The organism is uncultured Hyphomicrobium sp. (assembly GCF_902826555.1).
Classification (GTDB): domain Bacteria; phylum Pseudomonadota; class Alphaproteobacteria; order Rhizobiales; family Hyphomicrobiaceae; genus Hyphomicrobium_C.
This window is the reverse complement of sequence record NZ_CADEFI010000023.1, coordinates 1-54,003: the sequence shown is the minus strand read 5'-3', so window position 1 is coordinate 54,003 and position 54,003 is coordinate 1. Positions and strand designations below refer to the sequence as shown.

The following is a 54,003-nucleotide window of genomic DNA, read 5'->3' as shown; positions in this document are numbered from 1 at the left end:
ACGTTGACCGGCGGAAGCTCGGTCGAATTCTGGTTGCTTTGCTGGCCGAACGACGGGGCGACTGCGGCGCAAAGCGCAACGATGGAGACGCCGGCAAGGCTGCACGCCCGAGTGGGGGTGAAGCTTGCACGTGACACGTCATGAAGTCGGTCGATTGAGGACATGATGGAATTCCGCATTGCTCTGAAGCGAGCGGCTGGCGCGCACTTCCGAAGAACGGAACGCGACGCACGGCCACTGATGACGCGATTGGATCAGATCAACGCGGAGGCGGGTGGCCCGCGGGCGGACGCGGCCCCGGGCTTGGGTGTCTCGGAAAAGAGCGCGACGGCAAGCGTATATGTGACGGCTGCATATTCGGCGGCACCGGCGAGGCTTTCGTCGGGCGCGGCCGCCGCAAGAGCCGTGGCGCCGGCCGCTGCAAACGGACAGAGCCCGTTATCGACATGCTGCGGTTTTGCGGGCGCCGGGGTGCCGTCGGCATCCACGGAAAGCAGCTTTGTCCCCGTGCTCGTGCAGATCACGATATCGAACGTGCGGTCCGACGCATGCGCGGCTTGCACCATGAAGCCAGCCGGCAGCAGGCTGCGAACAGCCAGCACCGCAAGCAGGATCAGGTTTATGGCAGCGCGTGCGTGCACGGAGGTTTCCTCGCCCGGAGAGCCGAACTCTGCGAGGGTAAGAGAGGCTTCCGGCCTTGGCAAGGTGGGCAAGCGTGCAGCACCGCCTATCCCGTGCCTTTGTCGCCACAGTTCGGGAACACTTCACTGGCGGCGCGGTGGCCGAGAGGGTTAAGATCGCGGCCGGATGATCCGGGCAAACGAGACCAACATCATGAGAGCACGTGTTTCGGCATTCGCTTGGGGCTGCATTGCGGCCGCGGCGGTGGTAGCGGTGATTGCCTTGGTTGCGTTCTTCTCGGCCTCCTGGGCGCAGGAGATGCCGGCCGAGGTCGACACCGCCCTCATCGTGTCTGTCGACGTATCGAACTCCGTGGACGAGAACCGCTACAAGCTGCAGATGGAAGGCATCGCCAAGGCGCTCGAAGATCCCGAGGTGCAGAAAGCGATCCTCAATGGCCCGCAAGGTGGCATCCTGTTCTCGATGGTCACCTGGGCCGACAAGCCGAAGTTCGCGCTCCCGTGGCATCGCATCGCCAGCGCCGCCGATGCAGCAACCGTCGCCGCCAAGGTGCGTAGCCTGCCGCGCCAGACCGGCGAGTTCACGTGCGTCTCCGGCATGCTGCGCTCGATCTCGGACAAGGTCGTTCCGCAGATCCCGGCCAAGGCACTGCGCACCGTTGTCGACGTGTCCGGAGACGGCAGCGAGAACTGCAATCCCGAGGAGCCGCCGGCTCTGGTGCGCGACGAGCTCGCGGCATCCGGCGTGACGGTGAACGGATTGCCGATCCTCGAAGGCGACGAGGGACCGACGCTCGAAGCTTGGTATCACGACAACGTCATGGGCGGCCCGGGATCGTTCATCCTTCCGGCCCACGGCTTCGGCGATTTCGGCCGCGCCATCCGCCAGAAGTTCATGATCGAGATCAGCGGCACAATGCCCCCTCAGAAAGAGGCCCGCGCCGCCGACTGAGCCAGTCTTCCTCAGGGCTTACACCGGAACAAGCGCCCCTGCGCTCGTTTGCCTGCGGCTCGCTCCGTGCGGAACCGTGCCTGTCGTCGGACGTTTAATGCCCGGAGGAAAGCCATGGAAACCGAGATCGAGATCAAGAAGGTCGAAACAGAGCCGCGGCGATCCATTCCGTCCATCGCCGTGACGGCGCTGGTGATGTCGCTGGCCCTGGCCGGGATCATTGTGCTGCAGAAGTACGCGAACGCCCCGCACAGCGCCCAGCCGGTCGAGCAGACACAAACCCCGTAAGCGCGCTCAAGTGTCGTTGAGCGCCGACGACTGGCACTTCCAGCGCTTGATCTGCCACTTGGGATGCTCTTCCGCCCACTGCGCGAAATAGGGCGGCGCTGCCATGGTGCAATGGAGCGCATCCATGCTGACGTCGAGCGGGATCTTGAAGTCCCGGCACTGAGTCGGGTCAGAGATCAGACAAGCCGAAAGAATGATGCTGAGCATGGCGCCTCCTCCAAGTGCCGAGCGTTCGTATGCGCTCGATCGATAGAGGTACGCAGCGTAGCAGCTTTCAGTTTCAATAGGCCACCCAGGGTTGCGCGGCGCGCTAGGCCGTCAGCAGAATCTCGCCCTTGCCAATGGTTGCCCGGTCGCCTGCGAGCTTGCGCACCGTGGCCGGCAATGCCTTGGGCGCCAGCGGTCCCAGCGTCTCGGCGATGTAGCGCGAGAGAATACGCAGGATGACGGGATCGACGCGTCCGCAATCGGCAAACGTCGGCAGGAGCTCATCGACAGATGGTCCGATCAGCGTGCCGCGACGGAGCAGGGGCCCCGGACGCGCTCCGAACCCGGCCTCGGTCCAGAGCGTGCCGCCCACCATGCGCGAGCCGGCCGCCGGGCCGAACTTGCCCTTTGCCACCACCACGCCGCGCCGCATGCGCTCGCCCGCGCGCTGGCCGACGCTGCCGTCCACCAGCACCGTTCCGCCCAGCAGGCCGAAGCGGTCGCCGGGACGCGTGCCGCCGAGAAAATCACCGGCCGATCCCTTGACGTGGATGAGCCCGCCCGTCGCCGTCGAGGCGAGGTAGGCGCCCGCATCGCCGCTGATCGTGATCTTGCCGCTCTTCATGCCGCGCCCCGCGTAGGCACCGACCGGCCCGCCGACCATGATCGTACCGCCGTCGAGGCCGGCGCCCACGTAGTCGAGAAAGGGCGACCCGCCGGAGATGACAATCGTGTCGCCGGGCGTGCCGGCGATGTCGAATACATCTCCGGCGAGCGGCGCGTCGGGCACCGATCCAAGCGCCACGCGGGCGACATCGCCGAGCGAAAGCTGGGCCAGCTTCGAAGGGATGAGCGCGGAGAGGTCGAGCACCTCCGTGGGAGCGGTGCGCAGATTGAAGCTCAGCGTGCTCATGGCAGCAGATCCTTCAGGTGATAGTGATGCGGGCCGAGCTTGCCGCCGTAGTTGCCGGCGGAGATGCGCGTCACGCCCTTGGCAGCGCCGATCTCGATCAGCGTCTTGAGACCGGTCCGCATGGAATCGGCGACCGCCTTTGAGGTGAGGCCGTCGATGACGATCTCGAGCACGGCGATGGTGTCGGGGCTGCACTCGGTCGCCACGGCGCCCTTGAGCGTCGGGCAGAAGGCGTCGTTGGTCGAGGCGATGGCGCCTTTGTACTTTGAGCCCACCTTGGAGCCCGAGCGCACGATGCCGCCGGGGAATGGCGTGATCACGTCGTCGATCTTCGCGATGGCCGCCACGGCCGCCTCCGTGGCTTCGAGCAGCCCCGCCCTGTCACGTCCGAGCACCAGCAGGTTGCCGCCGCCCACGGCTTCCGTCGTCACGCCGCACTTGTCCTCGATCACGAACTCGCCGTCCATGACGGGCACGCGCCAGAACCGCCGCTTGCCGAGCTTTTTTGCGGTCTGCCAGCCGTCGCCGAAAAAGCGCGGACCGGCAGCGAGACCGAGCTTGGTCGGGCTGTCGAGACCGTTGTAGCAGGCCGATCCGGGGCTGGTCAGCACGCATTGGCCGACCCGGTTCCTGAGCTGCGGACTGAGCGCATCCGGCGAGAAGCCGAACATGAGCACGCGCACGCCGGGCCGCCCGTCGGGCGTCTCGTCAGGCGAGAGTTCTTTGTCGATGCCGCACTCGGCACCGCAGCCGATGACCGAGGTGCCGAAGCCGGTCATGACCTCCGCCGAGATCCGCGCCCACTTGAGCGTATCGGCGGTGATGATGAGCCCGAGCCCGCTCATGCCGAACGCCTCGGCGAAGGTGTCGTCGATCGTGACGCCGTTTTTCGTGATGGCGCTCATTGTCAGGAGATCCTCGGTCCGCTCGGCTGAACGATGACGCAGCCGCATTCTCCGCCCGTATGCCCGCAGTTGCTGTCGACGATCTCCTGGTCGGAGAGGCGGAAGTTGTCGAGCTTCACGGTGTGATAGCGATCGAAATACTCGCGCAGGGTCTTCTCGATGCCCTTGTCGTAGTCCGGCCGCACGACGTGCGTCGCACCGGCGACGACCTTGACGACCTTGCCGTTCTTGACGATCTGCTCGCCGTTCTTGAACACGAACAGCGGCGTCTTGAACATCGCCTCGCGGTCCTGGGCATTGTCCTCGTAGACGGTGATGTCGGCGACCGCGCCCGCGCCGAGGTGCCCGCGGTCGCGCAGCCCGAGGCTCTTCGCCGGTCCTGCGCGTGTCATGATGGCGATCTCGTAAAGCGAGTACTCGCGGTTCAGCGTCTTCAGGATGGTGGCCGCCTGCGCGCCCGGATGCAGCTTCTCCAGCATCTCGTTGCGGAACGTGCGGTCCATGAGCAGTCGGATGAGGTGCGGATAGTAGTAGAACGGCGCGCCGTTTGGATGGTCGGTGGTGAGGAAGATGCGCCAGGGGTCGTTGACGAGCAGGAACAGCTCGAGCCCGATCGCCCATTGCAGCGCATTGACGTAGCTCTTGTCGCGGTACTTCATCGGCACCACGCCGCAGCCGTTGTCGCACTCGATGTCCATCACCACCCACTTCTTGGGGTTCGAGGACTTCGTGTTGCCGTACTGGCGCATGCTGTCGCCGGAGGCCGTGCACGTCTGGCCGAACATGATCTGCCCGATATCGATCGACACGTTCGGGGTCTGGTTCAGAAGCTCGGCGATCTGCGGCGCGCCGGAAGAGAACTTCATGTCTCCTTCCGTGCCGTAGCTGTGGAATTGGATGTGCGTCAGGTGGAGCGGCAACCCTTCGGCGCCGCGGATGGTCGCCAGCGTCGAATCCATGCTGCCGGGCACGCCGAGATTGCAGCCGTGAATATGGATTGGATGCGGAACGCCGAGTTCCTTCATGCCGCGCGCGAGCGTCAGGATGATGTCGCGCGGCGTGAGCCCGTAGAACACGTGCTTCTCGTCGAGGTCCATTTTGCGCTGGTTGAACTTGAAAGCGCTGATGCCGCCCGGGTTGACGATCTTCACCGCCAGCGCCTGCGCAGCGTGCATGGTCCACGCGATGTAGTCTTTGATGAAGGAGAAGTCCTTCTTGCCCGCGAGCGCGCGCAGGAAGAAGTCGTCGTTGCCGAGCATCACGAACGCGCCCTTGTCGATCATGGGCGTATCGCCCATTTCGAGATGCGCCTGGCGCGCGTTTGCCGGCAGCATCGCCGGTTCGAAGGCGGCCGTGTAGCCCATTTCCGCGTAACGGTAGCCAGTCGTCATTGTCGAAGGGACGGCATGTCCGCAGCCCGAGCGCATAAGCTCCGTGCGCGAAACCTCGTGGCCCTGGTGATCCTCGGGCAGCAGCATGCGCCCGATGGTGACCTTGCCGCCGCCGATGTGGCTGTGCGGGTCGATGGCGCCCGCCATGACGACGCGGCCGTTAAGCGCATACTCCGCATCGACGCGTGCGCCGGGCGGCGGCGTGGCGACGATGCGCCCGTCCTGAGCGTAGATATCACGGACCTCGCCGTTGACCCCATTCAAGGGGTCGTACACGGTTCCGCCGGTGAACTTGATCAGCATAGCTTGGGTCCTCGAGGCGGGCTTAAAGCACGACAAACATTAGAGTGCGAGTTCGATGGCACCGAAAATGTCGGACGCCTTGGGAAGTTTGGAGCGGCCGAGATCGCGGAGCGGCAGCGACACGACGTTGTCGACGCGGATGATGCGTCCGCCATGATCCGCTCCCGGCGTGCCGACCGGGATGAACACCGCCGGCGGGCTCGCGAGCTTGATGCCGGGCGTGCCGAGCACGATGGTTGGGATCTTTGTCGCCGGTGGCCCGAGATCCGGCGTGAAGGAGGCGAGCCACACGAGGAGGTCGCCTTCGCCGTTGGCGATCATGCGCGGAATGGCATAGCGCAGGAAATCATAGTCGGGCTTGCCGGAGGCGAACGAGACCCGCAGCGGATAGCCGCTCTGCCAGGAGCTGACGGCGCCGGCCGAGATCGCTCCTTCGTTGCCGCCAAGAGCGAGACCCGCGGCGCGCCACTTGACGTTGAGTTCCTTGACGAGGTCGGAGACGGCGCTGACGACCAGATCCGCGTTTGGAAAGTTGAGGCCCGGCGGCGCCCAGACGAACACCGGATAGGCGGCGGACTTGAGCCGCTCGACGAGGGCCCGGATGTCGGCGGCTGGCACCCCGGCCACCGAATCGGCGCTTGAAGGCGTGCCCCTGATCTCGGCCGAAAGCGCCCCCACGATTTCGCCGACGCGATCGAGGTCGCACGGAAGGGTGACGATCTCCCCGATGCGCGGTCCCTTGACGGCCGACTGGTCGAGCCCCTTGCCGATGAAGATGACGGTACGTTTCGCCGGCGTCTCCGAAAGCAGCGACGCCTCGACGTTGACGATGCGCTCGAAGAAGCGCGGATGCAGCTTCTGAATGTCGGTGCCGACCACGATGATGACGTCGGCGCGGTTTCGCGTCTCGGTCAGCGTGGTCATGATCCAGCCCGTGGTCTGGAGCACGCGAAAGTTCCTGTACTGGCCCTCGGAGAGCGCGTGATCCACCACGCCGCCCGACTTGTCGGCGAGCGCCATCACGGAACGGATACCGTTGACGTCGGTGCCGAGACCGCCATAGAGCGGCAGGGAGGATTTCCGGATCAGGGCGGTGGCAGCCTGGATGGCAGTCGCCAGGTCGACATCGCGACCTTCGATCTGCGGCTTGGCCCCATCCACGTTGCGTTCGAATCCAGCGACCGCCTTCTCGCAGCCGTTCTTGGTGACGTGTAGGCCCTTCTCGTCGCGCGCCAGCTCGAGATCGTCGCAAACGAGACCGCAGAAGGGACAAGCAACGTCGGTGATCGCGTTGGACTTGGGAGGGTTGCCCGGAGCCTGGGCTTGCGTCCAATTCGTCATGTTCAACCGGTCTCGTGATTTGATTTGGCGCGGAACCAAAGCATGGACTTAAGTCCAAGACAACAACGTTGAATGCTGCGCTGCGGGCGACGGATCAGCACATCGATTGCGCCCTTACCCAGTCTTAATTATTGTCCGGCGCCGGCTTGCGATAGGGCTAGCAGATTACGAATCCCTGGAGGACTCCCGATGGTTAGATTGTTTGCTTCGTTCCTGGCCCTTGTATGCCTGATGCCGCTTGCGGCATCCGCGCACGGTCCCTCGCGCCAGAAGGTCGTCGAGACCGTAGACATCAACGCGCCCGCCGACAAGGTGTGGGCCGTGGTCGGAAACTTCCAGGACATGGGCTGGCATCCGGCCTTCAAGAAGACAGAGGGCAAGGGCGGCAATGACGTCGGCGCCACGCGTACGCTTACGGTCGAGGGCGGCGGTCAGATCTTCGAGAAGCTGACCAAGTACAACGCCGAGGGCAAGACCCTCAGCTATGAGATCACCGAGGTCGATGTGAAGGTCGTGCCGGTCACGAACTATTCCGCCTCGTTCACCGTCACCCCCGAGGGCGATAAATCCAAGGTGGAATGGAAGGGCGCGTTCTACCGCGGTTATGTCAACAACGACCCGCCGCCGGAGCTCAGCGACGAAGCGGCCGTCAAGGCGGTCACCGGCGTTTACAAATCCGGCCTCGAAGCCCTGAAGAAGAAGCTGGAAGGCGGCTGATGCCGGCAGGCCCTCGCTTCGCGGGCATAGCGCTGGTGCTGGCTTTCTGCTGCGGGCTGGGTGCGGGATCTGCAGATGCGGATCCCGACGCGGCACGCGAAGCCTTTGTCACCAACCAGACGGGCGATTCGCTCTCGATCGTTGATCTCGCGGCCGGCACCGCCGCGCCCGAGATCAAGATCGGCGGCAAGCCCGCGGGTATTGCTGTCTCAGCCGACGGCCGGTTCGCCTACGTCACCTCTCCCGAAAGCAAGGAGCTGGTGATCGTCGATGCGGACAAGCGCGCGATCGCCTCGCGCATGACCGTGGGGCAGGGGCCGCTTGGAATAGCGGTGCATCCCAAGAGCGACCGCGTCTATGTCGCCGATTGGTATGAGCACAAGCTCTACGTGGTCGATCCGGCCACGGCAAAAATCGCAGGCAGCGTCGAGGTCGGCAAATCGCCGTCGGGCGTCGCCGTGACGAAGGACGGCGCACGCATCCTCACGGCCGACCGCGACAGCAACCAGGTCTCTCTCATCGATGCGGCGACGCTCCAGCGCACCGGCACCGTCATGGTGGGCGAACGGCCCTTCGGGGTCACCGTCGATGCCGAGGGGCGCCGCGCCTACACGGCCAACGTCGGCAGCGACGACGTGAGCGTCATCGATCTCTCGGCAGGCAAGGTCGTGGGCACCGTCAAGGTCGGCCACCGCCCCTATGCCGTGGCCCTCGCCGGCGGTCGGGCCTTTGTCACCGACCAGTACGGAGGCACCGTCACGGTGTTCGACCTCGCCACACTGGCCGTTGTGAAAACCATCGAGGTTGGCGACTACCCCGAAGGGATCGAGGCCGACCCCACGGGCAAGGCCGTCTACGTGGCCTGCTGGGAGGCCAATACGCTCGAGCGGATTGATACGGCAACTCTCGAGGTCACGGCGCGCATTGCCGTCGGCGACGGTCCCCGGGCGTTCGGCCTCTTCCTGAGATGAAAGCCGCCCGGTCGCGGCCTCTTCGGTTGGCGGAGCCTCGGGCCCGCAAATTGGGCTCGGACACGGCATTTTCACGCACGGTAACGAAGCCTTGCAGAGATTTCATGATCGGGAGATTGCCGCTAGGCCCCCCCTGGCGCTAGAAGACTTCCCAAGAAGGCTGCCGGAATGGCGCCCAAAAGGAGGAAAACGTTACATGTCCCGATTTGCACGTGCGTCGGCAATTCTGTGCCTGGCCTTGCTTCCGGTCACGGCGGCCCTCGCTGCCGGAGAGCCGAAGGCCGCCGCCATCCTGTTTGAGACCCGCCAGCTCGACCTGATCGATAAGGGCTCCGAGGTCACCTACCGCTTCGAGAAGACGGGCTCCAACGAGCAACTCGTCGGCAAGGACTACGCCGACGACATCCGCCTCAGCGTGGCCAAGGTCGACGACAAGGGCGCCCGCGAGGTCATCTTCAAGATTTTCACCGGCGCTAACGCACGCGATCCGCAGAACTGGCCGGATCTGACCATCAATCCATTGTTCATCTGGTACCTCGACCGCGCAGTCTCGACCTTCAACTCGCTGGCTGGCGGCAGCCACATGTACCTGAAGCACAAGATCCGCGAGGCCCTCGCCGGTGCAGACGCCGAGCCGGTCAAGGTCGACTACAACGGCAAGCAGATCGACGCGTTCAAGGTCGCTATCGCGCCGTTTGCCGAGGATCCCAGTGCAAGCAAAATGCAGGGCTTCCACAAATCGGCATTTACGATCGTGGTCAGCAACCAAGTGCCGGGCTTCTTCGTTGATCTCCAGTCCGACTTCGTGAGCACGCAGGCGGCAGGTCCCGAGCTTAAGGAGCACATCAAGGTCGTGGGTGTGGGAGAAGCCAAATGACGATGAGCAAGCTGACTAAGGTTCTGGCAACGGCAGGATTGGCACTGATAGCCGCAGGCGCTGCCGCCATCGGCGAGGAATGCGCCGAGCACAAAACGGCGGCGAAGCTGGTGAACGACTATCCGACCGCCACGCGCGGCGACTACATCTACGGATGCATGCTGGTCAACGGCACGACGCGCGACGTCCTCGACAAGTGCGCTTGCTCGATCGATGTCATCGCATCCGTGTTGCCCTACGACCAGTACGAGGAAGCCGAGACCATCATGTCGGTGCGCCAGCGGGGTGGCGAGAGCGTCGCCTATATGTACGCACCCGCCATGCTCGAGAAGGTCAAGAACCTGAAGCGGGCCCAGGTCGAAGGCGAGATCCGCTGCTTCTGAGACTCGACGGCCCGAGATAAAGAAAAAGGCGCTTCGATCGAAGCGCCTTTTTTGTGGTCGCGCTGCTCTGGCGTTTACGAGCCCTTCGGCCCGGCCTGCCCCTTGAACACCTTTCCGTCGGTGTCCTCGGCCGTCACCTCGATCGCCTCGTCGCCTCCGCCCGCATAGGTAAAGCGGATGTTCGGATCTTCCGAGAGCGAGATGCCGCCTTCCATGCGAAACACGCGCTCGCCGCCGCGCGCAACGTCGATGACGCGCAGGAACTTGGCGGGTATGTAGTAGCCGGTCGCCTGGTTGAGCTGCAGGCCCGAGTACTGCGGGTGACGGATCTTGATCTGACCTACCCGCTGCCCGTCGGCCGTCGCGGCAAGGTGCTTGATCTGCATCTTGCCGGCTTCTGCGAGCACCGCGTCCGTATCCTTGAGCGCTGGCGCGGAGCATCCTCCCGCCGCCTTCACGAACTTCGTCGCCATGACGAGCTTTCCGTCGCCGGTCTCCACGATGGCGCGAATGTTGGAGTACATGTCGACGCGCACGCGCGTCTCGATCACGCGCTCGCCGTCACCGGCCGCCGGGCCGAACGTGAAATCGGCGACCAGCGGCGCCGGGTTCTTGTCGATGACGAGCATGAGCTTCTTCATCGTCTTGGCGCTGGCGGCAGGAATGCGGATCGTGAGTGGAACGAGCGCGGCATCCTCGGCCCGATAGGGCGCCTCGAGCACGACCGCATTCGTGTCCTCCACGACCGTGCGCCCGCCGAAGAGGTCCTTCTCGAGGGCCGGCCACACGTCCTCGTCGGCGGCTCGCGCGCCACCTGCGGCGACGAGCATCGCGAGGGCTAAGCCCGCCGCTCCGCGAAGGAGAGCGGAGGGGACTGTGATGCGGACGGTCGGGACCATGATGTCCTCCAGTTCGGCGCTTTGGCGCTTGGCTTCTTGTCGCTTCGTCGGTCTTTACGGGCCGTTCTCGCCCGCCCATGCGAACTCATTCCCACTCGAGCTCGGCGAACGCAGCCGACACATTGCGCGCATGATAGTCTGCGAACAGCTTCCACGCATCTTTTTCCGAAAGGCCCACGGTGGCAGTCGCGTCGGAGAGTGTGCGGTTGTCCTTGATGAGGGCGCGGATCTCGGTCGTGAGAACCTCGAGATAGTGCCGGAGCGGCTTCGCCGCGTCGGGCCAGGCCATGGACGCCGGGCCGTGGCCCGGAACCACCCGCTGGGCAGGCATTTTGGTCAGCGCATCGAGCACCGAAATCCAACCCAGGATTGAACCGTCGAGTGAAGGGGCATGCTGCGAGAACAGCAGATCGCCGAGGAAAAGCGTTCCCGTCTCGTCGTCTCGAATGACGAGATCATTGTCGGTGTGCGCTGTCTTTTGCGCCGTGAGCTGGAGCTGGCGCCCGCCGAGATCGAGCGTCAAGGGATCGGTGACGGCAAGCGTCGGAAGCACCACCCGCGTGCCAGCGAATGCCGCCTCGCCGATCGCCTCCTTGTTGACCGAGAGGTAGCGGTCGGCGCGCGCGCTCAAGCCGCGAGCGAGCTTATGGTGTGCAACGAAGTGTGGCTTGTCCTGCTCGAAGGCGGCGTTGCCGAACACATGGTCAGGATGCATGTGGGTATTGATCACATAGCGGATGGGGAGCGGTGTGACCGAGCGGACCGCCGCGCGGAGACGCGCCCCCACGTGCGCACTGCCGCCGGTGTCGATCACCGCCACGGCCTCTTTCCCGACGATGAATCCCGCATTCGAAACGTCGCCTTCGTTGTCGGGCGCGTACTCGGCAATCTGTCCTGCGTGAACGTGGACGCCGGGAGCGATTTCCACCGCGAACGGCGCGGCGCTGCGGCTGGCCTCGGCACGTGCCCTGCGGCTGGGCACGGGCAGCGCAGCCGCCAGCGCTGCAAAGGCAGTGGCGGCACGCAGTAATGACCGGCGATCGAGACGGAACGGATCTCTGGCGGGCACGGCTCAACCTCTTGGAGTGACACGAAGGATTTACGCCGTGGGTCGGTGTGGCGCAACGCGTCGCGTGCGGATGTGCCGCGCGCGGATTTGTCCCGACTGAAGTAGGGAAAATCGCCCGGAATTCAAGCGATTGGCCGGGAAAAATGGTGCGAAAACGAAAAACGAGGGCCAAAAATTATGCATATCGCGAATGAAATAACAAGACGGCCAACAGCCATCTTGTTACGGGAAAAATTAGGCGTGCACCGCACCATTTGATCATGCAGCGCAAAAAAGTTCGATAAAACGGCCCAAAAAAAGGGTCAGAGTGCTTGTCCTATCGGTGTTGCAAGAAAAATGGTCTCACGGATTGTCTTGCGGACCTCACGAGAAAGTGTCTAAAAGGGTGCCACGGTAGCGATGGCTTCAGGGGGCTCGTCAGTGCAAGAGCCACCATTCGTAAGTCAGCGGAATAACAAGGGAAAAAATCCCAACAAACCGTAGTTCTGGGCTGTGACACGCTGTCGTTCGCTGCCGCTTGCAAGCGTGGCAAGAACTTTAAGGAGGAAGCGCGATGCGCAGAAGTGCACTCGCATGCGGGCTGCTCGCCACTGTCGCTCTGACTTCGCCGACTTGGGCGAATGATGACGTCAAGAAGGCGACGTCGGACCCGAATAACTGGGCAATGCAGCAGGGCCAGTATTCTGGCTGGCGGTATTCTCAGCTTGACCAAATCAACACGTCGAACGTCAAGGACCTCAAGGTTGCTTGGCAGTTCTCGACGGGCGTTCTTCGTGGTCACGAAGGCTCGCCGATCGTTGTCGGCGACCGGATGTACCTCAACTCCGCGTTCCCGAACAACGTGTTCGCTCTCGACATTTCGGACCCGTCGGGCCCGAAGATTCTGTGGAAGTACTCTCCGAAGCAGGATCCGTCGGTCATCCCGGTTATGTGCTGCGACACGGTTAACCGTGGCGTTCAGATCGCCGGCGACACTCTGGTCCTTGGTCAGGCCGACACCACGCTCGTCGCCCTCGACGCCAAGACCGGCAAAGAGAAGTGGAAGGCCGTCAACGGCGATCCCAAGAAGGGCGAGACCCACACGGGCTTCGTTCTGATCGTCAACGACAAAGTGCTGATGGGCACGTCTGGCGCCGAGTTCGGCGTCCGCTGCCACGTCACGGCCTACAACCTCGCCGATGGCAAGCGCGCCTGGCGCGCCTACTCCATGGGCCCGGATGCCGACATCCTCGTCGACCCGGAGAAGACCCTGTCGCTCGGCAAGCCGGTCGGCAAGGATTCTTCGCTCAAGACCTGGACCGGCGACCAGTGGAAGATTGGTGGCGGTTCGACCTGGGGCTATGCCTCTTACGATCCGGAAGCCAACCTCGTTTATTACGGCACGGGCAACCCGTCGACCTGGAACCCGGCGCAGCGCGCTGGACCGGACGGCAAGCAGATCGACCAGAAGTGGTCGATGACGCTGTTCGCTCGTAACCCCGACACCGGCGTGGCCGCCTGGGCTTACCAGATGACCCCGTTCGATGAGTGGGATTATGACGGCGTCAACGAGTCGATCCTCACCACGCAGAAGATCGGTGGCGCAGACCGCAAGGTTCTCACCCACTTCGACCGTAACGGCTTCGGCTACACGATCGATCGCCTCACCGGCGAGCCGCTCGTCGCTCAGCCTTACGACGAGGATCTGAACTGGTCGACGGGCGTTGAGCTCGACAAGTCGAAGCCCAACTACGGTCGTCCGACCGTCGTCGCTTCGAAGTCGACGTTCCTCAACGGCGCAGACGTGAACTCCAAGAACGTTTGCCCCGCCGCTCTCGGCTTCAAGGATCAGCAGCCGGCTGCCTACTCGCCGCTGACGAACCTCTTCTACGTGCCGATCAACAACGTCTGCATGGACTACGAGCCCTTCAAGGTTTCGTACACGCCTGGCCAGCCGTACGTTGGTGCGACGCTCTCGATGTTCCCGCCTGAGGGTAAGACGAACACGGGCCACTTCACGATTTGGGATGGCGCTGCTGGCAAGATCGTTCACCAGCACGACGAGCCCTTCTCTGTGTGGTCGGGCGTTCTCACCACCGCTGGCGGCATCGCTTGCCACGGCACGCTTGAGGGCTACTTCAAGTGCCGCGACCAGAAGGACGGCGCTGAGCTCTTCAAGCATCGTCTGCCTTCGGGCTCCATCGGCAACGTCATGACCTACGCAGTCGGCGGCAAGCAGTACATCGGCCTCTTCTCGGGCGTCGGTGGCTGGGCTGGCATCGGCCTCGCGGCTGGTCTCGACAAGCCGACGGACGGCCTCGGCGCAGTGGGCAACTACGCAGGCCTGAAGTCGTACACCGATCTCGGTGGCACCTTCACGGTCTACACGCTGCCCTAATATGGCACGGTAGGAAACATTGGACCGGCGCGGGGAAACCCGCGCCGGTTTATTGCTTGAATGTAATCTTCAAAACCACTTGAGCGGCGAGGCGGCGTCACCAAGTTTTGAAGAAAGACCCGGGAAAAATACACCGGATTGTGAGATCGATGTTCCTGGTTCGGGAGTTGTGAAAACCAGGAACAGACGGTAGGAAGACCCATTAGGAAACAGGGGACGCGCGTGAAGAGATTTGGTTTTAGTTTAGTCGTTGCCGCAGGCTTGAGCCTGGCGGCTCTTTCGGTGGGCACTGCATTCGCGCAGGACGACAAGGCCCCGGTTCCGGATCCGGTCTTCGAGAAGCCCTTCCAGGAGGGTAAGAAATTCGTGGACGGCAAGTGGGTCCTCCCTGACGGCACGCCGACCTACGACGTCAAGCGCGATCCGGCGAACACCGATCACGTCATCCAGGTTGACTGGAACACCTATTCCGGCTGGCGCCGCTATCACGCTGAGTGCCACGTCTGCCACGGCCCCAACGCCGAAGGCTCCACCTTCGCCCCCGCGCTGAAGGACTCCCTCAAGAACATGACCTACGAGAAGTTCCTCCAGGTCGTTTCGAGCGGTCAGGAGCGCGACGTGGCTGGCACCAAGTACATCATGCCCGCCCTCGGCGATAACCCGAACGTCATGTGTTACATCGACGATCTTTATGTCTACCTGCGCGCACGCTCCACCGACGCCCTGCAGGGCGGTCGCTTGAGCGCTGACCAGCGCGCGGAGAAGCCCAAAGAGGCGATCGAGGCAGAGAAGAGCTGCATCGGAGGCTGATCGAGTTGGCAGTTTTCGGCGGCTGCCTCAAGCAACAAGAGAGGAAGCATGAGAAAGCACGCCGCATTCGCTGCCATCATTGTCGGTAGCCTGGTTGCCGCCTCCGGCGGTGCCGGCGCTGCCGAAGGCCATCTCGCAGACGCTGTGAACCGCAACGTTCTCCGCGTCTGTGCAACTCCTGCCAACCTTCCCTACTCCAACGAGCAAGATGAGGGGTTGGAGAACAAGATCGCGCACATCGTTGCCGACGAGCTGAAGCGCCCCAGGGTCGAGTATACGTGGTTCCCGCAAGGCACGGGCTTCGTACGCAAGACGCTGTCGGAGAAGCGCTGCGACCTCATCATGGGCACCGTCCAGGCCGATGAGTTTACGCTCAACACCAATCACTATTACCGCACGACGTACGCGCTCGTGACGAAGAAGGGCTCGGGCCTCGAGGGCGTCACCTCGATCCTGGATCCTAAGCTCAAGGACAAGAAGGTCGGCATCCAGGCGGGCGCGCCCGCTGCGGATTACGTGGCCAAGGCCGGCCTGATGCCCACCGCCAAGTCGTATCTCTTCATCGTCGACACGCGCTATCAAAACCCCATGCAGGACATGGTCAACGATGTGCGCTCGGGCGAGATCGACGTCGGGGTCCTCTGGGGTCCCTACGCCGGCTGGTACTCCAAGCGCGGCGGCGAGGAGCTTCACGTGAGCCCCATGCTGGAGGCCAAGCAGCCCGGCCTGCCCAACCTCGAGTATCGCATCACCATGGGCGTGCGCGCCGGCGAGACGGCTTGGAAGCATGAGATCAACAACGTCATCGCCAAGCGTCAGGGCGACATCGACAAGGTGTTGCTGGAGTACGGCGTGCCGTTGGTCGACGAGGACAACAAGCTCATCACCGAGCCGCGCTTCGCCAAGAGCACGAACTGAGAAAGACGCTTCGGGGACCACCGCTGCAAGCGGATTTCGCTGATACGGCAGGCCCCCGTGCGACGTGAGACCCACTAACAAACAACGGAACGTGCGGCGTGCGCCGGGGGACATTGATCCGACTTGCATGGAGCGCGGTGCGCGGGGCAGTCCCCGTCGCCGCGCTCTCGCTTTGTCTCGCGCTCGGCGCCATCGCTGCCGAGGAGTTTGACGTCTCCGAGCCTGAAGGCTACCGCACGGATGACTACCGCAAGCCCGTTCCCAAGACTCTGACCGGCGCCCGTGTGATCGATGCCGACGAGGCCGAGACGCTGCTCAAGGCCGGATCCGCTATTTTCATCGATGTGTTTCCGCGTGCGCCGAAACCGCCCAACCTGCCCGCAGGTACCGTCTGGCGTGATCTGACCCACATGACCATCGACGGCGCCCATTGGCTTCCCAATGTCGGCTACGGCGTGCTCTCCGCGGAGTTCGAGACCTATTTCACATCGCGCCTCAAGAACCTCACGGGTGGCGATCTCGCCAAGCCCGTGGTGTTCTTTTGCCTCAAGGACTGCTGGATGTCCTGGAACGCCGGCAAAAGGGCCTTGAGCTGGGGCTACAAGAACGTGATCTGGTTTTCCGAAGGTACCGACGCTTGGCAGCAAGCCGGCTTCGATCTCGTGAAAGCCACGCCCGTCCCGTAAAAGACGATGCCCCGCCTCAGCTTGTCATGAGGCCGCGGATGGTGCGCGTGAGCGCGTAGAGCCGTTCCTCGATCAGCACCGGAAGCTCGCAAGCCAGCGGAATGGTCGATTGGCGCTCCTGGAAAATTCGCTGCGCCCAGTTGAACTTCTCCCGCGCATCCGCAAGCTCGGGCGTGTCGTCCGAAATGCCCGGCGGCCGCTTGCTTTCAAGGGCTCCGATCGCCGTGCTCTGCTTCTCGAGCTCGGTCGCACGCTCTTTCTGTGACTTCTGGTATTTCTCGATGCCGCTCATCACGCTGCGACGCTGGCCGTTCATCTTGTCGAAGACGCCGGCGAACAGCAGGGTCAGCTTCTCGTCCTTTTTATCGGCGGGCAGCCCCTCGGCGAATTTCTGGATCGCCTGCTCGGCATCCTCTACCGGGATGCGCCGAGTGACCAGGAGCTCGATCAGATCGGACATGCCGGGCTCACGGAACCACCCCTTCACACCCTCGATCGACGGCCCATCCCAGATCGCGCCGACGGAGACGGTATCCACCTTGTGCTGCACGCAAGGCCAGTCCTTGGTCATGTCGATGGGAGGAGGCGCAGCCTCCTGCTCGCCCTGGATTTCCGTCTGCGTCGCGCCGGGAGCTGCCGCCCCCGCGAGTGCCGGGCCGGAGATGGCCAGCGCTCCGAGGAGAGCAAGAGGAATGGTGAACGTCTGAGCGATCCTGGTCATTTGTCGTTTCTCTCGTTTGTCCAGCCTCGCCGAAGGCTTTTGAAGCTCCTCACCCCCCACCGCCGGGGCCGCCGCGCCGGGCGATCAATCCCTTGGAGGGGTTATAAGCATAGACGGCCGCTCCTAGGAAGAGCACCGTATAAGCCGTGACAACATAAAGGTTTGTAAGGTCGAGCGAGCCGTCCTCGAGGCGCGCACCGATTTGCCCGTAGAGCGCGAAGCGGATCAGCTCGACCGCATAGGTGAACGGATTGACGAGACAGATCTCGTACAGCAACGGGCTGCTCTCGCGGATCCGCCACAGCGGATAGAGTGCGGACGAGGCGAAGAACATCGGGAAGATGACGAAGTTCATGACGCCGGCAAAATTCTCGAGCTGCTTGATGACCGACGAGATGAAGAGCGACAGGGATCCAAGCATGAGGCCAGCAAGCAGGAGCGCCGGCAACACCGCGAAATAGTTCATGGAGGGAGGCGGAAGCTGCCAGTAGGCGACGGCAGCCGCCAGGATAGCGACCTCGATCACGGTGGCGGCGATGATGATGCGCCCGATCACGGTCTCGGAGAACACCTCTGTCGCCGCATTGAAGATGAGCAGTACGAACAGAAGTGCCGGCACGCCGAGTAGCGCAAGATGCGCCGTGTAGGGAATGTCGGCCTCCCAGAAATAGAAGATGCCGAGGAACACGTAGGCCTGGATCGCAGCCACCGCCACGCCGCCGACGAGCTTTGACAGCAGCAGGAACGAGCGCGGGAACGGGCTGACGAGCAGCGTGCGCATGGCGCCGGTCTCGCGGTCGTACACCATCGACAGCGATGACTGCATGGCGTTGAAGAGCAAGATCATGCCGAGCAGGCCGGGCACGACATACACCTCGTAGAGAACATAAGTCTCATAGGGTGGGATGATCGAGACGCCGAGCACCTGCCGGAAGCCGGCGGCGAAGATGAACAGCCATACCAGCGGCCGCACCAGCGCCGAGAAGAACCGCTCGCGCTGATGCAGGAAGCGCAGCACCTCGCGCCAGACGATACCGCGGAAGCAGGCGAGGTAGCCCAACGGCCCGAGCCGGCGGGGCGCGTCGGCCCCGTATTGCGCCTCGATGGTCGTGGCGGGTCGCACGATGTCGACGTTCATGCCGCCTCCTCCGTCGAGGTCGTTCCCGTCACGATGCGAAACGCATCGCGGGCCGATTTGGCTCCCGTCTCCGCCAGGAAGCCGTCGAGCCGCCCTGAGAACATGACCTTTCCTTTGTGCAGCACCACGATGAGATCGGTATCCGCGATTTCGTCGATGAGATGCGTCGCCCACAACACGCCGAGTCCCTGGCGCTGCACGAGGCCGCGCACGATCCCGATTACGCTTTCCCGCGAGCCGATGTCGAGCCCGACGGTGGCTTCGTCGAGCAGCAGGCATCCCGGCCGGTGCATGAGCGAGCGGGCGATTTCAACGCGCCGGCTCTGGCCGCCCGAAAGGTTGCGGATCTTTTCGTGCGCCCGATCCGACAGTCCGACGATGGCAAGCGCCTCCGCCGCCCTCCGCCGCGCTTCTAGGTGCCCGAAACCATGCAGAGCGGCGTGGTAGAGCAGGTTCTGGTGCAGCGAAAGATCCTGATCCAGCGTCTTCGATTGGAATACGACGCCGAGCCGCTGCAACGCGGCGCCGGGCGAGCGCCTCACGTCATGGCCCAGAATGCGGATCTCGCCCGAGACGTTGTCGTAGAGGCGCGTGATGAGTGAGAAGAGGGTCGACTTGCCCGCGCCGTTGAGGCCGAGGAGAACGGCGAACGACCCGCGCGGCACTGTAAGCGAAACGTTGTCGAGCACGCGCTTCTCGCCGAAGCTGTGGCTTACGCCATTGACGACGAGCGCATCCGGCTCGGACGAGGCCGAGCCCTGGTTATGTTTGGCGGTATCGTTCACGTCTGTCCGAGCTTTCCGGTGAGGGGCGACCGGACGCCGATCCGATCTTTCTGGGCGGTAACTATCACCCATCCACATGTATCAGTCGACGATACCTTGGACAGGTAGCTTTGCTCTGTCACCACGAAAGAGTTCCGCATTTGAGATGCATCTCGGCTCCGGTCAAGGCGCGACCACCACGCCCCACGGATACCGGCCGACCTTGATCGATTTGGTCACTTTCTCGGCCGCAACCTCGATCACGGAGACGTCGTTTGAGGTGCCGTTGGTGGTAAATAGGAGCTTTTCGTCAGGCGTGAAGCCGAGGTTCCAGACCCGCTGGCCGACCAGCAGGTACTTCTCCACTTTCCGCGTCGCAACATCGACCACCGCCACGCGGTTGGCCGGCCCAAGCGCAACGAACGCCTTCTTGCCGTCCTTCGTGATGCGAACGCCGACCGGCTGGATCGCATCCTTGGTGATGCCCTGAATCTCGAACGTAACCTTGCCGAGAACCTTGCGCGTTGCGGTCTCGATCACGGTCACCGTTCCGCCGATCTCCGCGCTGACCCAAACCTGCGAGCCGTCCGCAGTGAACTCCGCCACGCGCGGCCTGTTGTCGACCAGGATGTTGTCGATGCTCTTGAACGTTTGCGCATCGATGAAATGCGCCATGTTCGTCGTCTCGGACGTATTGACCAGGATCTTTCCGTCCGGGCTCATACCCATGCCCTCGGGCTCCACGCCGACCGGAACGTCCGTGATGATCGTGCCCTTGAAGATGTCGACGACGGTGACGAGGTTGTCGTCCTCGTTGGAGACGTAGAGCGGATTGCCCGACGTATGCAGGATCGGCAGCTCGGGATCGGGCCCCGAGGGCAGGTCCTTGACGAACTCGAAGGTGCTGGTGTCGAACACCTGCATCTTGTGGTCGTCGCTCGCACACACGATCACCCACTTGCCTTCGTTGGCGAGAATGATGCCGCGCGGCCGGTTGCCGGTCTTGATGGTGTGCACGACCGCAAGCGTCTCGCTGTCGATCACCGAGATCGTGTTCTCCTTCTCGTTCGAGACGAACACCTTGAAGGCCATCGCGTTCGAGGCCGTGAGCGCAAGAAGAGAAGCGGCCAATGCAGAAACGAGGCCTTGCCGTTTGATTGTCACGTCGAAGCTCCTTGGTCGTTCGCGCACATTACTTCTTGAAGGCGGTGCACTTTGTTTCTGGCTGATCGACTCCCAGCGTATCGAGCTCGGTCGTTTGGTGCAGGAAGCCCGGCTGAGGTGAAACGGTCACGAGGATCTTGGCCGTCGCGAGCACGACGGGCTGCCGCAGTTGCCCGTTCCAGGCCCGGTAAGTGACCTTCTGCCCCTTGAATGCCGCAAGCTCGAATTCCGGCGAGCGCATGTAGGGAATGAGGACCTTGGGATCCGCCGAGTTCTTGCGCGTCGCCGCCTCGCCGACCGAGCGCACAGCCTCCCAGACGTTGTAGTCGAGCGACCGCATCGTCCGTCCCGCGAGACGCTTGAAGCGGTTTTGGAACTGCGTACCGCCCCAGAGTTCGATGGCCGGATGCCAGGGCGTTGCGAACAGCCCGGCCGTTCCCACCACCGGTCGCGAAATCCAGGTGCGATAAGGGAAATACTCGCCGAACAGCTCGCCTTCGTCCGCGACCACGACCACGTCGTGCTCGGGCAGGCCCTGCATGAAGCTCGGGATCTGCTGCTGGATTTGCTCGAAGCCGCCATCGGAGCGCCGGCTGCCGGGATCGTAGGCGAACGACCGCTCCTCGACGATTTTGTGTCCGAAACGCTTCGCCGTGCGCCGCACGGCATCCGCATAGAGCTTGTCCTCGGGCGCAGGGCCGACCACGAGCACCCATTTGCGCCACTGCTTCCACGCCAGGTATTGCCCGAGCGCGTCGGTCAGCATGGAGCGCGATGGCGCAGTGTGCTTGATGTTAACCCGGCACTGCTCCTCGCGGAGCGCTTCGTCGGGTGCGGAAGCATTGAAGACGACCGCGTCCTTGTCCTTGAGAGCGTCGGAGAGCTGAAGCAACGTGCCGGCGGAAGCATCGGCAACCACGTACGCGATGCCTTCGTCCACGCGCTTTACGACTTCGGCCACGAGTTCAGCCGGCGTTGCCGCCTGCACGATGTCGAGGGTAAACTCCTGCTTCAGGAAGCGTCCCGTCGTATTGTTGTCGGAGATGGCGAGCTTGGCGCCGGCAACGCCGTCGTCCGGCGGCGGGATATCGAGCAGCGACAGCGGCGGAAGGCGATCCTCGCGCAATTCGCGAGCCATCAGAATACGGATCTTCAGCGCTGCCGGATCGCTTGCCGCTGCCTCGGCGGCAGGGGGTGCGGCAGGCGCCGCCGGTGCCGCAGAAGGAGCTGCCGGGGCCTCAGGTGCCCCCTCCTGTGCCCGCACGGGAAGCGGCGCAGCAAGCAGGAGAAAAGCCGCGGCAATGAAGGAAAATCCCCTAGGGTAAGGGGCATGGGGACGGCACAAAACAGACCGGGCGGGCCGATATGCCGGCCCAGTTGAAACGTTCATCGCGTGTCCTCCCGCCTGACAATCCGGTCAAGCCGAAATGTCGGGGTATATTGTAACATGTTCCCTCGGAACATCGCATCGAATTGCCAATTGTCAAGTTCACCTCGTCTTGCCCTCTCGCTTTTGTTACAGGCCGTGAGCACGCGCTTTCGGACATTGCACTTGCAAATCCAGGTCCACCAAACGCACGTTATAGTGTAAGCCCTGCGCGGGCGCAGAGGAGGATGGCGAGGTCTATGCGAATTGGTCGAGTGGCGGCTTGGCTTGCTCTGATGATCGTTGCGGCGTTGACGTTCCCGGTTGCTGCCGGGGCGGCGCCCAAGCTGGCAATTTTCCCGGTCGACATGTCGTTCCCGTCGTCCGAGGAGGATTTTTTCACGGCCAAACGCGGACCAAGTCCCGATGAGCAGCGCCGTCTCGACATGGCGCGCGACCAGCTGCAGAAGTTGCTGTCCGCCAATGGTCGCTACGATGTCATCGACATTGCGCCGATCGCCGCCGACATCACGGCGGCGCAGCCTATTTTCCAGTGCAACGGCTGCGAGATCGACATCGCCGGCAAGGCCAAGGCAGATCTCGTCATGACGAGCCTGATCGACAAGATCTCGGAGACGCACTTGAGCCTGACGGTGGCCATCGTCGACGTCGCGCAAAGCAAGCTTGTCAGCACGTCGAGCGTGCTCATCCAGGGCAACACCGACGAAGCCTGGGCGCACGGCGTCCGCTGGCTGGTGAAGAACCGCCTCCTAGCGGAGGACAAGCCCAAATGATCGATCGCCGCCGGCTCTTGGCAAATGGGGCGCTGGCCCTGGCAGCGGCCGCCATCCCGATTCCCGTCCGCGCCGCCGGCACGTCGGTGCGCGTCGGTTCCGTGAAATACGGCTCTGTTTCTTGGGTCATCGAGACGGTTCGCGCCCTCGAGCTGGATAAGAAGGCCGGTATCGAGATCGATGTGGTGGACGTCGCCTCGAACCAGGCTGGCCCCGTTGCGCTGCTCGCGGATGGAGCCGACGTCATCGTCTCGGACTGGACCTGGGCCATGCGCCAGCGGTCTTTGGGCGAAAAGCTCAAGTTCGCGCCGTATTCGTCGGCGCTGGGCTCATTGGTCGTGCCCGAAAAGAGCGACATCATGGGCATCGAGGGCTTGGAAGGAAAGTCGCTTGGCGTTGCGGGGTCGGCCATCGACAAGAGCTGGCTCCTGCTGCGCGCCTACGCAAAGAAGACGCTCGGCCGCGACATGGCAAGTTTCGCCCATCCATCCTTCGGCGCGGCGCCCCTGCTGGCTGAGGAGCTTCGCTCCGGCCGCATCGATGCAAGCCTGAACTTCTGGACGCACTCGGCGCGCCTGACCGGTAGCGGCTTCCGTGAAATCCTCACCGTCGGCGACATCATGAAAAAGCTCGGCATCGACCCGGTGCCGTCGCTCGTGGGCTTTATCTGGAAAGAAGAATACGAGGCGGCACACGGCAAGGAGATTGCGGCTTTGCTGAGCGTCGTCGCGGAGGCGAACAAGGTGTTGGCCACCGACGATGCCGCTTGGGAGCGCTTGCGCCGGATCGTCAGGCCCTCCTCCGACGCTGAGTTCCACGCCATCATTGCAGCTTACCGCGCCGGCATCCCGAAGCCCTGGGGGCCGGCCGAGCTCGAATCCGCCAGGAAGCTCATGGCCGTCCTCGTCGAAGCCGGTGACGCCGAGCTGATGGGAAATGGTACCGAATTCGACGCCAAGCTGTTCCACGATGCAACGACCTAATCCACTGTCCCGCGCGAGCACCGATCAACCCTGGCAGACACGGGTCGCCTGGGGCGTCGGCTCGCTGTTCGGCTTCCTGCTGTTCTGGGAGCTGATCGCGCTGCTGCTCCAGCACCGCCACCTTCCGACGCCGACGGTCGTCTTCGCGGTCATGATGGGCGAGGCGGCGAGCGGAGAGCTCCCGTATCACATCGGCATGACGCTCTTCCGCGTTTCCATCGCCTTCGTGTTTGCCATGCTGATCGGCTCGGCAATTGGCATCGTCATGGGGCGTAATGGGCGCATCGACCAGGCATTCGACAGTTGGCTCATTCTGTTCCTGAATCTCCCGGCGCTCGTCATCATCATTCTTTGTTACGTCTGGTTCGGACGCACCGAGGTCGCGGCCATCATCGCCGTCGCCGTCAACAAGCTTCCGAACGTCGCGGTGACTGTGCGCGAGGGCGCCCGCGCTCTCTCGCGGGATCTCGCCGAGATGGCGCACATGTACCGCTTCGGTCCGTGGAAGACCTTGCGTCACGTGATATTGCCTCAGCTCGCGCCGTATTTCCTCGCCTCGGCCCGCACGGGGCTCTCTCTCGTCTGGAAGATCGTCCTCGTCGTCGAGCTTCTCGGGCGTTCCAACGGTGTCGGATTCCAGCTCGGCACGTATTTCCAGATGTTCGACGTGTCGATGATCTTGGCGTATGCGCTCGCATTCATCATCGTCGTGCAGATTATTGAGTTCGCCATCCTGCAACCTATTGCCGCCCGGGTGAACAAATGGCGCAGGTAAGCGAACAGGCGAGCGACCTCGCTAACAGCAGCTTGAAGATCCGTGTCGATCACAAGATCTTTCCGGCGTCCGGCACGCGTCCGGAGCAGACGGTTCTCAAGAACATCTCGATCGGCATCGAGCCGCGCTCGTTCGTCGTCATCACGGGGCCGTCCGGCTGCGGGAAATCGACGCTCCTCAACATCATCGCCGGTCTCGATCCCGACTACGAGGGCGACGTCGTTCTCGGTGGCCCGGACACGAAAGTGGGTTACATCTTCCAGTCGCCGCGCCTGCTGCCCTGGCGCACGGTGTACGAGAACATCGCTCTCGTTCTCCCCGACGGCGACCCTCGCCACGCGCAAATCGAGGACCTGCTGCGCCAGGTCGGCCTGGAAGGCTTCTCCTCCCAGTACCCCGAGCGCCTGTCGCTCGGCATGCAGCGCCGCGCTGCGCTCGCCCGCGGCTTCATAACGGAGCCCGACGTGCTGCTGATGGACGAGCCCTTTGTCTCGCTCGACGACCCGACCGCTCAGGGCTTGCGCGAGCTTTTGATCGGCCTTTGGAATCGGCGCCCGACGACCGTGATCTTCATTACCCATGATCGTGCGGAGGCCGTAATGCTGGGCACCCGCATCTTGCGCATGTCGGGTGCAAATGCGACTATCGGCCAGGACGAGACCGTGCGCCTCTCCCCCGCCGAGCGGACCGACAGAGAGAAGGTCCAGGCCGAGCAGCGGCGCATCTTCCACGAGACGTGAGCTCCCGCGAATGACGACGACGAAGCATCGGCTCGTCCGCCTTCTTGCCAGCGTGACGAATGAGGCCGAAGCGCATCTCGCTGCCGTCGGCGGGGTCGATATCATCGATTGCAAGGACCCGGCAAAGGGCGCTCTCGGCGCGTTGTGCCACGATGTCGTTGCGGGTATTCGCGCGGCCACTCCCGCCCACCTTCCGATCAGCGCCACCATCGGCGACTTGCCGGCCGATCCCGAGCGCGTGCTCGAAGCAGCGGCGGCCATGGCGGCCACCGGCTGCGACATCGTCAAGATCGGCCTCTTCCCGGGTGGAGACGCGCTGGCCACCATCGCCCATCTCGGACGGCACCTCGCGCGGGAAACGCCGCTCGTCGCCGTTCTGATCGCCGACGCACCGCGCGACGGCGCACTCGTCCCCGCCCTCGGTGAGGCCGGGTTCGCGGGCGTCATGCTAGACACCGCCGGGAAAGACGGGCGCACGCTGCGCGATCACGTGAGCGAAAGTGCGTTGCGCGCCTTCATCGGGGATGCGCACGCGGCGGGATTGTTTGCTGGACTGGCGGGATCGCTGCGTCTCGCGCAGGTGCCGGAATTGCTTGCGCTTGAGCCGGACGTGCTCGGTTTCCGCGGTGCGCTGTGCCGCGCCTCGGATCGCCGGGGCAGCCTCGATCCGGCAGCGCTCGCGGCCGTACGCAACGCCATTCCGGTGCCGGCTCGCACCGACGGTAGGACCCTGGAACCCACGCTATGACCGCGCCGAAGTCCACGCACCCGATCCAAGCCTACGCCACCACCAAGGCACCGGAAGCACTCGGCCGCGACTGCATTTTCATCAAGGATTGGGTGATCGACTGCAACATCGGCGTCTATGCCGAGGAGAAGGGCGTTACGCAGAAGGTTCGCCTCTCCATCGATGCATATCTCGCGCCCAATGTCCGCGCGGCGCAAGACGACATGGAGACCGTGCCGTCCTACACGGACATCATCGATGCCGTGAACGACCTGACGAGCGGTGACCATATCAACCTGATCGAGACCCTCGCCGAGGCCATTGCCGAGCGCGGACTCGCCAACCCGCGCATCGATGCCATGCGCATTCGCATCGAGAAGCTCGAGCGCGGCCCCGTGCGCGGCGTCGAGATCTATCGCACGCGGCCGGTCCAGCTGTGACACCTGTCGTCCTCAAGCTCGGCGGCAGCCTCGCAGAGAGCGGGCGCCTCCGTGTGCTGCTGGCCCTCGTCGCTCGCGCGCGCCGCCCCGTCGTGGTCGTTCCCGGCGGCGGTGCATTTGCCGACGCGGTGCGCGAGACGCAGGCGGCGCTGGGCTTCTCGGATGAGACCGCGCACGACATGGCGCTCCTCGCCATGCACCAGATGGCGGACGCTATGATCGCGCTCGAGCCGCGGCTGCTCGGGGCCGAGACTTTGGAAGGCTTCGCGCGCGCGTGGCGCCGCAACCGCATTCCGGTCTGGCTCCCTGCGAGCCTCTGCGCCGGAGACCGCCGCATCCCGCGGGACTGGTCGATCACGTCGGACGGTCTCGCCGCGCGCCTCGCCGAACGGTTAGGCGACGCCGAGCTGGTGTTGGTCAAGTCGCGCCGGGTACGCCGCACGGCGCCGGCCTCGACGCTCGCCCGTCAGGGCATCGTCGATCCCGTCTTCCCCGTCATCGTCGAGCGGGCCGGTTTGGCCTGGCGCGTGCTCGGCCGCGGCGACGACGCGACACTGTCTCAATTGCTTGATGTCGTTGCACGTCGCGGATACCGCACATCCACGAGACGCAGCACCGTCACGCGGTTGACGGCGCCCGCCGCGCATGCGACGCGCGTCACTAAGGTCAGGTAGCGGAGGGCCGCCCATGCCACGCATCGTCGAGACCATCGTGACGACGACCGACGCCGCGGGAAAGGCGCACATCGCGCCCCTCGGCCTGATCGAGGACGGCGATGGCTGGATCATCGCGCCATTCATGCCCTCGCGTACGCTCGACAACCTGAACGCCAACCCGTTCGCAGTTGCGAGCCACACGGGCGATGTGCGTGTTTTCGCCGGTTGCGTTACGGGCCGCCGTGACTGGCCCACCGTGCCCGCCGACGAGGTGCCAGGCGTGCGCCTCGCCGATGCCGTCTCCCATTGGGAGCTTGCGGTCGGGAACGTGACCGACGATCCGCAACGCCCGCGCTTTCACTGCAAGGTGGTCCATGCCGCAAGTCACGCCGTCTGGAGCGGCTACAACCGCGCTGAGGCGGCGGTGTTGGAGCTGGCCGTGCTGACGACGCGGCTTGCCATGCTCCCGCCGGAAAAGATCGACGCCGAGCTCAAGTATCTGGAGATTGCGATTTCGAAGACCGCGGGCCCGCGCGAGCTGGAAGCGTGGGGCTGGTTAATGGATCGTGTGCACGCCTTCCGCCGCGGCGATGCCGGTGCGGCTCGCAAGACGTAGGCGTATCGGTTACGGCGCGGCAACCGCGACCGTCACGGTCTTCGTGCGGGCCCGGTGACGGGCAATCAGGAACGTGCCGAGCGCCACTGCCAGGACGATGAACCCGCCCGGCATGACGACCGCCGCAAGGATCGTGAGCGTGGTCTTCATGGGCCTCCCCCATAACGAGCTTTTTTGCTCATTTTGGGGTGAGTCTAGCAAACACGCATGAGAGCACCGTTCAGACCGCGTCGCGTATCTGAGGAAAACTTTTAAGGTCTGCGTAAAGGATTTGTTTTGCGTCGCAATACGTTTATGCGGCGTCGAGCAAAAGCGCCACCGCAACGGCCGGTGCGCAATGGGTGGAGCTCCGGCGCGCATTCTCGCTCGCGCCGGCAAGTTCGCCGAAGAGCACAACCTGCCGTCCGAGCCGAGTGGCGACCACCGCGGCATCGGGTGCGCCGATGCCGGCCGCGACGAACGGGGCCGTGTCTGGAAGCGCGCGCGCGGAGAGCACTTGAAATGCGCCGTCTGTGATCGAGCGCAGCTGCTCTTCCCTGAGCCATGCGGCGACACGCTGCCATTGCGCCTCATCGCCGTCCGACGCATCGCGCCCGAGCATGCGCGCGAGCCTTGTAATGCTCTCGGCTCGTGATTTTCCTTTTCCATCGGCGGTCGCATGCTGATCGATTTCGGCGAGATCCTCGCCGAGGATGCGACGCACGTCCGCCATCGTTGCCAGATATTCACGTGCCAGATTCACCCATTGTCCGTCGAAGGGCGCACGCGTCGCGACGCCCATTACCGCTGTCCGTGTCGTGCCGGTGTAGACAAGCTCGCCCGTGGTCTGCCGCTCGGCGTCGGAGAGGCCGCGCGGCACCGGTCGCCCGCCCGATATCGGAATGATGTCGGCGGTCGTCGAGCCGAAGTCGATCAACACCGCATCGGACAGTTTCCGACCGATCAACGTCGCCGTGGCGAGAAAGTTCATCGAGCCGACGTCGCCGTGGTTGCGGACAGCCGCGTCCGCGCTTCCGAAGTCCCCCTTCTGCCCCATCCAGAATCGTACGCCGTCTCCGAGCTTGGACGACACCAGCGTCACCAGAGTCCTGACGCCGGTCTCGCGATCGGGAAACAGATCCGAAAGCTCCCCCGTCATGGTGACGGCGAAACGCGAGGCTTGCGCGAGCAGCGGTGCCGCCTCCGCGAACGCCGCCTCGACCTTGTCGAGCCCCTGCCACAGCGGGCAAGCGATCTGGCGCACTTCCGTCGCGCGCCCGTCCTCGACCAGCGCCACCTTGAGGTGTGCTCCTCCTACGTCGAGGCCGGCCGTAATCGTCATATGTGTTCCTTCCCTGGGCGCCGCGCCCTTGTGTTACATCACTGGCCGGGAGAAGGAAGCCCCGGGAACGTTGGGACCATGGGCCCCGTGAGATGATGCAGGTCATTCCGGTTGTCGATGTGCGGGGTGGCGTAGCCGTGGCCGCGCGCCGCGGCGATCGCGCCCGCTATCTGCCGCTCCAAACGCCTCTCGCCGAGGGTTCGGATCCCGTTGCGGTGGCGAAAGGGTTAAGGACGCTCTTCCCGTTCGAGACGCTCTATGTTGCGGATCTGGACGGCATCGAGGGGCGCGGCGCGGATGCAGCGACGCAGAGGCGCCTCGCGGACGCTTGGCCCGGTTCGGAAATCTGGATCGATGATGGAGGGCAAACGGTCCCTCGGCTCGCGAAGCAGGTGCCCGTCGTCGGCTCGGAGTCGCTCGCGACGTTGGCGGGATACAGCGGTACGCGCGAGACGGCCGGTCTCACGGCTCCCCTGTCGCTCGACTTCCGCGGCGACGAATTTATAGGTCCGCCCGGACTCCTGGCCGACGCATCCCTTTGGCCAGACCGCGTCATCGTCATGACGCTCGCCCGCGTCGGCAGCGGCGAGGGGCCGGACCTCGCGCGCCTTGCATCGATCGTCGCCCGTGCCGGTGGCCGCAAGATCTTTGCGGCAGGCGGCGTACGCGACGCGCACGACGTTCGCGCGCTGCGTGACATCGGCGCCGCGGGCGCGCTCGTCGCCACGGCGCTTCACAACGGCAAGATCGGTGCCCGCGATCTCGAGGAGCTTGCGGATTAGCGGCAGCCCCGCCAGGCAAAGAAAAAGGGCCCGATCGCTTGCGCAACCAGGCCCTGAAGTTTCAGTCCACTTGCGAGTGGATGGTGAAGGTTCCACCCGAAGTCTTCAGCCGTTCCAACGGCCGGAGAGTAGTCTTCCCAATCGCTGCAGCAGACCCGCCTTTACTGGGGGTGCATCATTTTCCTGCTGTGGACGGTTTCCGCTTCAAGTCTTCGCACCGAACGGATGCGCGACCGAGTTGCGCTGAGCGGTGGCCTCGGCGGCCGTCGGCTTGCCGGCGACGGCGCGAGCGATGGCCTCCTTAACGGCGCGATAGTTGTAATCCTGGATCTTCGCGTCGTCGGCAGCTTCCCAGTGGATGAACACGCCGACGAGAACGAAAACGTCGTCAGCCTCGTTGGCCGGGATCACGCCCTCGGCGACCGAGTCCTGGACGGCCTTGGCGACGCCGTACTGGGCGGGGCCGAACATCTGGACAGCCTGGCGGGCGTCCTTGATGGTGACCTTGTTGAACATGATCGTGTTCGGCTTGCAGGGCAGGTTCGGCGCGATCACTGCGAGCAGCGTCGTGAAGCCGTCCTTGTTGTTTGCGAGCGCGTTGACGAACGCGGTCTCAGCTGCGCTGCCGCGCGGTCCGATGACAAGGTCGATGTGAGCGACTTCGTTGCCGTCACCGACGAGCGACTCGCCGACCAGTACGCGATTGATCTTGGCCATTAGGGGGTTCCCTTCCTTGATTAAACAAAAACCAACGCGCCCCGAGCGTCCGATCGACGACGTTCGCTAGGAGCGTCCGCCCGAGGTGTGAGGGCCGGCTGCAGTTAGAAAGCTATCCCAGTTGCAGCGAACGATGACTGGCGTCACCGCACCGGTTGGCCGGATAGGGCGCTAAGCGCCGCCCCTTAATAGCCCTAGGATTACGGGTTCGACAAGGGGCTAGGAGGGCAGTGTGGTCGCACTCCGATGAATGAGCTTATCGGCAAAAATAGTAGCAACGACGAAGTCGGCGGTGGTGCCGGGGTTTAGCCCGCGGGCCTTGAGGCTGGCGTCCCATTCGAGGAGGCGCGGGGAGGTCTGAGGGGTGGGGACCGGCCTCCAGAAAGCCGCAAATTGCTCGGCCTCGGCACGCACGGTCTCGGCCGCTTCGCTGCCGTGCTTGCGCGCAATATGACTATCCGGGAACGAAGCAAGAAGATTCATGTGCAGCGCAGTAATGGCCAGGCTTTCATTTGCGGCAGCGCGGCGAGCTGCCTGAAGCGTAGGCAGCCCCAGAGTGAAGATGTCGTCGAAGCGCGTGATGTAAGCACGTGCAACCCGGTCACGCCCCGCGGCCAATGCCATCGCTTCTTTGAGCGTCATGGTCGTCGGTCCGGCCACGTCGCCGCTCTCGACCCGTCCGAGCCCGGCCGGATTTGCGATGACGATGGCCTGGAACGCCTGATCCGCGTCAACCCGGTCGAGCCGGTCCAGGACCTGTGCGAGACGTTCGCGCAGGTCGCTCCCCCCTTCGCGAGCGCCCGCCGCAACGGCAAGCGGCGTGCACAGCAGCACGATGCCGAGGTTGGTATTAAGGCCGGAGGCCGCAACGCTGGCGCCGACCGCACCCAGGATGCGCGCGCCGACCCCGCGCAGAGGATCGGCAAGAAACGGCGCGGCCGCGGCGGCCGCTTTCTCGAAATGCGAGATCTCCATGCCGTGTCCGGCGGCGTGAACATGCACGTTGCCGGGCTTCAACGCGATGAGTTCCGCGTGGCACGCCGCGACGAAAGCGGCTTCGATGGTGTCGCGATCGAGCGGGAAGCCCATCACGCGATGACCTTTGTGACGGCTCCAAGAAAATCGCCAGCCAATGTGTCGGCGATGTCGGTCGCCGTCACGCTCTGGAGCCCTTTCCACGCGGGGTTCGAATTGATTTCGAGCACCATCAGTTGCCCATCTTGATCGCGGATGAGATCGACGCCCGCATAGTCGGCTCCGATTGCGGAGGCAGCGGCGAGCGCGAGCCGGCTCATGTCCTCGCACGGATCGTGCGCGAGCGGCTCCGCCCCCTGATGCACGTTCGTGATCCAGGTCTTGCCGCGCCGGACCATGGCGGAGAGCACGCGTCCCTGCGAGACGAAGACGCGCCAGTCCTCGAACAACGTGGCATCGGGCGCGCGCAGATAGTGCTGCATGTAGTAGACGTCGCCGACGTCCTCGGGCGGAGGCAGCTCATCGGGCGCGTGCGCGCGGCGCACGCCGTTGCCCTGGCTTCCGAACAAGGGCTTGAGAACGAACGGACGCGGATCGGCGGTGAGATGAGCATGCGCACGCGCGCGCGTCTCCACAACCCGTGTTGGCGGAGTCGGTAGTCCGGCCTTCTGGAAGATGAACGTCGCCGTCGATTTATCGACACAGCGCTCGATGGCACGCGCGTCGTTCCAGACGCGGATCCCGCTTTCTCTTAGCGCATGCAGGATGCCGAGCCGGAACGTGATCTGCTCGAGCGTACCCGTCGAGACCGAGCGCACGAAAGCTCCGTCCGGCAGCAGCCCGTCAAAGCCCGGAATGTCGACGCCCGATGCCGAGGTCGTGTCGAAAGCGCAGGCGGAAAGCGTCGTCGTCACGACGCGCGCGCCGCGTGCTTCCATCGCCTTTTTCAGGCGCCGCGCATGCCAATCGCCGGAACCGTCCTCGACGAACAGCGCGATGCGCGGCCCCGAAGGGGTTGCGTCGCTCAAGTCCGTCGCTGAGACCGCCTGGTTCATGCCTTCCGTTTCCAACGCGGGCCTTTTCGCCTCTCCCGGCAGGAGAGAGGCAAAGCGCACCCCATTACCTGAAGCTTGCGTCGACGATATCGGCCGCGAGCTTGCCGGCGTGGAAGGACGAGCCGGTATCGAGGTTCGAGACCGTCACGACGGCAGGGCTGAACAGCGAGGCGTCGATCTTGTAGAAGTCCCCGCCCACGGACGCGAAAATCTCCGCGAACGGTTTGCCGTAGATCGAACAGGTGTTGGACGGCAGCGATTGAGCGAGCTTTTCCGCTTCCGCATCGCCGCCGCGCACGAACAGCTGGATACGTCCGCCGTAGATGATGGCGTCGTTGGTCCGCCCCATGGCGCGGACGAAATCCGGGATCGGCGGCGCGATCGGCGCCACGCCGTACCCGTCGATGATGTTGTTGAGATCGAAGTGGAGGGAATGGGCCTTGTGCAGCGCCACCTCGAGCACGCGCGCGGCGATCTGCACCGTACCGGCGAGGCTGCCGGTCGGGGCGAAGAGCACGGTCAGATCGCTGGGATTGATGCCGCACGCTTGCGCAACCTTGGTCGCGACGTGGGGCGGCGGCGCGTTATCGCCCTCGATCACCAGCGCGCCTTTGTTGTGGTGATCGGTGTAGCCGAGCTCCTTGTAGAGTTCTTCGACGCGCGAGAGTGCGCGTGCCGGTCCTGAGCCGAGCGCGAAAAAGCCGGCGTCATCGCTGATGGTCCAACCCGCGTACTGGCTTCCGAGGCAGGCGACGACCGGATTGGAAGAATGCACGACGACGCCGAGCGGCCACCGCTCGAGCCCCGACGAGGAGGTGAGCGTCACCGTGCCGAGCCCGCCCATGCAGATCTCGCCGAGCCTGCGTCCCGCCTCGAGCCCGCCCGGCACTCCCGCGCCGAGATCGATGCACCGCTCGCCGGCCGCTCCCGTCTTCACGGAGCAGCGGAGCGCCTGCGCATTCGCCGCCAGATCATCGACCAGTTTTGCCGCGCGCGCGTTGACGCTCGGCGCGAAGGCTTGAGTGCTGCTCATAGTCGAGCTCCTTGTTCGTTTGAAGTGTCATACAGCAAAGTCTCGAGCGCCCCCAAGCGCCGAACGCAGGTGTCCTGCACCACGTCGATGTCGTCGCCCTCGGCCATCACCGTCGCCACCGGCTGTCCCGCGCCGATGCTGCTGCCGGGGCGCGGGCGATCGGCTGACCAGTCCGGCCAGTTGACGGCGCCGGCCGTGAACGGGCCCCGGTCTGCGTAGAGGAAGGCGGCGGCGCGGGCAATGGGGGGATGCCAGTCGGAGGCCAACAGCGCGGCAGGATCGCCGCCGCGCGCAGCTTCCACATGAGCCTTGAAAAGGGTGCCGGCTTTGTCGTCGAACACGTCGAGCGTCGCCCCCGGCCGCGGGTTCACCTCCAGCAGCGACGGCTCGCCGTCGTTGACCAGAAAGTCGAACGAAACGATACCGCAAAGCTTGAGCGCGTCCGATACGGCGAGGCTCATGTCGATGAGGCGTGCTTCCAGATCCTCGTCGAGCGGCAGCGACCCTGCCGCGCCGCCGTAGCGGAACGCGCGGCGGGCCAACGGGCTCACCCACTGGCGGCTGGCGGCAAAGGCCGCGCTCTTTTCCGAGACCAGCCCCATCAGCGAGATCGGCTCGCCCGCGGTGCGCCGTTGAAAATAGCGCCGCTTGTCGGGCCGCGGCTTCGCGGGGCACGTGTGAATATGTAATCCGCCACTGCCGCCGATGCGCTTCATGAGCCATCCGGCAGTATCTTCCGGCGCGTCGAGCCGCGTCTCCGGATGCGGGATCCCGATGTCGTCGAGCACGGAGAAGAACTGCTGCGGATCCTTGACCCGCCGGATGGTCTCCGCATCGTTGCCGATCAGCGTGAAGCGTTCGCCGAGCGTGGCCACGAGGCGCGGATTGCACTCGAAGCCCGCCCCGAGCACGAGGCCGACCGGAGGCGAGGGGGAGGCGGACGCAAGCTCTTCGAGCGCCGCCAGGAGAGGGCGGAACGTGAAGCCCACCTGAACCCGCGCCGGCAGGCATCGGGAGGCTTCCGCAAGCGCGACCGTGTCGCTATCGCCGAAGCAGTCGACGACCAGCGGCCTGTAGCCGGCCCGCCGCGCGGACGCTGCGAGCGCCCGCGCGGAGAAGGCGGCAATGAGGACCGCTTCGCCCGTCAAGAAACGAGCTGGCGTGCCAGCGCGAAAGCGTGACGGAAATCGAGCGACAGCGGCTCCTTCGATGCGATCATCTGCTTGAAGAGACCGGACTCGGTCTTGTACTTGACGTCGCCGATGGCGAGCGGGCCGACGCCGAGCGCGTTGCAGCCCGGCAGCGGTTCGCCGTCCATGAACAGCTCCATGCCCTCGACGCCCGGAGGCGGCACGGCATTGACGTCCGCAACCACGAGCAGGTTCTTGGCGAACTCCTTCTGCTCCTTCGAGATCACCTGCACGCCGGCGGCGGCCGCGGCGAAGATGACCTCGGCGTTCTCGATGATCTCGCGCTTCTGATCATCGGTCTCGCCCGCGACGGCTTCGAGATCGACGCCGAAGCGCTCTTTCGAGACGGCAGCCGACTTGATGACCCGATCGACGCCGCGATGCGCGACGAGCCGCACCTGCGCGCCTTCAAGCGCCGTGATGATCGACGAGGCGAAGCCTACGACGCCGGTGGCGCCGAACACGGCGACCCTGGTGCCCTTCCAGCCGCGGCCGAACTTGAACTTCAGAACTCTCTCGACGCACGCCACCATCGCGGCCGCCGTCGTGAACGAGCCCGCGGGATCGGCAACCACCGACAGCTGGAACGGCGGCACCATGGCCTTGCGCGCGGCTTCCATCATATCGAGGGCGAGGATCGCGTCCTTGCCGCCGATGAAGACGCCCGTGCGAACGCCGTAGTCCGGCGGACGCGAGAAGATCGCGTCCTGCACCAGCGCCGTCGTCTCGTCGAGCGTCACGTTGATGTAAGGGACGATGACCTTGTAGCCAGCGTCTGCAGCCATATTCACGTCGAACGGGCTCATATGCTTCTGCGGCGAAAGCATGTGCAGTATCGGCGTGGCTTCACTCATTGGGTCGTCTCCCGTTCACGTGTGGCATTGCCGCTCTTGGATGTTGAGTTCCGGCGCCTTCAGTCGGTCACGAGCGTCGCGCCGGCGTTGCGTCCCCGAACGATCGCGATTTGAAGGCCCCTCGCTTTAGCGTCTTCGACTAAAGAATGATAGAGGCGGTCTGCCACATCGGGGGAGGGGGTGAAAGCGAACCCCGTGGGCCCCCACGAGGTCTGCCCGATCCCGGTCGCGCCGAGCGTGCCGGCGCGGTTCAGGAGTTCGCCGACGGCGGGCGAGGTCCAGGGGCTGCCCCCTTGCGCTGCAGCAAAATGGCCGCCGACGATGCCCTGGATTTGGGTTAACGCGGCGCCGAAGGTCGCCAGATCCGCTTCCTTGAGGCCGGGCACGAGCTGCATCAGAACAAGGCGGCAGAGCCGGTCGGCGAGAGCGTCGGGGAACGGCGGCAACGCCGCGAACGCCTGTGTCTCACGGTCTCCGTGCGCGCCTTGTGCTCTTGTGTCGAGCACCAGCAGCACGCGCCAGGCCTCGGGGAAGGGCATCTGGATCAGCACCGGTGGCGGCTGGTCGAGCGCTCCCCGCCCGCCGTCGACGATGAACCCGCCGTTCTCGAAAGCCGCCATCCCGATCGCCGAGCGCGCCCCGCGTCCCGCCAAGTCGCCGATCTGCTGCGCCGTCAGCGACAGGCCCTCGAGCCGCATCAGCGCCAGCCCGACGGCGAGCGCAAGCTGTGTCCCCGATCCGAGCCCGGCATGGGGGGGAATGGCGCGGCTGACCTCGACACGGTAGTGGCCCGCGAGTCCGAGCGCGGCCCGGCAGCGCTCCACGACCTGCCGCACGCGGTCCTGCTCGGGTCCGGAGGCGGAAGTCGCCGCCGCGCGCGCGACATGGACATCGGTGCTCGGCGCGTCGAGCGCGAGACCGATCGATCCGTACCGGCGCCCGAGGCTGCCGTTGAGATCGAGGAAGCCCAGGTGCAGACGCGCGGGCGCGGACACGCGACAGCCTTTGACCGGGGGAGCATCTAGCATCGTTCGAGGTGCGTCCTTGGAGATGTGTTCGCCGATTGCGTCGGATGGGGCCGGGCATTAGGGTCCGCCCAGACGCAAGGATGTAGGCGTATTTGTCTACGAAAGGCGAGGAGAGAGCAATATGAGCAGCCCCCGCGAGAAGCCACTTTCTGACGCCGAGGTCACGGCATGGCTGGCCGAGAACCTGCCCCATTGGCGCCTGGAAGACGGGTGGATCCGCCGCACATACAAGACGTCGGGCTGGAAAGGCACGCTGATGGTGATCAACACCGTGGGCCATCTTGCCGAGGCGGCGTGGCATCACCCGGATATCACGGCGTCCTATGCCTGGGTGGAGGTCCGGCTTGTGACACATTCCGCCAAAGGCATCACCGGCAAGGACCTGACGCTGGCGAAGAAGATTGAGGACGTCGTGCATTGGCAGCCGGGCCTCGAGGACAACGCCCTTGAAGGCACGCCGGCCGGCGATCAGCGCTTCGCATATATTAAGTATGACTGACGGGGCGCCTCGCCCTGCCTACGACGCGCTGATCGGGCTCGGCTCGAATATCGGCGACAAGGCCGCCAACATCGCCCGTGCCGTTGCCTTGCTGACGGAGGGGGGTGACGTTCGCCTCGTGCAAACCTCGCGCGTCTACCGCACGGCCCCGTGGGGCGTACTGGATCAGGATTGGTTCGCGAACGCCTGCATCGCCGTCACGACGGATCTCACGCCGCACGAGCTTCTCGCGCGCTGCCTCGGCGTCGAGCAGGAGATGAAGCGCGTGCGGCGTGAGCGCTGGGGGCCGCGCATCATCGACGTCGACGTGCTGGCATACCGTGGTGTGATCCTGAACGAGCCGGGCCTCACGTTGCCGCATCCGCGCATCGTCGAGCGCGCGTTCGTGCTCGTGCCGCTGATGGAAATCGCACCCGATCTCGAGGTCGCCGGTCACGGTCTCGCCCATTGGCTTGCGCGTGTCGACGCAGCGGACGTCGTGCCTTTCGAGGTTGAGAAATGAAAGACGCCGCGGATGATGCATCCGCGGCGTTCCAATTAATGCAAGCCTTGAGAGCTTACTCTTTGCACTGCGACTTGATGTAAGCCAGCAGGTTCTTGCGGTCGTCCTCGTTCTTGACGCCGGCCGGGAAGATCATCTTGTTGCCCTTGATGACGGCATCATCCTTCTCCATCCAGTGGAGCAGGTTGTCGTCGGTCCAGGTGATGCCCGAGTTCTTCACGGCTTCCGAGTAAGCGAAACCTTCGTGATGGCCAGCCGGCTTGCCGGCGACGCAATTGAGAGACGGGCCGAGGCCGTTCTTGGCGTCAGCGCCGACCTGATGGCAAGCCGCGCATTTCTTGAAGACGGCAGCGCCGGCCTCGACGTCCTGCGCCGACGCAGTGAAGGGCGCGGCCGCGATGGCGGCAGCCGCCAGAACCCACTTGAGCATCTTCCGAATCCTCCGAAGTCTTTTCGAACCTAGACCTGCCGCTCGGTCTCCCGAACCTCCTGACAGGCGTCGCATACTGGCAATTTTTGCCTGAACCGGGTGTGAACACGATGCCGCACCCGGCCCATTTCAAAGCTGTACTTGACCGCTAGGTTCCGCTCAAGACACGTTATGCGTTTCGGGCTTCTTTGCTGCACCGCCCACACGCCGGAACGTGAATTCCGGCGGCTCGCTATGGCTTTCGACCTCGGCAACCGCCTGCCATTGGGCATGTAACGGCGAGAGGGAGCACGCCGGGTCCGTATTTGCGGCGTCCCCGGTGAGCGCGAAGGCCTGGCACCGGCATCCACCGTAGTCGACTTCCTTACGGGGGCAACTCCGGCAGGGCTCCTTCATCCAGCTCGTGCCCCGGTAGGCCTCGAACGCCTCACCACTCAGCCAGATGTCCGCCAACGGCTTATCTTTGATGTTGTCGAACTTCAGCGTCTTGATCGATTCCGCCGCGTGGCAGGGCAGCACGCGCCCCGACGGCGTGATGTTGACGATGCCGCGTGCCCAGCCGCCCATGCAGGGTTTCGGGAACTTCGCGTAATAGTCCGGCACGATGGCGTCGATGACGATCACGCCCTTGTACTTCTCGCGCGCCTCTTCCACTTGCTTGGCCGCGACCAGGAACGCTTCCTTGGTCGGCATCAGGGCGGCACGGTTCATGAGCGCCCATGCGTAGTATTGAACGTGCGCGATCTCAACACGCCCCGCGCCCATTTCGACCGCAAAGTCAATCATGCGCGGCACGTTGTGAATGTTCTGGCGATGGATGGGGCAATTGATGGTCAGCGGCAGTCCGGCCTCGCGCACCCAGCCCGCGACCTGGATCTTTTTCGCCATGCCGCCTTTATAGGCTGCGATGCGGTCGGCGTTCTCGGCGTCGACGTCCTGCACCGAGAGCTGGACGTGATCGAGCCCGACCTCGACCAGCTTCGTCAGGCGCTCGCGCGTCAGCGTTACGCCGGCCGTGATGAGGTTCGTGTAGAGACCGACCTCAGCCGCCACCTTGACGATGTCCTCGAGGTCCTTTCGAGCCGTGGGCTCGCCGCCCGAGAGATGGATCTGCAGCACGCCGAGACGCGCCGCCTGGCGCATGACATCCTGCCACTCCGCGGTGGTGAGCTCGGTGTTGGCCCGTTCGAGCTCCACCGGGTTCGAGCAGTACGGACACTGCAGTGGGCAGCGGTGCGTAAGCTCGCAGAGCATGCCGATCGGCGCCCGCGCGCAGAGCGCTGGGTCCGGACCCGGATCGGCGATCGGCTTCCCGTCCGCCGTGCGCGCGCAAGCGGGCATCGCCGTTTCCGTGACGTGGGTCGGTGCGATCTCGTTCATGGTCGCTCCTGTCTAGGCCTTCACCAGGACGCCCTTGTCGGTCAGGTCCTGAAGCATGGCCAAAATGTCGTTTGTCACAACGTCAAGTGGGGCCTGGTAGGTCTGAGACAAGGTTTCCGCGATGGCATTCACGGAACGTTGTCCGTCGAGGAGCTTGAGCACCTCAACCGCCGTCTCGTCGGGGTTGAACACGCGCTCCGGCGCCAGAATGATCCAGCGCCCGCGCCCCGGGTCGTGCCGAAGCTTGATGTGCCTGGGTATCGCAAGAACCGTCTCCCCGGCGACGATCAGCCGGGTGGGTGCGCTACGCGGTGGCTCGGACGTCTCAGACATTTTTGAGCGTCTCCGGGTCGAACGCGCCGGGAGGAATCCAACCCGGCGTCACATAGGCATGGTGCAGCGCATCGAGCTGGGCCCAAAGCACGTTGCACTTGAAGCGCACTGCATCGACGCAGGCTTCCTGCTCGGCCCGCGTCTTGGCGTGCGCTTTAATGTAGTTCAAGGCGTAGTCGGCGTCGAAGGGAGCCTGCACGAGGCGCTTCTTGAAGTACGCCATCACCGTGTCGTCGATGAAATCATAGTTCTCCAGCATGCCGGAGATGCGCTCCTTGTGAATTTTGGGCGCAAACAGCTCGGTCAGCGATGAGGCGACGGCGACAACGAGCGGTTCATCTCGCACGAAACGCACGTAGGCTTCGACGGCAAAGCGCGTGGCCGGCAAAGCTCCGCTCATGCTCTGCACGTAATCGCGATCGAGACCGAGCCCGTCCGTGAGCACCAGCCAGCGCTCGATGCCACCGGGATCGTCGCCCGCCCCGTCGTGCTCGAGCACGCGGTGGATCCAGTCCCGGCGAAGCTGCCGGTCGAAAACGCGGCTGACGAGGGCGGCATCCTTGCGCGGCACCGCCGACTGGTAGCAGTAGCGGTTGAGCGCCCAGGCGGCCACTTGCCCCTTGCTGAGCTTGCCGCCGTGCAGAAGCTTATGGAACGGATGCTTGTCGTGATAGCGCTCGGCACCGACCGCCTGGATGGCGGCCTCGAACTCGTCGGGGCTCCAAAGCGCTTGCGTATCACTCTGTGTACGGCGCTCGCTCATAGGCAGATCTCCATTCCGTCGGTGCCGACCTCCCAGCCGGCGGCTTCCGTTGCGCGGCGCTCGGGTGAGTTGTCATCCAGCACCGGGTTGGAATTGTTGATGTGAACATAGACTTTGCGGGCGACACGCAGCGGCTCGAACGCGGCGATGGAGCCCGCGGACCCCGAGATGCTGATGTGTCCCATGCGCTGGCCGGTCTTCTTCATGAGGCCCTGCCGGATCATTTCGTCGTCCGTGTAGAGCGTACCATCGAAGAAGACGAGCGGCGCGCCTTTGAGACGAGCGGCGAGCTCCTCGTCGACCACCGCGCAGCCCGGAACGTAGAAGAAGCTCTTGCCGGTCGCCGGTGCCGACACCTTGAGCCCAATGGCATCGCCCTCGCGGCTGCCGTAGTTTTCGGTCGCGGCGCCGCTTTCCAGGTAAAGCGCGATCTTGCCCGGCACGGCGAAGGCTTCGACCACGAGACCGGTGTCGCCCTCTGCGCCCTCGATGGCGATGGGCGATCCGAGCGGCAGCGCGCGCCGCGGCACAACGGACGCATCGAGCACGTTGAAGACGGAGTTTGCGGCAAGCGTCGCCAAAACGCGCGTCGAGCCGTAAACCGCGAAGGGCTGCAGCTCGCGCAGGTCGAGGAGACCGGCGATGAAATCAACGTCGCCGCCGGTCAGCACCGCCGCCTTGATCGGGCTGTTGCGCAAACCGCCGTCGCGTCGTGCGCCGAGTTCTGGCGTGTCGTTGATCTGCTGGCGCAGGTCGGGAGCCGTATTCAGCAGCACCCAATCCGTACCGTTGGCAGAGACGGCAAGGGAGCATTGCGTCCGGGCGCGGAAGCCTGGCTTCCCCGCTCTGACATCGGCGCAATTGCGACAGTTGCAGTTCCACTGAGGAAAGCCGCCGCCAGCAGCTGCCCCCAGGATCCTGATCAGCATGATAATTTCGCTTTGAAGCGGCGTGCCTCGCCGAAAGCGGCGCCGCGGACATTATGACGAAGAGCCCAAGCCGGAGGCCGTCGAAGGAGGCTCCCGGAGGCTGAAACAGCGACGGCGGTCGAAGTTTCGACCGCCGCGCCAAAACTGCTCAAACGCCCAAGGTTTCCAAGGCGTTTCGCGAACGGATCGATTAGATGAGGTCGATCTCGGCCGGCAGATACGAGGTAACCTCGAGGCCGACGTTGTCTTCGCGCACTGCGGGCTTGGTCCAGGTCTTCATGATATAATCCTCCTTAGGGTCTCGGTGAGCTGCTTTCCGTGAAGAGCGCCCCGCCGAGGGCCCCCTTGAGGCAGTCAGTCTTTTTTGACCGCCCCAATCTGCGGATCGTGCCGAGCTTGTCAAGCGCGATCCCCCATGCCCTGAGGTAACCACAGTCGGCTTTTCCGGAGAAGTAACAGTGCGTCACGACTTCGTGTGACGGCGGCGAGCAGCGCAAGAGCGGACGCTGCGGCGCATTGCGGGTGCGAACTCGGTTGAGTAGGAGAATGCAGCCGTCCGACACCGTTGACGGAGGCGACCATCCACCTCGGCCGGTCCGCGTGGAGGCGAGGGCGCGATTTTGGAATGTTGTCCGCAATGGTAGTCTATTCTGACGCGGCAAGCCGGAATAAATTTGCGATCGACATGGAGCGACCTTAAAGCAATGGAAAATTATTCTACGTTGGTGTAAGCCCGGCAAAGGGCGCCGGACCATTGGCGTAGGGCGAACTTTACCAAAGACTGGTAAGTAGTTGGCCCCGTGGCGTGAAGCGCCCGGTGAGCCCAGAGGGAAGTTGAGGAGGAGCGGGGTGACCGCGGTGCCGTTTTTGCCGAAGAATGCGCCGTTTACGGCGGAGGATATCGATGTGCTGAACCAACTCGTTCAGCGCTCGACACCCCTGCAGCGCAGTTGGCTGTCTGGCTTCCTCGCCGGTCTCGACGCCGCACAAGGTCAGCTCGCCGGAGCCGCGATCGCCCCGGCTCCCCAGGCACCACGCCCGCGCCAGCCGCTCACTATTCTCTACGGCAGCGAATCCGGAAACACCGAGACCTTGGCCCTGAAGGCCAAGAAGCTCGCCGCCAAGCTGAACTTCGACGCCAAGGTCGTCGACATGGCGGATGCCGATCTCTCCGTCATCGCCAAAGCGAAGAACCTCATCGTCTACATCTCGACGTGGGGTGAGGGCGACCCGCCGCAGCGCGCCGCCGATTTCCACAAGGCGCTGATGGCCGACGACGCGCCGCGTTTCGAGGGCGTACGCTTCGCCGTGCTCGCGCTGGGCGATACGGCCTACGTCAACTTCTGCCAGACGGGCCGTCAGATCGACGCCCGTCTCGAAGCCCTCGGCGGCACGCGCGTTGCCGACCGCCAGGATCTCGATCTCGATTTCCAGAAAGCCGCGGCGGCATGGACCGACAAAGCGCTCGAGGTGATCGCGCCCGCGGACACGCAGCAGGCGACAACGGTCGTGCATGTCGATTTCAAAAGCGCGCCCGCCGCCGATGACGACGATGAGCCGCGCTTCACCGCCGAGAATCCGGTCGAAGCCGAGATCTCGGCCCTGATCAACTTGAATGGCACCGGATCCTCGCGCGAAACCTGGCACGTGGAATTTGCCATCGCGGAGGAAGGCTTCGTCTACAAGCCCGGCGACGCCATCGGCCTTTATCCCGAGAACGATCCCGGTCTCGCTGAGGACCTGCTGAAAGCGGTTGGTCTCGCGAGCGACGCCGCCCTGAAGCTCAAGCTTATTCACGGCTTCGACATCACCACCCTCTCCCGTCCGCTTGTCGACGGCTACGCCAAGCTCACCGGCCGCAAGGACGTGGCCAAGCTCTTGGAGGAGGGCGAGCTCGCCCGCTTCGCCGCCGACCGCCAGTTGGTCGATCTCTTCGAAGCGTTTCCGGAGAAGCTCACTTCAGACCAGTTCGTGAAGCTGCTCCGTCCGCTGCCGGGCCGCCTCTATTCGGTCGCGTCGAGCCTCAAGGCTCATCCCGGCGAAGCCCATCTTCTCGTCGGTGCGGTGCGTTGGACGTCACATGGGCGGTCCCGCAACGGCGTCACCTCGACCTATCTTGCCGACCGCTGCAAGGTGGGCACCAAGGCGCGTATCTACGTGAAGCCCAACAAACACTACGCGCTTCCCGCCGACGGCGACCGCCCGATCATCATGATCGGCGCCGGCACCGGCGTCGCGCCCTACCGCGGCTTCATCGAGGAGCGCTCCGAGAACGGTGACAAGGGCAAGAGCTGGCTTTTCTTCGGCGAGCGTAACTTCTCGAACGATTTCCTCTATCAGCTCGAATGGCAGGATCACCTCGCTTCGGGCGCGCTCACGCGCATCGACGTTGCCTTCTCGCGCGATCAGCCGGAGAAGATCTATGTCCAGCACCGCCTGTGGGAGCGCCGGGAGGAGCTTCTGAAATGGCTCGACGACGGCGCGCACATCTACGTGTGCGGCGACGAGAAGGGCATGGCCAAGGACGTTGACACGACCCTCGTCAAGATCCTCGCCGAGGCCGCCAAAGGCGACGAAGAGGTCGGCCGAGCGAAGCTCAAGGAGCTTGCCAAGGCCAACCGCTACCAACGCGACGTTTACTAGACGGCACGAGGCGATCGGCAATAGGCGCACGGCATACCGCGCCGAACCCCCGATCGCCGACCCGCCACATGCCGATGACTGAGAACCCCATGACCGACAAACGCGCCAAGAACGAGTTCCTGAAAGAGGACAGCCACTATCTGCGCGGCACCATCGTCGATGGCCTGTCGCACGTCGAGACCGGCGCCATCGCCGAGGACGACACGCAGCTGATCAAGTTTCACGGCTCCTACATGCAGGACCACCGTGACGTGCGCGGCGAGCGGGCGAAGAAGAAGCTGGAGAAAGCCTATAGCTTCATGATCCGCTTGCGGCTGCCCGGCGGTATCGTCTCGCCGGATCAATGGCTGAAGCTCGACGACATCGCCGGCACGTACGCCAACGGCACGCTGCGTCTCACCACGCGCGCCACGTTCCAGTATCACGGCGTCATCAAGTCGAACCTGCGCCGCACCATGCAGGCCATCAACGGTGCCTGCCTCGACACCATCGCAGCCTGCGGCGACGTCAACCGCAACGTCATGGTCGCGGCCAACCCGTTCTTCTCTCCGGTCCACGCCGCTGCCGGCGATTTCGCCCGCAAGGTGAGCGATCATCTTTTGCCGAAGACCAGCGCCTATCACGAGATCTGGCTCGAGGGCGAGAAGGTCGAGGACAAGACGCGCCCGGCCGCACCCGATACCGAGCCCCTCTATGGCCGCCATTACCTGCCGCGCAAATTCAAGATCGTCATCGCCGTTCCGCCGGTGAACGACGGCGACGTGTTCGCCCATGACCTGGGCTTCATCGCCATCACGGATGCCAAGGGCGCGCTCCAGGGCTGGAACGTGTCCGTTGGCGGCGGCATGGGCATGACGCATGGCGACACCGCCACCTTCCCGCGCACGGCCGACGTGATGGGCTTCTGCACGCCCGAGCAGGCGATCGATGTCGCCGAGAAGGTCATGCTCGTGCAGCGCGATTGGGGCAACCGCGAGAACCGCGCCAACGCGCGCCTCAAGTACACCATAGAGCGCTTCGGTCTCGACAAGTTCCGCGCCGAGGTCGAGAGCCGCCTCGGCTACAAGCTCGGCGAGGCGAGGCCATTCAAGTTCACGACCATGGGCGACCCGCTGGGCTGGCGTCAGGGCCCTGACAAGAAATGGCACTTGGGTCTCTACATCGACAGCGGCCGCATCAAGGACGTTCCGGATTTCCATCTGCGCACGGCGCTGCGCGAGATTGCCAAGGCGGGCGGCGTCACGTTTGCCGTCACCGGAAATCAGAACCTCATCATCTGCAATGTCGCCACCAAGCAGAAGGCGAAGATCGAGGCGCTCCTCAAGCAGCATGGCGTGAGCATCGCCACGTCCTCGGGCTTGCGCCGCAACTCGATTGCCTGCGTCGCGCTTCCCACTTGCGGTCTCGCGTTGGCGGAAAGCGAGCGCTTCCTGCCCGAGCTGATCACGGCCATCGAGAGCTCGCTCGACAAGGCGGGGTTGAGGAACGACGACATCGTCATCCGCATGACCGGTTGCCCCAACGGCTGCGGGCGCCCCTTCATTGCCGAGATCGGTCTCGTCGGACGCGCGCCGGGCCTCTACAACCTCTACCTCGGCGCAGCGCACGACGGCACACGGTTGAACAAGCTCTATGCGCAGGACGTCGGCAAGGCACGCATCCTCGAATTGCTGGAGCCCCTGCTGATCCGCTACGCCAACGAGCGCGAGCAGGACGAGCGGTTCGGTGACTTCGTCATCCGCGCCGGCGTCGTGAAGCCTACCCTCGGCGGCAACACCTTCCACAGCGACATCACGCTCGTCTGACGTCGCCTGCGCGGTGCGCGAGCCGCGCGGCCTAGCTCTTCAGCCACAGCTGATAGGCGGCGAATACGAGGATCGCGGCGAGCGCGGCTCGCAGAAGCTTGTCCGGCAGCCTGCCCGTCAGCCGGGAGCCGATGGCGATCCCGGGCAGAGAGCCGACCAGCAACAGACCGAGCAGCGTAAAGTTCGTGTTCCCCATGCTGAGATGGCCGAGGCCCGACACCAGCGTCAGAGGAACCGCGTGCACGATGTCGGTGCCGATGAGATGCCGCGTCCTGAGCGCCGGATAAAGCAGCGTCAGCACCACGACGCCGATAGCGCCCGCACCCACCGACGTCAGCGTTACGATGGAGCCGAGGAGCAGTCCGAGCAGCAGCGTCGGCAGCGGACGCACGGGCTGATCCGATCCCGCTTCGACGCTGCTGATCGCCTTGCGCTTGAGCATCATCGGATAGACGAGGATCGCCGCCGAGCTGAGGATCAGCGCTACCACGAGCGCGCTCTTGATGACGTGCGCCATCGTCGCGAGGTCGGGCTCCAGCCATTCGATCAGCGCCAGCATGGCGACCGATCCCGGCACGCTTCCCGCCGCGAGCCATCGCACGATGCGCCAGTTCACGTTCCCGAAGTTGTGGTGAGGCGCTGCCGCAGAGGCTTTCGTGATCGAGGCGAACAGGAGATCGGTCCCGACCGCGAGCGCGGGCTGCACGCCGACGTGCGCGATGAGGAACGGTGTCATCAGCGAGCCTGCGCCGACGCCTGTCATGCCGACCAGGAAGCCGACCACGAATCCGCCCGGAATGATGAGTGACCAGAGAGAAAGGAGAGAGGTGTCGAGCATCGGACTACTGCAAGGCTCTGACGAGCGTGTTGAGGCTGAGGCCGACGACGACGCAACCGACGACGAGCATCAGCATTTTGGCTGGGACGTGCTTGGCCGCGAGCGCCGCAAACGGAGCGGCAATCACGCCGCCGATGATGAGCCCGGTGATGATCGGCCAAAGCCCGAGGCCCACCGTGAGAAAAAACGTCGTCGAGATCGCGAGCGTGACGAAGAACTCGGCCAGGTTGACGGAGCCGATGGCATAGCGCGGTGTCGCGCCTTGCCCGAGCAGGGTGGAGGTCACGATCGGTCCCCAGCCACCACCGCCGATGGCATCGAGTATGCCGCCGAAGAAGCCAAGCGGCGCCACGGTGCGCAATTGAGGCGTCCCGAGCGGCTTCTTGGCGAGCGCCTTCCAGATGATGACGAGACCGAGCAGCATCAGATAGACGCTGATGAAGGGCTTTAGCGTGTCGCCGTTGACCTCGGACAGCAAATAGGCGCCGATTGCTCCGCCGATCGCGCCCGGGAGCGCAAGGCGCCACAAGAGCTGCCGGTCCACGTTGCCGAGCTTCCAGTGCGCAAGACCGGACGCTCCCGTGGTGAAGGTCTCGGCGGCGTGCACGCAGGCACTCGCCGTAGCGGGCGGCACGCCGGTGCTGAGCAGCACCGACGTAGCGGTCACGCCATAGGCCATGCCGATGGCGCCGTCGATCATCTGAGCCACAAAGCCGATGATCACGTAGAGAGCGATTTCATCCATGTTGGTAGGCGGTGTTTCCGTTATTGCCGCCAACCGATAGCAGAGATGAGCTTATGTGACGATCAAGAAATCACCGCAGGCGACAAGACCATGATCGCTTCAGGCTCTAGTCGCCCCGATCGTTGCGCCGCCTATCAGGCGCGACGTGAATCGGCGGCGCGAAGAGTGCCATAAGCGTGAATCATCGGTCCTTTGAGAGCCCTAGATCGAGTAGTCGTCGGCACTCTCGATGGCGACGTTAACGCCGGCCGCCCGGAGGATCAGGGCGACCTCGTTCGCCCGCCTGCGGAACTCGGCTTCCGATTGCGCCTTGTCGCGGAGATCCGAGTTGAGACCCCGCGCCAACATGGAGCGCGTGAGCAGGAAGGTGTTCTCGTCCGCAGCGGCCGCCTCCGCCTTGGCCACGCTCACCACGCCGCCGGCTATGGAGGCGCCCGTGATCGCATCGACCAGCATGAAGCTGCCCGTCTCCGGCGCGTCGCCGAAGGTATCGATGGCCGCCGGCCGCCCGAGAGCGATGTCGGCAAGTGCGATGTCGTTCGTCGAGCACGCATCGGCCGGATGTGTCTCGAGCGTTTCGAGGTCGAGCAGGGCCCGGATCTTGAGGTTGGAGACGGGGGTCAGATCTGTTGCGGTGCGCAGAAGGTACGAGCCGCGCGGATCGTATGGCGTCTCGCTGAGCCACACCAGGCGCGCTTCGAGAACGCGCGCCGTCACCGGACGCGCATCGGCCTTGGAGAGTACGGCCCCGCGCGCCACGTCGATGTCGGTGTCGAGCTGAATGGCCACCGCCTGTCCCTGCGAGGCCTGTTCGAGATCCCCGCTCATGGTGGCAATGCGAAGCACTTTCGCACTGCGCTTCGACAGCGCATCGACCACGGTCTCGCCGACGCGCACGCTGCCGCCGCTCACCGTTCCAGCGAGGCCGCGGAAATCGTTGCGGCTGTCGCGCAGCACCGTTTGCACCGGAAACCGGAAGGGCCCGGTAGGCTCGGTGACGCGGCTTGGCAGCGCTTCGAGATGCTCGAGCAGCGTCGGCCCCGTGTACCAGGGCATGGTCTCGGACCGCCGCGCGACGTTGTCGCCCGACACGGCTGCCGCCGGAATCGATGTGACCTCCCAGAAGCCGAAGCGCCAGGAGAAGGTTTCGAAATCCGCTTCGATCTTGCGGAACGCCGATTCCGACCAGTCGACGAGATCCATCTTGTTGGCGACGAGAATGACGCGCTTCACACCCACGAGATCGAGAATGGCGGCATGCCGGCGCGTCTGCTTCTTGATGCCGTGCCGCGCGTCGATAAGCAGGATGGCGACGTCCGCGTGAGACGCGCCCGACGCCATGTTGCGCGTGTATTGCTCGTGCCCCGGGCTGTCGATGACCACGAAGCGGCGCGTCGCCGTGTCGAAGTAGCGCCACGCGATGTCGATGGTGATGCCCTGCTCGCGCTCGGCGACGAGGCCGTCCATGAGCAGGCTGAAATCCGGATTTCCGCCGTCCACCTTCTTGCCGCGCTCGATCGTCTCGCGCTGATCGTCGTAGAGATCGGTTGCATCCCACAACAGGCGGCCGATCAGCGTCGACTTGCCGTCGTCGACCGATCCGCACGTGAGGATGCGCAGCATGCCGGAAAGCTCGGGCGCGATCTTCGAGAGATCGACCGCGGTCGACGATGCGGTGGACGTTTCGTCGGAGACGACCTTGAGAGGTGCTTTGGCCGCCTTGGCCTTCGACTTCGGAAGGGCATTGGAGTGCGCGGTCATTAGAAATACCCTTCCTGCTTCTTCTTCTCCATGGCGCCGGCCTGGTCGTGGTCGATGAGACGCCCCTGCCGCTCCGAGGTGCGCGCGCCGAGCGTTTCGGCCACCACGCTCTCGATGTCGGCGGCGTCGGATTCGACGGCGGCGGTCAGCGGATAGCAGCCGAGGGTGCGGAACCGCACGCGCCGGTTGACGAGCTCTTCGCCCGGCTTGAGCGTCAGGCGGTCGTCGTCCTTCATCAGAAGCTGGCCATTGCGAATGATCGTCGGGCGCTCGGCCGCGAAATAGAGCGGCACCACGTCGAGCTTTTCGCGCAGGATGTAGCGCCACACGTCGCGCTCGGTCCAGTTGGAGAGCGGGAACACACGCACCGTTTCGCCGGCACCGAGCCGGCCGTTAAGCAGCCGCCACATCTCAGGCCGTTGCCGGCGTGGATCCCAGCGATGTCCTTCGGCGCGGAACGAGAACACGCGCTCCTTGGCGCGGCTCGCCTCCTCGTCGCGGCGCGCTCCGCCAAAGGCGGCGTCGAACGCGTATTTGTCGAGGGCTTGCTTGAGCGGCACCGTCTTCATGACGTCGGTATAGACCGACGGAGCATAGTCGATCGGGTTGATGCCCTTCGCCGCGCCGTCCTCGTTCGTGTGCACGATGAGGTCGAGATCGAAATCGCGCGCCGTCTTGTCGCGAAACTCGATCATGTCGCGGAACTTCCACCGCGTGTCGATATGGAGCAGCGGGAACGGCAGCTTGCCCGGCCAGAACGCTTTGCGCGCCAGATGCAGAAGCACCGTGGAATCCTTGCCGATCGAGTAGAGCAGCACCGGCTTGCGGAACTGTGCGGCCGCCTCGCGGAAGATGTGAATGCTCTCCGCTTCAAGCAGGTCGAGATGCGATATCGCTTGCGTCATGCGTGTGCTTCTTTCGGCTTCGGGCGATTGTGCAGCCCGCATTCTTTTCCGTCCTCGTTCTCCCACCACCAGCGGCCGGCGCGGATGTCCTCACCGGGGCGGATCGCACGCGTGCACGGCTGGCAGCCGATGGAAGGGAAGCCGCGTGCATGCAGTGGGTTCACTGGAACGGCATGCTCTTCGATGTAGGCCTCGAGCTTTTCAAGGCTCCAGTCGGCGATGGGGTTGAGCTTTACGAGCTGATGCTCGCCATCCCACGTCGCAAAGGGGACGTGCGCGCGCCCGGACGACTGGTCGCGCCTGAGGCCCGTGATCCAGCCGGCGGCCCCTGCGAGCGCCTTGTTCAGGGGACGCACCTTGCGCACTTCGCAGCAGGCTTTCCGCGCCTCGATGGATTGGCGGAAGCCCATGATGCCGTCGCGGGCGACCAGCAGCTCAACGTCCGCGGCATCCGGAAAGACAACGCGCACTTTGAGGCCGTAGCGCAGTTCGCTTGCGTCCAGTGTCTCGAGCGTCTCGGGGAAGTGCCGTCCGGTATCGAGCGTGAACACGTCGAAGGTGCGCTCGGTCGCGGCGATTCCATGCAGGACGGCCTGGTCCTCAAGACCGAGGCTGGTAGAAAAAGTGACCCGCCCCGGAATTGCGTCGGCAATCGCCAAAAGACGCTTTTCCAGACTGTCGAGCTCGGAAAGCGTCTGGTCGAGCTGTCGCGCAAGCTCTTCGCCGGCCGCGGGCTCAGAATGCACCGCCTCCGCCCCGGCCGAGCGACCGGCGCGTGCCCGAACATTTGCCTTGGTCATGAAATCCTCCGATCCCCCGGAACCTAATGAAATGGCGTTCTTAAATAAAGGGGATCTGAGAAATAAGAATAGGATGTCATTCCATATCGACAACAATAGAGAAAAATTGTTGCGCCACAGCCAACCAGGGGAACGTTTTCTTGCAGAGCAGCATGTGCAGCGCCAGCCTTTGCTTTTTTAGGGACCGAACGCGCAACTTTACCAAGCGCCACGTCTACCAAGTGCCCGTGTTTGGCATGGAGGCCCAAGGCTCTGCTTGTGCGAGCGATGCCCCCTTCTGCAGCAGCTCGATGGAGATCTGGTCTGGCGAGCGGATGAACGCCATACGTCCATCTCGCGGCGGGCGCAGGATCGTCACTCCGCCTGCCGCGAGCTTCGCGCATGTCGCATAGATATCGTCCACCTCGAACGCCAGGTGCCCGAAATTGCGGGCCGAGCCGTAATCCTCGGGATCCCAATTGTAGGTGAGCTCGAGGAGAGGCGCCCACTCGTCGGCCGCACGCGCCTGATCCAACGGCGCCGCCAGGAAGACTAGCGTGAAGCGCCCCGCCCGATTTTCGACCCGCCGGATTTCAACCAGACCGAGCAGTCCCGTGTAGAAGGCGAGGCTCGCCTCGAGGTCGCGAACGCGGACCATGGAATGGAGGAATCTCATCTCGCCACCCTATTGTTGCAGAATAGACACGAAGAACACAGGCAGAACATCGGCAGCGGACTTCTCCAAGTTGGCGGGATCGCTCGGATTTCAATCTTATTCCATTTCCATCGAGTTATCCCCAGCCCGGAGGGGCACCGTCGGCGAGCCATCAATTCGCCTCCGGATCGGAGCCGAATGCCCTGGTCACGGGGCTTCGCGAGAGCGAATCACCCCCTGGGCCGGAGGGGTGCTCGGACCCGCAAAAGCCCAGTTGACAACAGGTTCGGTTCATCTGTTCCGGGAGCATAGAAGAAAATTTCCGCAGCATTGGAATACTAATAAATGGTAAACGAACTCAGTGATTTAGAAACCAGCACTCATGTGGACATGCCTTGCGCCGATGCGCCCGAGAAGTCTCGTCCGGGGGCCGGGGGCTAGCCTCGATCACTTGAGGTGGTATTCTTCGGATCGTTGCGGAAGACATGCACGCGGTCGATGTAGAGGGCAGAGGCCGCACCGCTGTCGAAGTGACGTATAAGTTCAACGTAGGCCGTGAATATCGGCCAAGTAAGGCGGGGTAAAATACGATGGGGGATTCCAAGCTACCTCCGGAGTTTCCGGGCGGCGGAGTATTGGCTGAAGGCGAGCTCGAGCGCCTGGAAGAGGGTGGTCTCGAGGTCTTCGAGATCGCTGGAATCATTAAGTGGTTTGACGTCGCGAAGGGATACGGATTCATCGTTCCCGACAATGGTCTTGCCGATGTGCTGCTGCACGTCACGTGCCTCCGGGCCGGCGGCTATCAGACCGCCTACGAAGGGGCCCGCATCCACTGCCAGGTCCTTCGCCGTCCGAAGGGCATGCAGGCCTTCCGCATCCTCTCCATGGACGAATCGACCGCGATCCACCCCTCGCTCCTGCCCCAAAGGACACACGTCCACGTACAACCAGAGAGCGACTGGGAGCGCGTGATCGTCAAGTGGTTCAACAGGGTGCGCGGTTTCGGCTTCCTGACCAAGGGCGAGGGCACGCCAGACATCTTCGTCCACATGGAAACGCTGCGCCGCTTCGGCTTCACCGAGCTGCGCCCCGGTCAGATGGTCCAGGTTCGCTGGGGCATGGGCTCAAAGGGTTGCATGGCCGCTGAGCTGAAGCCGGACGGCTCGACCACGGGCATCACGTCGCCCCACTGACGTGTCCATTGATCGGCGCCGGCGTCCGTGATGATGTCGGGCAGCGATCGATAGGGATGTACCGATGCGGGATGTACGCTATTCGAGGAGGGCTGCCGTTGGGGTGGCCCTTCTGCATTTTTCGGCAGCCCTGACGGGAGCTGTGGTCCGCTCCGACGCGGCCCTCGCCGAATCGTCGGCCGCAGCAAGCAAGGCCGCCCAGGAGGAACGCCTGGAGCTCGTCACCGCCAGCGGCGTCCATGCCCTCGACGTCGAGGTCGCGGCAACGCCGGAGAAGCAGGCCTACGGCCTCATGTACCGGACCAGTTTGCCGGAAACCAAAGGTATGCTGTTCCCGCATAAGCAGCCCACCGAGCTCACCATGTGGATGCGCAATACCTACATCCCGCTCGATATGGTGTTCATCCGCGCCGACGGCACCGTCCATCGCATCGAAGCACGCACCGAGCCTTTGTCGGAGCGGGTCATCGCCTCCGAAGGGCCAGTGACGGCGGTGCTCGAAATCGCCGGTGGTGCAGCCGAGCGCATGGGGTTGAAGCCTGGCGACAAGGTACGCCATCCGGCCTTCGGCACGGCTCCCGCGCAATAGCGCGTCTTTTCATGAGAGAAAGCGAGGGTAGCGCGGACGGCAAAGCCGCCGCGCTAGGGCCCGCGTGGGCTCAGCAGGTCGACGCGCCGTTACCGTACGGGTAGCCGATCTTCCGGCGCGGCGCGGGTCCGCCGAGAAACTCCGCATCCAGCTGGTGGTCGGTCGGAATGCTCTCGTCGGTGAGCACGCGGCGGCGCCCGACAATATCGTCGATCTTGAGCTGATGCTGGAGGCACAACGCGACGAGTGCGGCCTGCGTTCGGTTCGAGCAGGAGAGTGCGTGCAGGATCTGAGTCATATGGGACTTGATCGAGCTTTCGGTCAGACCGAGTGCGGCGCCGATCACCTTGTTCTGATGCCCGAGGGCGAGAAGGAACAGGATTCGCTTCTGCTGCGAGGTGAGGTTGCGCGCGGCGATGAGAACGTTGTGGTTTTGCTCGAGGTGCGTCATTCAGGCTTCCTTTGCGGACGGCGCGCTCAACAAGTGTGCGTGTGTGCGCGCGATGCGATTGCCTCGGGCCCGAGGGCCCTGTTGCAAATAAAAAGAGGGCCGCGCGATTGGGAAAACGCTGCCCTCCAGTAGTGCCGTTCGGCCAAACGCATCGGCGAAAAAGTAAGGGAGCACCCGGCAACCTCCGGAGGAGGACAAGCAGCCAAATGCTCCCTTACATCCCCCAGCCTAGAAGAAGATCGCGCCGCCGAGGGCGTAGATGTGCAGATCCTCGAAGTCCTCGGTTCCGGAGACGCCGTTAGCGGTGAAGTCGAGG

Annotated in this window: 60 protein-coding genes; 25 read left to right on the top strand and 35 right to left on the bottom strand. The window is 64.1% G+C overall.

Annotation, left to right across the window (positions count from 1 at the left end):
• Positions 1-254 precede the first annotated feature (254 nt).
• Positions 255-641, bottom strand: a complete 387-nt coding sequence (locus QZV93_RS11255) for a DUF2946 family protein (RefSeq protein ID WP_295558496.1) — start codon at positions 639-641, stop codon at positions 255-257.
• Between the two features lie 193 nt (positions 642-834).
• Here QZV93_RS11255 and QZV93_RS11250 point away from each other — a divergent pair, with 193 nt between their 5' ends.
• Positions 835-1,593, top strand: coding sequence for a DUF1194 domain-containing protein (locus tag QZV93_RS11250; protein WP_295558494.1), 759 nt, complete (start codon positions 835-837; stop codon positions 1,591-1,593).
• Between the two features lie 114 nt (positions 1,594-1,707).
• The gene (locus QZV93_RS11245) at positions 1,708-1,881 is read left to right on the top strand and encodes a hypothetical protein (RefSeq protein WP_295558493.1); all 174 of its coding nucleotides are present in this window, start codon (positions 1,708-1,710) and stop codon (positions 1,879-1,881) included.
• Between the two features lie 6 nt (positions 1,882-1,887).
• On the opposite strand, the gene QZV93_RS11240 is transcribed toward QZV93_RS11245, so the two are convergent.
• The 5 genes from QZV93_RS11240 to QZV93_RS11220 form a co-directional block, all read right to left on the bottom strand.
• Complete coding sequence (locus tag QZV93_RS11240; RefSeq protein WP_295558492.1) at positions 1,888-2,088, bottom strand: hypothetical protein; 201 nt, start codon at positions 2,086-2,088, stop codon at positions 1,888-1,890.
• 103 nt (positions 2,089-2,191) lie between these two features.
• Complete coding sequence (locus QZV93_RS11235; RefSeq protein WP_295558490.1) at positions 2,192-3,001, bottom strand: formylmethanofuran dehydrogenase subunit C; 810 nt, start codon at positions 2,999-3,001, stop codon at positions 2,192-2,194.
• On the bottom strand, positions 2,998-3,906 hold the full coding sequence (gene fhcD / locus QZV93_RS11230) for a formylmethanofuran--tetrahydromethanopterin N-formyltransferase (protein WP_295558489.1): 909 nt from the start codon (positions 3,904-3,906) through the stop codon (positions 2,998-3,000). Before fhcD ends, QZV93_RS11235 begins: the two co-directional genes overlap by 4 nt.
• Positions 3,907-3,908: 2 nt before the next feature.
• On the bottom strand, positions 3,909-5,600 hold the full coding sequence (locus QZV93_RS11225; RefSeq protein ID WP_295558488.1) for a formylmethanofuran dehydrogenase subunit A: 1,692 nt from the start codon (positions 5,598-5,600) through the stop codon (positions 3,909-3,911).
• 39 nt (positions 5,601-5,639) lie between these two features.
• Positions 5,640-6,941: a formylmethanofuran dehydrogenase gene (locus QZV93_RS11220; protein WP_295558487.1), complete on the bottom strand. Its 1,302-nt coding sequence runs from the start codon at positions 6,939-6,941 to the stop codon at positions 5,640-5,642.
• A 189-nt stretch (positions 6,942-7,130) separates the two neighbouring features.
• Here QZV93_RS11220 and QZV93_RS11215 point away from each other — a divergent pair, with 189 nt between their 5' ends.
• The 4 genes from QZV93_RS11215 to QZV93_RS11200 all read left to right on the top strand — a co-directional run bounded on the left by QZV93_RS11215 (position 7,131) and on the right by QZV93_RS11200 (position 9,889).
• Positions 7,131-7,658 (top strand): SRPBCC family protein, encoded by a 528-nt coding sequence (locus QZV93_RS11215; protein ID WP_295558485.1) that lies wholly within the window; start codon positions 7,131-7,133, stop codon positions 7,656-7,658.
• Positions 7,658-8,629 (top strand): YncE family protein, encoded by a 972-nt coding sequence (locus tag QZV93_RS11210; RefSeq protein ID WP_295558483.1) that lies wholly within the window; start codon positions 7,658-7,660, stop codon positions 8,627-8,629. Before QZV93_RS11215 ends, QZV93_RS11210 begins: the two co-directional genes overlap by 1 nt.
• Before the next feature lie 196 nt (positions 8,630-8,825).
• On the top strand, positions 8,826-9,506 hold the full coding sequence (locus QZV93_RS11205; protein ID WP_295558482.1) for a hypothetical protein: 681 nt from the start codon (positions 8,826-8,828) through the stop codon (positions 9,504-9,506).
• Complete coding sequence (locus QZV93_RS11200) at positions 9,503-9,889, top strand: hypothetical protein (protein WP_295558480.1); 387 nt, start codon at positions 9,503-9,505, stop codon at positions 9,887-9,889. Before QZV93_RS11205 ends, QZV93_RS11200 begins: the two co-directional genes overlap by 4 nt.
• A 74-nt stretch (positions 9,890-9,963) precedes the next feature.
• Here the strand turns inward: QZV93_RS11200 and QZV93_RS11195 are convergent, their stop codons facing one another.
• Positions 9,964-10,788: a quinoprotein dehydrogenase-associated SoxYZ-like carrier gene (locus tag QZV93_RS11195; protein WP_295558478.1), complete on the bottom strand. Its 825-nt coding sequence runs from the start codon at positions 10,786-10,788 to the stop codon at positions 9,964-9,966.
• An 85-nt stretch (positions 10,789-10,873) separates the two neighbouring features.
• Positions 10,874-11,857, bottom strand: a complete 984-nt coding sequence (locus QZV93_RS11190; protein WP_295558476.1) for a quinoprotein relay system zinc metallohydrolase 2 — start codon at positions 11,855-11,857, stop codon at positions 10,874-10,876.
• Positions 11,858-12,410: 553 nt separating this feature from the next.
• Here QZV93_RS11190 and QZV93_RS11185 point away from each other — a divergent pair.
• From QZV93_RS11185 to QZV93_RS11170, 4 genes are all read left to right on the top strand, one after another.
• Positions 12,411-14,234 carry a PQQ-dependent dehydrogenase, methanol/ethanol family gene (locus QZV93_RS11185; RefSeq protein ID WP_295558475.1) on the top strand — a complete coding sequence of 608 codons (1,824 nt, stop codon included), beginning with the start codon at positions 12,411-12,413 and terminating at the stop codon, positions 14,232-14,234.
• 282 nt (positions 14,235-14,516) lie between these two features.
• Positions 14,517-15,044, top strand: a complete 528-nt coding sequence (locus QZV93_RS11180) for a c-type cytochrome, methanol metabolism-related (RefSeq protein ID WP_295558473.1) — start codon at positions 14,517-14,519, stop codon at positions 15,042-15,044.
• 48 nt (positions 15,045-15,092) lie between these two features.
• Entirely contained in the window at positions 15,093-15,962 is an 870-nt protein-coding gene (locus tag QZV93_RS11175; protein ID WP_295558471.1) for a substrate-binding domain-containing protein, read from the top strand.
• 113 nt (positions 15,963-16,075) lie between these two features.
• On the top strand, positions 16,076-16,648 hold the full coding sequence (locus QZV93_RS11170) for a PQQ-dependent catabolism-associated CXXCW motif protein (RefSeq protein ID WP_295558469.1): 573 nt from the start codon (positions 16,076-16,078) through the stop codon (positions 16,646-16,648).
• A 16-nt stretch (positions 16,649-16,664) separates the two neighbouring features.
• Here the strand turns inward: QZV93_RS11170 and QZV93_RS11165 are convergent, their stop codons facing one another.
• The 5 genes from QZV93_RS11165 to QZV93_RS11145 all read right to left on the bottom strand — a co-directional run bounded on the left by QZV93_RS11165 (position 16,665) and on the right by QZV93_RS11145 (position 21,573).
• Positions 16,665-17,369, bottom strand: coding sequence for a hypothetical protein (locus QZV93_RS11165; protein ID WP_295558467.1), 705 nt, complete (start codon positions 17,367-17,369; stop codon positions 16,665-16,667).
• Positions 17,370-17,418: 49 nt separating this feature from the next.
• Complete coding sequence (locus QZV93_RS11160) at positions 17,419-18,507, bottom strand: ABC transporter permease (RefSeq protein ID WP_295558465.1); 1,089 nt, start codon at positions 18,505-18,507, stop codon at positions 17,419-17,421.
• Positions 18,504-19,292: an ABC transporter ATP-binding protein gene (locus QZV93_RS11155; RefSeq protein ID WP_295558464.1), complete on the bottom strand. Its 789-nt coding sequence runs from the start codon at positions 19,290-19,292 to the stop codon at positions 18,504-18,506. The genes QZV93_RS11160 and QZV93_RS11155 overlap by 4 nt, the downstream gene beginning before the upstream one ends.
• Positions 19,293-19,454: 162 nt before the next feature.
• The gene (locus QZV93_RS11150; protein ID WP_295558462.1) at positions 19,455-20,435 is read right to left on the bottom strand and encodes a PQQ-dependent catabolism-associated beta-propeller protein; all 981 of its coding nucleotides are present in this window, start codon (positions 20,433-20,435) and stop codon (positions 19,455-19,457) included.
• Positions 20,436-20,463: 28 nt separating this feature from the next.
• Complete coding sequence (locus QZV93_RS11145) at positions 20,464-21,573, bottom strand: ABC transporter substrate-binding protein (RefSeq protein WP_295558461.1); 1,110 nt, start codon at positions 21,571-21,573, stop codon at positions 20,464-20,466.
• Between the two features lie 488 nt (positions 21,574-22,061).
• Between QZV93_RS11145 and QZV93_RS11140 the strand changes: the two genes are divergently transcribed.
• The 8 genes from QZV93_RS11140 to QZV93_RS11105 are packed head-to-tail and all read left to right on the top strand — an operon-like array spanning position 22,062 to position 27,532.
• Positions 22,062-22,595, top strand: coding sequence for a DUF3280 domain-containing protein (locus QZV93_RS11140; protein WP_295558459.1), 534 nt, complete (start codon positions 22,062-22,064; stop codon positions 22,593-22,595).
• Entirely contained in the window at positions 22,592-23,578 is a 987-nt protein-coding gene (locus QZV93_RS11135; protein WP_295558457.1) for a transporter substrate-binding domain-containing protein, read from the top strand. Before QZV93_RS11140 ends, QZV93_RS11135 begins: the two co-directional genes overlap by 4 nt.
• On the top strand, positions 23,565-24,353 hold the full coding sequence (locus QZV93_RS11130; protein WP_295558455.1) for an ABC transporter permease: 789 nt from the start codon (positions 23,565-23,567) through the stop codon (positions 24,351-24,353). The genes QZV93_RS11135 and QZV93_RS11130 overlap by 14 nt, the downstream gene beginning before the upstream one ends.
• A complete protein-coding gene (locus QZV93_RS11125; RefSeq protein WP_295558454.1) occupies positions 24,341-25,093 on the top strand; it encodes an ATP-binding cassette domain-containing protein in 753 nt (250 codons plus the stop codon). Before QZV93_RS11130 ends, QZV93_RS11125 begins: the two co-directional genes overlap by 13 nt.
• Before the next feature lie 10 nt (positions 25,094-25,103).
• Positions 25,104-25,841, top strand: coding sequence for a (5-formylfuran-3-yl)methyl phosphate synthase (locus QZV93_RS11120; protein WP_295558453.1), 738 nt, complete (start codon positions 25,104-25,106; stop codon positions 25,839-25,841).
• Positions 25,838-26,260, top strand: a complete 423-nt coding sequence (locus tag QZV93_RS11115) for a dihydroneopterin aldolase (RefSeq protein ID WP_295558451.1) — start codon at positions 25,838-25,840, stop codon at positions 26,258-26,260. The genes QZV93_RS11120 and QZV93_RS11115 overlap by 4 nt, the downstream gene beginning before the upstream one ends.
• Positions 26,257-26,934 (top strand): uridylate kinase, encoded by a 678-nt coding sequence (locus QZV93_RS11110; protein WP_295558450.1) that lies wholly within the window; start codon positions 26,257-26,259, stop codon positions 26,932-26,934. The genes QZV93_RS11115 and QZV93_RS11110 overlap by 4 nt, the downstream gene beginning before the upstream one ends.
• A 13-nt stretch (positions 26,935-26,947) precedes the next feature.
• Positions 26,948-27,532 (top strand): DUF447 domain-containing protein, encoded by a 585-nt coding sequence (locus QZV93_RS11105; protein WP_295558449.1) that lies wholly within the window; start codon positions 26,948-26,950, stop codon positions 27,530-27,532.
• 9 nt (positions 27,533-27,541) lie between these two features.
• Here QZV93_RS11105 and QZV93_RS11100 read toward each other — a convergent pair whose 3' ends face one another.
• Entirely contained in the window at positions 27,542-27,682 is a 141-nt protein-coding gene (locus QZV93_RS11100) for a hypothetical protein (RefSeq protein ID WP_295558447.1), read from the bottom strand.
• 142 nt (positions 27,683-27,824) lie between these two features.
• Positions 27,825-28,853 carry a hydantoinase/oxoprolinase family protein gene (locus tag QZV93_RS11095; RefSeq protein WP_295558445.1) on the bottom strand — a complete coding sequence of 343 codons (1,029 nt, stop codon included), beginning with the start codon at positions 28,851-28,853 and terminating at the stop codon, positions 27,825-27,827.
• 92 nt (positions 28,854-28,945) lie between these two features.
• On the opposite strand from QZV93_RS11095, the gene QZV93_RS11090 reads away from it, so the two are divergent.
• A complete protein-coding gene (locus tag QZV93_RS11090) occupies positions 28,946-29,635 on the top strand; it encodes a HisA/HisF-related TIM barrel protein (protein WP_363156964.1) in 690 nt (229 codons plus the stop codon).
• A 204-nt stretch (positions 29,636-29,839) separates the two neighbouring features.
• Here the strand turns inward: QZV93_RS11090 and fae are convergent, their stop codons facing one another.
• The 7 genes from fae to QZV93_RS11055 all read right to left on the bottom strand — a co-directional run bounded on the left by fae (position 29,840) and on the right by QZV93_RS11055 (position 36,487).
• Complete coding sequence (fae, locus tag QZV93_RS11085; protein ID WP_295558443.1) at positions 29,840-30,352, bottom strand: formaldehyde-activating enzyme; 513 nt, start codon at positions 30,350-30,352, stop codon at positions 29,840-29,842.
• A 219-nt stretch (positions 30,353-30,571) separates the two neighbouring features.
• Entirely contained in the window at positions 30,572-31,441 is an 870-nt protein-coding gene (locus QZV93_RS11080; protein ID WP_295558498.1) for a triphosphoribosyl-dephospho-CoA synthase, read from the bottom strand.
• Positions 31,441-32,382, bottom strand: coding sequence for a RimK family alpha-L-glutamate ligase (locus tag QZV93_RS11075; RefSeq protein ID WP_295558441.1), 942 nt, complete (start codon positions 32,380-32,382; stop codon positions 31,441-31,443). The genes QZV93_RS11080 and QZV93_RS11075 overlap by 1 nt, the downstream gene beginning before the upstream one ends.
• 64 nt (positions 32,383-32,446) lie before the next feature.
• Positions 32,447-33,415, bottom strand: a complete 969-nt coding sequence (gene mch / locus QZV93_RS11070) for a methenyltetrahydromethanopterin cyclohydrolase (protein ID WP_295558440.1) — start codon at positions 33,413-33,415, stop codon at positions 32,447-32,449.
• The gene (locus QZV93_RS11065; protein ID WP_295558438.1) at positions 33,412-34,563 is read right to left on the bottom strand and encodes an ATP-grasp domain-containing protein; all 1,152 of its coding nucleotides are present in this window, start codon (positions 34,561-34,563) and stop codon (positions 33,412-33,414) included. Before QZV93_RS11065 ends, mch begins: the two co-directional genes overlap by 4 nt.
• The gene (locus QZV93_RS11060) at positions 34,560-35,459 is read right to left on the bottom strand and encodes an NAD(P)-dependent methylenetetrahydromethanopterin dehydrogenase (protein ID WP_295558436.1); all 900 of its coding nucleotides are present in this window, start codon (positions 35,457-35,459) and stop codon (positions 34,560-34,562) included. Before QZV93_RS11060 ends, QZV93_RS11065 begins: the two co-directional genes overlap by 4 nt.
• Before the next feature lie 59 nt (positions 35,460-35,518).
• A complete protein-coding gene (locus QZV93_RS11055) occupies positions 35,519-36,487 on the bottom strand; it encodes a beta-ribofuranosylaminobenzene 5'-phosphate synthase family protein (protein ID WP_295558434.1) in 969 nt (322 codons plus the stop codon).
• A gap of 121 nt (positions 36,488-36,608) precedes the next feature.
• Between QZV93_RS11055 and QZV93_RS11050 the strand changes: the two genes are divergently transcribed.
• Together QZV93_RS11050 and folK are read left to right on the top strand one after the other, a co-directional pair.
• Positions 36,609-36,986 (top strand): 4a-hydroxytetrahydrobiopterin dehydratase, encoded by a 378-nt coding sequence (locus tag QZV93_RS11050; RefSeq protein WP_295558432.1) that lies wholly within the window; start codon positions 36,609-36,611, stop codon positions 36,984-36,986.
• Complete coding sequence (gene folK / locus QZV93_RS11045) at positions 36,979-37,488, top strand: 2-amino-4-hydroxy-6-hydroxymethyldihydropteridine diphosphokinase (RefSeq protein WP_295558430.1); 510 nt, start codon at positions 36,979-36,981, stop codon at positions 37,486-37,488. The genes QZV93_RS11050 and folK overlap by 8 nt, the downstream gene beginning before the upstream one ends.
• A gap of 55 nt (positions 37,489-37,543) precedes the next feature.
• Here the strand turns inward: folK and QZV93_RS11040 are convergent, their stop codons facing one another.
• From QZV93_RS11040 to pqqA, 6 genes are all read right to left on the bottom strand, one after another.
• Entirely contained in the window at positions 37,544-37,918 is a 375-nt protein-coding gene (locus QZV93_RS11040; protein WP_295558429.1) for a cytochrome c family protein, read from the bottom strand.
• Between the two features lie 159 nt (positions 37,919-38,077).
• On the bottom strand, positions 38,078-39,298 hold the full coding sequence (pqqE, locus tag QZV93_RS11035; protein ID WP_295558428.1) for a pyrroloquinoline quinone biosynthesis protein PqqE: 1,221 nt from the start codon (positions 39,296-39,298) through the stop codon (positions 38,078-38,080).
• Positions 39,299-39,310: 12 nt separating this feature from the next.
• The gene (gene pqqD, locus QZV93_RS11030; protein ID WP_295558426.1) at positions 39,311-39,631 is read right to left on the bottom strand and encodes a pyrroloquinoline quinone biosynthesis peptide chaperone PqqD; all 321 of its coding nucleotides are present in this window, start codon (positions 39,629-39,631) and stop codon (positions 39,311-39,313) included.
• The gene (gene pqqC / locus QZV93_RS11025) at positions 39,624-40,394 is read right to left on the bottom strand and encodes a pyrroloquinoline-quinone synthase PqqC (RefSeq protein WP_295558424.1); all 771 of its coding nucleotides are present in this window, start codon (positions 40,392-40,394) and stop codon (positions 39,624-39,626) included. The genes pqqD and pqqC overlap by 8 nt, the downstream gene beginning before the upstream one ends.
• Positions 40,391-41,323 carry a pyrroloquinoline quinone biosynthesis protein PqqB gene (gene pqqB, locus QZV93_RS11020; RefSeq protein WP_295558422.1) on the bottom strand — a complete coding sequence of 311 codons (933 nt, stop codon included), beginning with the start codon at positions 41,321-41,323 and terminating at the stop codon, positions 40,391-40,393. Before pqqB ends, pqqC begins: the two co-directional genes overlap by 4 nt.
• A 190-nt stretch (positions 41,324-41,513) precedes the next feature.
• Positions 41,514-41,603, bottom strand: a complete 90-nt coding sequence (gene pqqA / locus QZV93_RS11015) for a pyrroloquinoline quinone precursor peptide PqqA (RefSeq protein WP_295558420.1) — start codon at positions 41,601-41,603, stop codon at positions 41,514-41,516.
• 569 nt (positions 41,604-42,172) lie between these two features.
• On the opposite strand from pqqA, the gene QZV93_RS11010 reads away from it, so the two are divergent.
• Positions 42,173-43,966, top strand: a complete 1,794-nt coding sequence (locus tag QZV93_RS11010) for a flavodoxin domain-containing protein (RefSeq protein WP_295558419.1) — start codon at positions 42,173-42,175, stop codon at positions 43,964-43,966.
• An 89-nt stretch (positions 43,967-44,055) separates the two neighbouring features.
• Positions 44,056-45,771, top strand: coding sequence for an NADPH-dependent assimilatory sulfite reductase hemoprotein subunit (locus QZV93_RS11005; protein WP_295558417.1), 1,716 nt, complete (start codon positions 44,056-44,058; stop codon positions 45,769-45,771).
• 31 nt (positions 45,772-45,802) lie between these two features.
• Here QZV93_RS11005 and QZV93_RS11000 read toward each other — a convergent pair whose 3' ends face one another.
• The 6 genes from QZV93_RS11000 to QZV93_RS10975 all read right to left on the bottom strand — a co-directional run bounded on the left by QZV93_RS11000 (position 45,803) and on the right by QZV93_RS10975 (position 51,475).
• On the bottom strand, positions 45,803-46,609 hold the full coding sequence (locus QZV93_RS11000) for a sulfite exporter TauE/SafE family protein (protein ID WP_295558416.1): 807 nt from the start codon (positions 46,607-46,609) through the stop codon (positions 45,803-45,805).
• A gap of 4 nt (positions 46,610-46,613) precedes the next feature.
• Positions 46,614-47,354 (bottom strand): sulfite exporter TauE/SafE family protein, encoded by a 741-nt coding sequence (locus QZV93_RS10995; RefSeq protein WP_295558414.1) that lies wholly within the window; start codon positions 47,352-47,354, stop codon positions 46,614-46,616.
• Between the two features lie 201 nt (positions 47,355-47,555).
• Entirely contained in the window at positions 47,556-49,115 is a 1,560-nt protein-coding gene (locus tag QZV93_RS10990; protein ID WP_295558413.1) for a GTP-binding protein, read from the bottom strand.
• Positions 49,115-50,020, bottom strand: a complete 906-nt coding sequence (gene cysD, locus QZV93_RS10985; protein ID WP_295558411.1) for a sulfate adenylyltransferase subunit CysD — start codon at positions 50,018-50,020, stop codon at positions 49,115-49,117. The genes QZV93_RS10990 and cysD overlap by 1 nt, the downstream gene beginning before the upstream one ends.
• Positions 50,017-50,820, bottom strand: a complete 804-nt coding sequence (locus tag QZV93_RS10980) for a phosphoadenylyl-sulfate reductase (protein WP_295558410.1) — start codon at positions 50,818-50,820, stop codon at positions 50,017-50,019. The genes cysD and QZV93_RS10980 overlap by 4 nt, the downstream gene beginning before the upstream one ends.
• A 214-nt stretch (positions 50,821-51,034) precedes the next feature.
• On the bottom strand, positions 51,035-51,475 hold the full coding sequence (locus tag QZV93_RS10975) for a VOC family protein (RefSeq protein WP_295558409.1): 441 nt from the start codon (positions 51,473-51,475) through the stop codon (positions 51,035-51,037).
• A gap of 569 nt (positions 51,476-52,044) precedes the next feature.
• Between QZV93_RS10975 and QZV93_RS10970 the strand changes: the two genes are divergently transcribed.
• Entirely contained in the window at positions 52,045-52,647 is a 603-nt protein-coding gene (locus tag QZV93_RS10970; protein WP_295558407.1) for a cold-shock protein, read from the top strand.
• 103 nt (positions 52,648-52,750) lie between these two features.
• On the top strand, positions 52,751-53,236 hold the full coding sequence (locus QZV93_RS10965; RefSeq protein ID WP_295558405.1) for a DUF192 domain-containing protein: 486 nt from the start codon (positions 52,751-52,753) through the stop codon (positions 53,234-53,236).
• Positions 53,237-53,306: 70 nt separating this feature from the next.
• On the opposite strand, the gene QZV93_RS10960 is transcribed toward QZV93_RS10965, so the two are convergent.
• Complete coding sequence (locus tag QZV93_RS10960; protein ID WP_295558404.1) at positions 53,307-53,687, bottom strand: LuxR C-terminal-related transcriptional regulator; 381 nt, start codon at positions 53,685-53,687, stop codon at positions 53,307-53,309.
• Positions 53,688-54,003: the final 316 nt, after the last annotated feature.

Coding starts and splice junctions, on each gene's coding strand:
- fae (WP_295558443.1), bottom strand. CDS start 30,352: ATGGCCAAGATCAATCGCGTACTGGTCGGCGAGTCGCTCGTCGGTGAC.
- QZV93_RS11125 (WP_295558454.1), top strand. CDS start 24,341: ATGGCGCAGGTAAGCGAACAGGCGAGCGACCTCGCTAACAGCAGCTTG.
- mch (WP_295558440.1), bottom strand. CDS start 33,415: ATGAGCAGCACTCAAGCCTTCGCGCCGAGCGTCAACGCGCGCGCGGCA.
- QZV93_RS11235 (WP_295558490.1), bottom strand. CDS start 3,001: ATGAGCACGCTGAGCTTCAATCTGCGCACCGCTCCCACGGAGGTGCTC.
- cysD (WP_295558411.1), bottom strand. CDS start 50,020: ATGACGCAAGCGATATCGCATCTCGACCTGCTTGAAGCGGAGAGCATT.
- QZV93_RS11050 (WP_295558432.1), top strand. CDS start 36,609: ATGAGCAGCCCCCGCGAGAAGCCACTTTCTGACGCCGAGGTCACGGCA.
- QZV93_RS11095 (WP_295558445.1), bottom strand. CDS start 28,853: ATGACGATTACGGCCGGCCTCGACGTAGGAGGAGCACACCTCAAGGTG.
- folK (WP_295558430.1), top strand. CDS start 36,979: ATGACTGACGGGGCGCCTCGCCCTGCCTACGACGCGCTGATCGGGCTC.
- QZV93_RS11245 (WP_295558493.1), top strand. CDS start 1,708: ATGGAAACCGAGATCGAGATCAAGAAGGTCGAAACAGAGCCGCGGCGA.
- QZV93_RS11225 (WP_295558488.1), bottom strand. CDS start 5,600: ATGCTGATCAAGTTCACCGGCGGAACCGTGTACGACCCCTTGAATGGG.
- QZV93_RS11250 (WP_295558494.1), top strand. CDS start 835: ATGAGAGCACGTGTTTCGGCATTCGCTTGGGGCTGCATTGCGGCCGCG.
- pqqE (WP_295558428.1), bottom strand. CDS start 39,298: ATGAACGAGATCGCACCGACCCACGTCACGGAAACGGCGATGCCCGCT.
- QZV93_RS11080 (WP_295558498.1), bottom strand. CDS start 31,441: ATGGGCTTCCCGCTCGATCGCGACACCATCGAAGCCGCTTTCGTCGCG.
- QZV93_RS11200 (WP_295558480.1), top strand. CDS start 9,503: ATGACGATGAGCAAGCTGACTAAGGTTCTGGCAACGGCAGGATTGGCA.
- QZV93_RS11210 (WP_295558483.1), top strand. CDS start 7,658: ATGCCGGCAGGCCCTCGCTTCGCGGGCATAGCGCTGGTGCTGGCTTTC.
- QZV93_RS10990 (WP_295558413.1), bottom strand. CDS start 49,115: ATGACCGCGCACTCCAATGCCCTTCCGAAGTCGAAGGCCAAGGCGGCC.
- QZV93_RS10970 (WP_295558407.1), top strand. CDS start 52,045: ATGGGGGATTCCAAGCTACCTCCGGAGTTTCCGGGCGGCGGAGTATTG.
- QZV93_RS11215 (WP_295558485.1), top strand. CDS start 7,131: ATGGTTAGATTGTTTGCTTCGTTCCTGGCCCTTGTATGCCTGATGCCG.
- QZV93_RS11100 (WP_295558447.1), bottom strand. CDS start 27,682: ATGAAGACCACGCTCACGATCCTTGCGGCGGTCGTCATGCCGGGCGGG.
- fhcD (WP_295558489.1), bottom strand. CDS start 3,906: ATGAGCGCCATCACGAAAAACGGCGTCACGATCGACGACACCTTCGCC.
- QZV93_RS11145 (WP_295558461.1), bottom strand. CDS start 21,573: ATGGCTCGCGAATTGCGCGAGGATCGCCTTCCGCCGCTGTCGCTGCTC.
- QZV93_RS11140 (WP_295558459.1), top strand. CDS start 22,062: ATGCGAATTGGTCGAGTGGCGGCTTGGCTTGCTCTGATGATCGTTGCG.
- QZV93_RS11130 (WP_295558455.1), top strand. CDS start 23,565: ATGCAACGACCTAATCCACTGTCCCGCGCGAGCACCGATCAACCCTGG.
- QZV93_RS11005 (WP_295558417.1), top strand. CDS start 44,056: ATGACCGACAAACGCGCCAAGAACGAGTTCCTGAAAGAGGACAGCCAC.
- QZV93_RS11060 (WP_295558436.1), bottom strand. CDS start 35,459: ATGAGTGAAGCCACGCCGATACTGCACATGCTTTCGCCGCAGAAGCAT.
- QZV93_RS11205 (WP_295558482.1), top strand. CDS start 8,826: ATGTCCCGATTTGCACGTGCGTCGGCAATTCTGTGCCTGGCCTTGCTT.
- QZV93_RS11185 (WP_295558475.1), top strand. CDS start 12,411: ATGCGCAGAAGTGCACTCGCATGCGGGCTGCTCGCCACTGTCGCTCTG.
- QZV93_RS11120 (WP_295558453.1), top strand. CDS start 25,104: ATGACGACGACGAAGCATCGGCTCGTCCGCCTTCTTGCCAGCGTGACG.
- pqqB (WP_295558422.1), bottom strand. CDS start 41,323: ATGCTGATCAGGATCCTGGGGGCAGCTGCTGGCGGCGGCTTTCCTCAG.
- pqqA (WP_295558420.1), bottom strand. CDS start 41,603: ATGAAGACCTGGACCAAGCCCGCAGTGCGCGAAGACAACGTCGGCCTC.
- QZV93_RS10960 (WP_295558404.1), bottom strand. CDS start 53,687: ATGACGCACCTCGAGCAAAACCACAACGTTCTCATCGCCGCGCGCAAC.
- QZV93_RS11090 (WP_363156964.1), top strand. CDS start 28,946: ATGATGCAGGTCATTCCGGTTGTCGATGTGCGGGGTGGCGTAGCCGTG.
- QZV93_RS11040 (WP_295558429.1), bottom strand. CDS start 37,918: ATGCTCAAGTGGGTTCTGGCGGCTGCCGCCATCGCGGCCGCGCCCTTC.
- QZV93_RS11175 (WP_295558471.1), top strand. CDS start 15,093: ATGAGAAAGCACGCCGCATTCGCTGCCATCATTGTCGGTAGCCTGGTT.
- QZV93_RS10975 (WP_295558409.1), bottom strand. CDS start 51,475: ATGAGATTCCTCCATTCCATGGTCCGCGTTCGCGACCTCGAGGCGAGC.
- QZV93_RS10980 (WP_295558410.1), bottom strand. CDS start 50,820: ATGACCAAGGCAAATGTTCGGGCACGCGCCGGTCGCTCGGCCGGGGCG.
- QZV93_RS11195 (WP_295558478.1), bottom strand. CDS start 10,788: ATGGTCCCGACCGTCCGCATCACAGTCCCCTCCGCTCTCCTTCGCGGA.
- QZV93_RS11165 (WP_295558467.1), bottom strand. CDS start 17,369: ATGACCAGGATCGCTCAGACGTTCACCATTCCTCTTGCTCTCCTCGGA.
- QZV93_RS11220 (WP_295558487.1), bottom strand. CDS start 6,941: ATGACGAATTGGACGCAAGCCCAGGCTCCGGGCAACCCTCCCAAGTCC.
- QZV93_RS11160 (WP_295558465.1), bottom strand. CDS start 18,507: ATGAACGTCGACATCGTGCGACCCGCCACGACCATCGAGGCGCAATAC.
- QZV93_RS11135 (WP_295558457.1), top strand. CDS start 22,592: ATGATCGATCGCCGCCGGCTCTTGGCAAATGGGGCGCTGGCCCTGGCA.
- QZV93_RS11240 (WP_295558492.1), bottom strand. CDS start 2,088: ATGCTCAGCATCATTCTTTCGGCTTGTCTGATCTCTGACCCGACTCAG.
- QZV93_RS11075 (WP_295558441.1), bottom strand. CDS start 32,382: ATGAACCAGGCGGTCTCAGCGACGGACTTGAGCGACGCAACCCCTTCG.
- QZV93_RS11115 (WP_295558451.1), top strand. CDS start 25,838: ATGACCGCGCCGAAGTCCACGCACCCGATCCAAGCCTACGCCACCACC.
- QZV93_RS11105 (WP_295558449.1), top strand. CDS start 26,948: ATGCCACGCATCGTCGAGACCATCGTGACGACGACCGACGCCGCGGGA.
- QZV93_RS11055 (WP_295558434.1), bottom strand. CDS start 36,487: ATGCTAGATGCTCCCCCGGTCAAAGGCTGTCGCGTGTCCGCGCCCGCG.
- pqqC (WP_295558424.1), bottom strand. CDS start 40,394: ATGAGCGAGCGCCGTACACAGAGTGATACGCAAGCGCTTTGGAGCCCC.
- pqqD (WP_295558426.1), bottom strand. CDS start 39,631: ATGTCTGAGACGTCCGAGCCACCGCGTAGCGCACCCACCCGGCTGATC.
- QZV93_RS11000 (WP_295558416.1), bottom strand. CDS start 46,609: ATGCTCGACACCTCTCTCCTTTCTCTCTGGTCACTCATCATTCCGGGC.
- QZV93_RS10995 (WP_295558414.1), bottom strand. CDS start 47,354: ATGGATGAAATCGCTCTCTACGTGATCATCGGCTTTGTGGCTCAGATG.